This window comes from Kocuria salina, assembly GCF_013368965.1.
Classification (GTDB): Bacteria; Actinomycetota; Actinomycetes; order Actinomycetales; family Micrococcaceae; genus Kocuria; species Kocuria rosea.
This window is the reverse complement of sequence record NZ_SSSF01000004.1, coordinates 284595-339470: the sequence shown is the minus strand read 5'-3', so window position 1 is coordinate 339470 and position 54876 is coordinate 284595. Positions and strand designations below refer to the sequence as shown.

The 54876-nt window shown below is 74.7% G+C and carries 55 protein-coding genes and 1 pseudogene (2 of these 56 running past the window's edge); 28 read left to right on the top strand and 28 right to left on the bottom strand.

All coding sequences use genetic code 11. From position 1 onward, the window contains the following. The 6 genes and pseudogenes from E7Z53_RS20990 to E7Z53_RS10640 all read right to left on the bottom strand — a co-directional run. A pseudogene (locus E7Z53_RS20990) lies at positions 1–710 on the bottom strand (glycosyltransferase); its annotated part reaches 469 nt to the left of the window's first position; the annotation flags it as partial. Then, on the bottom strand, positions 707–1666 hold the full coding sequence (locus tag E7Z53_RS10660) for a glycosyltransferase (RefSeq protein WP_176337730.1): 960 nt from the start codon (positions 1664–1666) through the stop codon (positions 707–709). The pseudogene E7Z53_RS20990 and the gene E7Z53_RS10660, both read right to left, overlap by 4 nt. Further along, positions 1654–2757, bottom strand: coding sequence for a glycosyltransferase family 9 protein (locus E7Z53_RS10655; RefSeq protein WP_176337729.1), 1104 nt, complete (start codon positions 2755–2757; stop codon positions 1654–1656). The genes E7Z53_RS10660 and E7Z53_RS10655 overlap by 13 nt, the downstream gene beginning before the upstream one ends. A gap of 2 nt (positions 2758–2759) precedes the next feature. Further along, entirely contained in the window at positions 2760–4403 is a 1644-nt protein-coding gene (locus E7Z53_RS20785; protein WP_176337728.1) for an HAD-IIIA family hydrolase, read from the bottom strand. Further along, entirely contained in the window at positions 4400–6037 is a 1638-nt protein-coding gene (locus tag E7Z53_RS10645) for a carbamoyltransferase family protein (protein ID WP_035923942.1), read from the bottom strand. Before E7Z53_RS10645 ends, E7Z53_RS20785 begins: the two co-directional genes overlap by 4 nt. Positions 6038–6086: 49 nt before the next feature. After that, the gene (locus E7Z53_RS10640; protein ID WP_081994119.1) at positions 6087–7070 is read right to left on the bottom strand and encodes a polysaccharide pyruvyl transferase family protein; all 984 of its coding nucleotides are present in this window, start codon (positions 7068–7070) and stop codon (positions 6087–6089) included. Between the two features lie 177 nt (positions 7071–7247). On the opposite strand from E7Z53_RS10640, the gene E7Z53_RS10635 reads away from it, so the two are divergent. After that, on the top strand, positions 7248–7619 hold the full coding sequence (locus E7Z53_RS10635) for a hypothetical protein (RefSeq protein WP_176337727.1): 372 nt from the start codon (positions 7248–7250) through the stop codon (positions 7617–7619). Beyond that, positions 7616–7888, top strand: coding sequence for a hypothetical protein (locus E7Z53_RS10630; RefSeq protein WP_017834326.1), 273 nt, complete (start codon positions 7616–7618; stop codon positions 7886–7888). The genes E7Z53_RS10635 and E7Z53_RS10630 overlap by 4 nt, the downstream gene beginning before the upstream one ends. Positions 7889–7895: 7 nt before the next feature. On the opposite strand, the gene E7Z53_RS10625 is transcribed toward E7Z53_RS10630, so the two are convergent. After that, positions 7896–8681: a cytochrome c oxidase assembly protein gene (locus E7Z53_RS10625; RefSeq protein ID WP_176337726.1), complete on the bottom strand. Its 786-nt coding sequence runs from the start codon at positions 8679–8681 to the stop codon at positions 7896–7898. Further along, positions 8678–9136 carry a DUF2243 domain-containing protein gene (locus E7Z53_RS10620; RefSeq protein ID WP_176337725.1) on the bottom strand — a complete coding sequence of 153 codons (459 nt, stop codon included), beginning with the start codon at positions 9134–9136 and terminating at the stop codon, positions 8678–8680. The genes E7Z53_RS10625 and E7Z53_RS10620 overlap by 4 nt, the downstream gene beginning before the upstream one ends. A 139-nt stretch (positions 9137–9275) precedes the next feature. Between E7Z53_RS10620 and pepN the strand changes: the two genes are divergently transcribed. Next, positions 9276–11900: an aminopeptidase N gene (pepN, locus tag E7Z53_RS10615; RefSeq protein WP_035923946.1), complete on the top strand. Its 2625-nt coding sequence runs from the start codon at positions 9276–9278 to the stop codon at positions 11898–11900. 112 nt (positions 11901–12012) lie between these two features. Here the strand turns inward: pepN and E7Z53_RS10610 are convergent, their stop codons facing one another. Together E7Z53_RS10610 and E7Z53_RS10605 are read right to left on the bottom strand one after the other, a co-directional pair. Beyond that, positions 12013–12216 (bottom strand): hypothetical protein, encoded by a 204-nt coding sequence (locus tag E7Z53_RS10610; RefSeq protein WP_017834330.1) that lies wholly within the window; start codon positions 12214–12216, stop codon positions 12013–12015. A gap of 66 nt (positions 12217–12282) precedes the next feature. After that, entirely contained in the window at positions 12283–13707 is a 1425-nt protein-coding gene (locus tag E7Z53_RS10605; RefSeq protein WP_136341423.1) for a hypothetical protein, read from the bottom strand. 191 nt (positions 13708–13898) lie between these two features. On the opposite strand from E7Z53_RS10605, the gene E7Z53_RS10600 reads away from it, so the two are divergent. The 3 genes from E7Z53_RS10600 (at position 13899) to E7Z53_RS10590 (ending at position 17618) form a co-directional block, all read left to right on the top strand. Next, positions 13899–15056: a hypothetical protein gene (locus E7Z53_RS10600; protein WP_017834332.1), complete on the top strand. Its 1158-nt coding sequence runs from the start codon at positions 13899–13901 to the stop codon at positions 15054–15056. Next, positions 15053–16735, top strand: a complete 1683-nt coding sequence (locus E7Z53_RS10595; protein WP_017834333.1) for an ABC1 kinase family protein — start codon at positions 15053–15055, stop codon at positions 16733–16735. Before E7Z53_RS10600 ends, E7Z53_RS10595 begins: the two co-directional genes overlap by 4 nt. Before the next feature lie 175 nt (positions 16736–16910). Then, entirely contained in the window at positions 16911–17618 is a 708-nt protein-coding gene (locus tag E7Z53_RS10590) for an AfsR/SARP family transcriptional regulator (RefSeq protein WP_176337724.1), read from the top strand. A gap of 46 nt (positions 17619–17664) precedes the next feature. On the opposite strand, the gene E7Z53_RS10585 is transcribed toward E7Z53_RS10590, so the two are convergent. Beyond that, on the bottom strand, positions 17665–19059 hold the full coding sequence (locus tag E7Z53_RS10585) for an aldehyde dehydrogenase family protein (RefSeq protein WP_176337723.1): 1395 nt from the start codon (positions 19057–19059) through the stop codon (positions 17665–17667). A 221-nt stretch (positions 19060–19280) separates the two neighbouring features. Here E7Z53_RS10585 and E7Z53_RS10580 point away from each other — a divergent pair, with 221 nt between their 5' ends. The 3 genes from E7Z53_RS10580 to E7Z53_RS10570 all read left to right on the top strand — a co-directional run bounded on the left by E7Z53_RS10580 (position 19281) and on the right by E7Z53_RS10570 (position 21872). Beyond that, a complete protein-coding gene (locus tag E7Z53_RS10580) occupies positions 19281–19982 on the top strand; it encodes an SDR family oxidoreductase (protein ID WP_017834336.1) in 702 nt (233 codons plus the stop codon). 181 nt (positions 19983–20163) lie between these two features. Beyond that, complete coding sequence (locus tag E7Z53_RS10575) at positions 20164–20838, top strand: hypothetical protein (protein WP_017834337.1); 675 nt, start codon at positions 20164–20166, stop codon at positions 20836–20838. Positions 20839–20981: 143 nt separating this feature from the next. Beyond that, the gene (locus E7Z53_RS10570) at positions 20982–21872 is read left to right on the top strand and encodes an oxygenase MpaB family protein (RefSeq protein ID WP_176337754.1); all 891 of its coding nucleotides are present in this window, start codon (positions 20982–20984) and stop codon (positions 21870–21872) included. A 13-nt stretch (positions 21873–21885) separates the two neighbouring features. On the opposite strand, the gene E7Z53_RS10565 is transcribed toward E7Z53_RS10570, so the two are convergent. The 11 genes from E7Z53_RS10565 to E7Z53_RS10515 all read right to left on the bottom strand — a co-directional run bounded on the left by E7Z53_RS10565 (position 21886) and on the right by E7Z53_RS10515 (position 33617). Beyond that, positions 21886–23655, bottom strand: a complete 1770-nt coding sequence (locus tag E7Z53_RS10565; RefSeq protein WP_176337722.1) for a glycosyltransferase family 4 protein — start codon at positions 23653–23655, stop codon at positions 21886–21888. 101 nt (positions 23656–23756) lie between these two features. Next, positions 23757–24809: an LCP family protein gene (locus tag E7Z53_RS10560; protein WP_176337721.1), complete on the bottom strand. Its 1053-nt coding sequence runs from the start codon at positions 24807–24809 to the stop codon at positions 23757–23759. 142 nt (positions 24810–24951) lie between these two features. Then, positions 24952–26016: a lipoate--protein ligase family protein gene (locus E7Z53_RS10555; protein WP_095651509.1), complete on the bottom strand. Its 1065-nt coding sequence runs from the start codon at positions 26014–26016 to the stop codon at positions 24952–24954. 133 nt (positions 26017–26149) lie between these two features. Then, positions 26150–26410: a type B 50S ribosomal protein L31 gene (locus E7Z53_RS10550; RefSeq protein ID WP_017834341.1), complete on the bottom strand. Its 261-nt coding sequence runs from the start codon at positions 26408–26410 to the stop codon at positions 26150–26152. 228 nt (positions 26411–26638) lie between these two features. Continuing rightward, the gene (locus tag E7Z53_RS10545) at positions 26639–27193 is read right to left on the bottom strand and encodes an AMIN-like domain-containing (lipo)protein (RefSeq protein ID WP_167508885.1); all 555 of its coding nucleotides are present in this window, start codon (positions 27191–27193) and stop codon (positions 26639–26641) included. A gap of 127 nt (positions 27194–27320) precedes the next feature. Beyond that, a complete protein-coding gene (locus E7Z53_RS10540) occupies positions 27321–28124 on the bottom strand; it encodes a TrmH family RNA methyltransferase (protein WP_031283463.1) in 804 nt (267 codons plus the stop codon). Positions 28125–28243: 119 nt separating this feature from the next. After that, a complete protein-coding gene (locus E7Z53_RS10535) occupies positions 28244–29113 on the bottom strand; it encodes a sulfite exporter TauE/SafE family protein (protein ID WP_051063812.1) in 870 nt (289 codons plus the stop codon). Between the two features lie 9 nt (positions 29114–29122). Then, positions 29123–29908, bottom strand: a complete 786-nt coding sequence (locus E7Z53_RS10530) for an ABC transporter ATP-binding protein (RefSeq protein WP_031283465.1) — start codon at positions 29906–29908, stop codon at positions 29123–29125. 60 nt (positions 29909–29968) lie between these two features. Further along, positions 29969–30892 (bottom strand): enoyl-CoA hydratase/isomerase family protein, encoded by a 924-nt coding sequence (locus tag E7Z53_RS10525; protein ID WP_095651511.1) that lies wholly within the window; start codon positions 30890–30892, stop codon positions 29969–29971. Continuing rightward, entirely contained in the window at positions 30889–32181 is a 1293-nt protein-coding gene (locus tag E7Z53_RS10520; protein ID WP_017834348.1) for a CaiB/BaiF CoA transferase family protein, read from the bottom strand. Before E7Z53_RS10520 ends, E7Z53_RS10525 begins: the two co-directional genes overlap by 4 nt. Before the next feature lie 53 nt (positions 32182–32234). Continuing rightward, on the bottom strand, positions 32235–33617 hold the full coding sequence (locus E7Z53_RS10515; protein WP_031283467.1) for an SLC13 family permease: 1383 nt from the start codon (positions 33615–33617) through the stop codon (positions 32235–32237). Positions 33618–33823: 206 nt separating this feature from the next. Here E7Z53_RS10515 and E7Z53_RS10510 point away from each other — a divergent pair, with 206 nt between their 5' ends. From E7Z53_RS10510 to E7Z53_RS10490, 5 genes are all read left to right on the top strand, one after another. Continuing rightward, positions 33824–34522, top strand: a complete 699-nt coding sequence (locus E7Z53_RS10510) for a FadR/GntR family transcriptional regulator (RefSeq protein ID WP_017834350.1) — start codon at positions 33824–33826, stop codon at positions 34520–34522. Between the two features lie 46 nt (positions 34523–34568). Then, positions 34569–35498 carry a phosphoserine phosphatase SerB gene (gene serB, locus E7Z53_RS10505; protein WP_017834351.1) on the top strand — a complete coding sequence of 310 codons (930 nt, stop codon included), beginning with the start codon at positions 34569–34571 and terminating at the stop codon, positions 35496–35498. A 111-nt stretch (positions 35499–35609) separates the two neighbouring features. Continuing rightward, complete coding sequence (locus E7Z53_RS10500; RefSeq protein WP_176337720.1) at positions 35610–37409, top strand: sensor histidine kinase; 1800 nt, start codon at positions 35610–35612, stop codon at positions 37407–37409. Beyond that, positions 37406–38071: a response regulator gene (locus E7Z53_RS10495; RefSeq protein WP_017834353.1), complete on the top strand. Its 666-nt coding sequence runs from the start codon at positions 37406–37408 to the stop codon at positions 38069–38071. The genes E7Z53_RS10500 and E7Z53_RS10495 overlap by 4 nt, the downstream gene beginning before the upstream one ends. Positions 38072–38112: 41 nt before the next feature. After that, the gene (locus tag E7Z53_RS10490; protein ID WP_095651514.1) at positions 38113–38388 is read left to right on the top strand and encodes a helix-turn-helix domain-containing protein; all 276 of its coding nucleotides are present in this window, start codon (positions 38113–38115) and stop codon (positions 38386–38388) included. Between the two features lie 55 nt (positions 38389–38443). Here the strand turns inward: E7Z53_RS10490 and E7Z53_RS10485 are convergent, their stop codons facing one another. Continuing rightward, positions 38444–38854: a hypothetical protein gene (locus tag E7Z53_RS10485; protein ID WP_176337719.1), complete on the bottom strand. Its 411-nt coding sequence runs from the start codon at positions 38852–38854 to the stop codon at positions 38444–38446. A 111-nt stretch (positions 38855–38965) separates the two neighbouring features. On the opposite strand from E7Z53_RS10485, the gene E7Z53_RS10480 reads away from it, so the two are divergent. Further along, complete coding sequence (locus tag E7Z53_RS10480; protein ID WP_017834356.1) at positions 38966–39766, top strand: amidohydrolase family protein; 801 nt, start codon at positions 38966–38968, stop codon at positions 39764–39766. Here the strand turns inward: E7Z53_RS10480 and E7Z53_RS10475 are convergent. Then, complete coding sequence (locus E7Z53_RS10475) at positions 39724–40278, bottom strand: dihydrofolate reductase family protein (protein ID WP_176337718.1); 555 nt, start codon at positions 40276–40278, stop codon at positions 39724–39726. The genes E7Z53_RS10480 and E7Z53_RS10475 overlap by 43 nt on opposite strands. Positions 40279–40385: 107 nt before the next feature. On the opposite strand from E7Z53_RS10475, the gene E7Z53_RS10470 reads away from it, so the two are divergent. Both E7Z53_RS10470 and E7Z53_RS10465 read left to right on the top strand, forming a co-directional pair. After that, positions 40386–40802, top strand: coding sequence for a VOC family protein (locus E7Z53_RS10470; RefSeq protein WP_035923955.1), 417 nt, complete (start codon positions 40386–40388; stop codon positions 40800–40802). 37 nt (positions 40803–40839) lie between these two features. Then, positions 40840–41232 carry a VOC family protein gene (locus E7Z53_RS10465; RefSeq protein WP_176337717.1) on the top strand — a complete coding sequence of 131 codons (393 nt, stop codon included), beginning with the start codon at positions 40840–40842 and terminating at the stop codon, positions 41230–41232. Between the two features lie 17 nt (positions 41233–41249). Here E7Z53_RS10465 and E7Z53_RS10460 read toward each other — a convergent pair whose 3' ends face one another. From E7Z53_RS10460 to E7Z53_RS10450, 3 genes are all read right to left on the bottom strand, one after another. Further along, a complete protein-coding gene (locus E7Z53_RS10460) occupies positions 41250–41759 on the bottom strand; it encodes an SRPBCC family protein (protein WP_176337716.1) in 510 nt (169 codons plus the stop codon). Positions 41760–41975: 216 nt separating this feature from the next. Continuing rightward, entirely contained in the window at positions 41976–42734 is a 759-nt protein-coding gene (locus tag E7Z53_RS10455) for an SDR family oxidoreductase (RefSeq protein ID WP_035923957.1), read from the bottom strand. A gap of 45 nt (positions 42735–42779) precedes the next feature. Beyond that, positions 42780–43508 (bottom strand): beta-ketoacyl-ACP reductase, encoded by a 729-nt coding sequence (locus E7Z53_RS10450; protein WP_017834285.1) that lies wholly within the window; start codon positions 43506–43508, stop codon positions 42780–42782. Between the two features lie 176 nt (positions 43509–43684). Between E7Z53_RS10450 and E7Z53_RS10445 the strand changes: the two genes are divergently transcribed. The 3 genes from E7Z53_RS10445 to E7Z53_RS10435 are packed head-to-tail and all read left to right on the top strand — an operon-like array spanning position 43685 to position 45495. Then, the gene (locus E7Z53_RS10445) at positions 43685–44179 is read left to right on the top strand and encodes a DUF3099 domain-containing protein (RefSeq protein WP_052132716.1); all 495 of its coding nucleotides are present in this window, start codon (positions 43685–43687) and stop codon (positions 44177–44179) included. A gap of 54 nt (positions 44180–44233) precedes the next feature. Further along, entirely contained in the window at positions 44234–44512 is a 279-nt protein-coding gene (locus tag E7Z53_RS10440; RefSeq protein ID WP_095651523.1) for a hypothetical protein, read from the top strand. Further along, positions 44509–45495, top strand: coding sequence for an SURF1 family cytochrome oxidase biogenesis protein (locus E7Z53_RS10435; protein WP_176337715.1), 987 nt, complete (start codon positions 44509–44511; stop codon positions 45493–45495). Before E7Z53_RS10440 ends, E7Z53_RS10435 begins: the two co-directional genes overlap by 4 nt. 21 nt (positions 45496–45516) lie before the next feature. On the opposite strand, the gene abc-f is transcribed toward E7Z53_RS10435, so the two are convergent. Next, entirely contained in the window at positions 45517–47115 is a 1599-nt protein-coding gene (abc-f, locus tag E7Z53_RS10430) for a ribosomal protection-like ABC-F family protein (protein ID WP_109222751.1), read from the bottom strand. Between the two features lie 308 nt (positions 47116–47423). On the opposite strand from abc-f, the gene E7Z53_RS10425 reads away from it, so the two are divergent. The 8 genes from E7Z53_RS10425 to E7Z53_RS10390 form a co-directional block, all read left to right on the top strand. After that, positions 47424–48392, top strand: a complete 969-nt coding sequence (locus E7Z53_RS10425; protein WP_017834290.1) for a glucosyl-3-phosphoglycerate synthase — start codon at positions 47424–47426, stop codon at positions 48390–48392. Then, positions 48389–49528, top strand: coding sequence for a glycosyltransferase (locus E7Z53_RS10420; protein WP_031283427.1), 1140 nt, complete (start codon positions 48389–48391; stop codon positions 49526–49528). The genes E7Z53_RS10425 and E7Z53_RS10420 overlap by 4 nt, the downstream gene beginning before the upstream one ends. Then, positions 49525–50556, top strand: a complete 1032-nt coding sequence (locus E7Z53_RS10415) for a Gfo/Idh/MocA family protein (RefSeq protein WP_052132718.1) — start codon at positions 49525–49527, stop codon at positions 50554–50556. The genes E7Z53_RS10420 and E7Z53_RS10415 overlap by 4 nt, the downstream gene beginning before the upstream one ends. Beyond that, positions 50553–51647, top strand: coding sequence for a zinc-dependent alcohol dehydrogenase (locus tag E7Z53_RS20780; protein ID WP_035923959.1), 1095 nt, complete (start codon positions 50553–50555; stop codon positions 51645–51647). The genes E7Z53_RS10415 and E7Z53_RS20780 overlap by 4 nt, the downstream gene beginning before the upstream one ends. Before the next feature lie 128 nt (positions 51648–51775). Further along, entirely contained in the window at positions 51776–53224 is a 1449-nt protein-coding gene (locus E7Z53_RS10405) for an AI-2E family transporter (RefSeq protein WP_176337714.1), read from the top strand. Positions 53225–53234: 10 nt separating this feature from the next. After that, positions 53235–53858 (top strand): biotin transporter BioY, encoded by a 624-nt coding sequence (locus E7Z53_RS10400; protein WP_017834295.1) that lies wholly within the window; start codon positions 53235–53237, stop codon positions 53856–53858. Positions 53859–53861: 3 nt separating this feature from the next. Continuing rightward, on the top strand, positions 53862–54599 hold the full coding sequence (locus E7Z53_RS10395) for an energy-coupling factor ABC transporter ATP-binding protein (RefSeq protein ID WP_017834296.1): 738 nt from the start codon (positions 53862–53864) through the stop codon (positions 54597–54599). Further along, positions 54596–54876: the 5' portion of an energy-coupling factor transporter transmembrane component T family protein gene (locus tag E7Z53_RS10390; RefSeq protein WP_035924101.1), read on the top strand. 331 nt of this gene lie beyond the right edge of the window; only the first 281 of its 612 coding nucleotides appear in the window; its start codon is at positions 54596–54598; its stop codon lies off the right edge, out of view. The genes E7Z53_RS10395 and E7Z53_RS10390 overlap by 4 nt, the downstream gene beginning before the upstream one ends.

The window sequence follows — 54876 nt, the reverse complement described above, 5'->3', positions numbered from 1 at the left end:
TCCGGCAGCTCGGCGAGGGCGCGCACGACGACGTCCACGCCCTTGCGCTCCACGAGCCGGCCGAGCGCCACGATCCGGGGCCGCCGGTCGCCGGCGGGCGGCGGCACGGGGACGAAGGCGTCGAGGTCCACGCCGCACGGGACCACGTCGATCCGTGCGGGGTCCCCGCCGAGGGCCAGGAGCTCGGCCTGTTCGTCCCGGCAGGTGGCCAGGACGAGGTCCGCCGCGGCGACGAGCTCGTTCTCGGCCGCGAGCCGGCCGGTGGGGCTGGTGTCGGCCGCGCCCTGGTGGCGGCGCTTGACGGCCCCGAGCGCGTGGAAGGTCTGCACCACCGGGATCTGCATCGTCTCCGCGGCGCGGCGGGCCGCGATCCCGGACATCCAGAAGTGGGCGTGCACGAGGTCGGGGACCCCGCGGTGGGCCCAGTCGCGGGCGAGCCAGCGTCCGAACTCGTCCATGTACGGCGCGAGGTCGTCCTTGGGCAGGAGGCTCGGGGGCCCCGCCGGGACGTGGACCACGTGCGCCCCGGGGGCGAGCTCGACCACGTCGGGCAGCCGGGCGTCGTCGCGGCGGGTGTACACGACGACGTCGTGGCCCAGCCGGGCGAGACCCGCCGCGAGGGCGGCCACGTAGACGTTCTGCCCCCCGGCGTCGACCCCGCCGAGCGCGGCCAGCGGGCTGGCGTGCTCGGAGACCATTGCGATTCTCATGCTGTCACCTTCTCCAGGATGCGGTCCCACTCCGCGAGGAAGCGGTCCGCGCCGTAGTGTTCCAGGGCGTGCTCGCGGGCGGCGGCGCCCACGGCGGCCGCCGCACCGGGATCGTCCAGCCAGTGCCGGGCGCGGGCGGCAAGGGCCTCCGGGTCGTTGGAGAGCAGCCCCGCCCCGGGCGGGACCGCCCGGGGCGCCTCGGTGGTCGAGAGCCCGAGCACCGGCATCCCGATGGTCATCGCCTCCAGCAGCGCCAGGCCCAGGCTCGTCCACCGGTAGGGGTGGTAGTAGGCCCGGTGCTCGCCGAGCGCCGCGTGCAGCTTCTCCTGAGGATAGTTCTCGTGCAGCCGCCCGGCCATGTGGGGCGCGTGCTCGGCGAGCTGGTCCATCCCCATGCCGTACACGTCCACCGGCAGCTCGCGGGCCAGCGCGGTCAGCAGGTCGGTGCCCGCGATCCGCCCGCGCCGGACGGGCTCGTTGACCACGGCGGCCAGGCTGGCCGTGCGTCCCGTGTAGAGCGGTCCGGGGTCCAGGACGCCGTGCTCCACGACCTCGGTGGGCGCGTCCCCGTTGTCCCACATCATCCGGTTGAAGTGCGTCACGTGGACCACGGGGATGTCGGAGCGCCCGGCCAGGGGGTGGCGGGTGGCCACGGCGGGCCCGCGCGGGGTGTCGTGCTCCACGTAGACCGCCGGGACGTCGCTCCCCGCCCGGCGTCCGGTCCACCGCTCGAGCAGCTCCAGCTCGTGGGGCCGCTGCAGCAGGACGACGTCGAACGCGGTGCCGGCCAGCTCCTCGGGCGTGCACTCGACGGCGGCCGCCGGCCAGTCCCAGGTCTCGGCCCGGCCGCGGCCGTCGGGGCCGCGGTCGGCGACGACGGGCAGCAGATAGGTGTGGGGACCGTGCACGAACGATGTCGTCCACGATCCGTGGACGTGCCAGGTCAGGATGCGCACCCGGGTCCTCCTTCCGGTTCGGGAACAGTGGCGAGGGCCCCGGGAGCGCCGTGCACGAGCTCCTCGACGGCCGCGAGCACGGCCGCCGGGGACACGGAGGACAGGCACGGGTGGCCGGGCACGGGGCAGTCGCGGGCGCGGGAGCCGCGGCAGTCCGCGCCCTGGTCCCCGAGCAGCACGACGGGCACACCCCAGGGCGCCCAGCGCTCGGGCGGCACGACCGGGGAGAAGAGGGAGACCACCGGGGTGCCCACGGCCGCGGCCAGGTGCGCGGGTCCGGTGTTGCCGACGACGACGCACGCGGCGGCGTCCAGCACGGCGGCCAGGCCGGGCAGGTCGGTCCGGCCGGCGAGGTCCAGCACCGTGCCGTCCGGGGCGGCCTCCCGGGCCGCGGCGCGGGCAGCCGCGGTGAGCTCCCGCTCCCCCGGCCCGCCGGTGAGGACGACCGGGCGCCCGGCCGCGGAGAGTCCTGCCGCGAGGGCCCCGGCGTGCTCGGCGGTGAGCCCGCGGGACGGGACCGAGGCGCCGGGGTGCAGCGCCACGAACCCGTCCGGCAGCGCCGACACCTCGGCCGGGAGCTGCGGGAGCGGGCGGCGCACGGCCAGGCGCAGGTCGGCGGCGGCGGGCTCGGGGGCGCCCGCCGCGACGGCGAGCGCACACGCCGCCTCGACCTCGTGGCCCCCGCCGGGCGGGTCCGCGCGGCGGTGCCGGACGTCCAGCAGCGACCCGGGGTAGTCCTCGCTCGTGGCGACCACGCGGTCGATCCCGGCGAGCCGGGCCAGCAGCGCCATGGGCAGGGGGCTCTGGTGGAAGGACGTGAACACCACGGCGAGGTCGTAGCCGCGGGCGGCGAGGGCGTCCACCAGGTCCTCGGTCGTCTCCCGGTCCACGGGCGGGGGCCGGAAGCCCGACCACGGCGCCGAGTACTCGAGGACCGCGTCCACGTCCGGCAGCAGGCGGGCGGCCGCGGCACCGGACGGGGAGGCCAGCAGGTCCACCGGGTTCCCCAGCCGGGCCAGGGCCCGCACCGCGGGCCCGGTCAGCAGGACGTCCCCGTCCGAGTCGAGGCGGACGGCGAGGGTGCGGCCCACGATCAGCCCCGGGCCCCGGCCGAGACCGGGCGGGCGTCGGGCCGGGCGGCCGTCCCCCCGTCCGCCGCGGGGGCCAGGACGGCGGCGACGGCCTCGCGCAGGGTCCGGGCGACCACCGGGGCGGCCGCCACCTCCTCCTCGCGGGTCACCGGCGTGGGGACCAGGACGCTGCGCGCGCCGGCGGCCTGGGCGGCCTCCACGTCCGCGCCGATGTCGCCGACGAGCACGCACTCGGAGGGGTCCACCCCCAGCTCCGCGGCCGCGGCCAGCACCATGCCGGGCCGGGGCTTGCGGCACGTGCAGTCCTGCTCGGGGGCGTGCGGGCACAGCTGCCAGGTGTCGAAGGGGCCGAGCAGCTCGGCCACGCGGGCGTTGACGGCGTCGACCTGCTCGCGGGTCAGCAGGCCGCGGCCGATGCCGGACTGGTTGGACACCACGCCCACCCGCAGCCCGGCCGCGCGCACGGCGTCGACCGCCTCCCGGGCCCCGGGGACCAGCTCGACCGCGTCCGGGTCGCCGTTGTAGGGCACGTCGTGGACCAGGGTGCCGTCCCGGTCGAAGAGCACGGCGCGCACCGGGACGGGCCAGGGCCCGGTCCCCCGGTGCCGCCACCAGCCACGCGCCTTGTGCCGCACGGCGGCCACGGGGATCGTGACGCTGGTGCGGACCATGCGGCTGAGCTCGGGCAGGAACTCGGGGTCGCCGGGACGTGGCCCCGGGACCGTGCGCAGCAGCACGAACCGGCCGGTCAGCCAGCCCCACGCCGCGGCGCCGGCGCCGGCCGCGGCCAGGGCGGAGCGCCGGGCGGGCCGGTGTCCCAGGGCGGTGGCGGTGAGCGCCGCGCCGGCGCCCGCGCCCGTGGCGCCCAGGGCGGCGACCGTCGCGGCGTGCCAGCGGAAGCCCCCGGGGGGAGCCTCGGCCGCACGGCGCCAGTCGGGCCCGTGCAGCCGGCGCATCAGGGCGTCGTCGGCGTTGCCGGCCTGCACGCGCAGGCTCACGAGGTCGTCGGCGGGACGCACGGGGTGGGTGATCCGGCGCTGCCCGCGCACCAGCTGCCACCCGGCCCGGCGCACGCGCAGCGCGAGGTCGGCGTCCTCCCGGTAGGCCCGGGGGAAGCGCTCGTCGAAGCCGGAGACGGCCTCGAGCGCAATCGTGCGGTAGGCCATGTCCGCGGTCGCCCAGTCCGCGTCCTGCAGGGACGCGGTGTTGCGCTCCCAGTCGGTGGGCCGGCGGGAGCCCGGGAGGGGGACGTCGATCCGGCCCTGGGTCGCGCCGACCTCCGGGCCGCACGCGGCGAGGTCCTCGGCCAGACGCTGCGCCCAGCCGGCCGGCAGCTCCACGTCGTCGTCGAGGAAGGCGACCCACTGCGCCCCCGAGCGGCGGGCGACCCGCCAGCCGCGGTTGCGCGCGGCGGCCGGGCCCCGCCCGTAGCCGCGGACGGTGCGCACGGTCCAGGCCACGGTGCCGGGCACGCTGGGCCGCAGCGGCTCCACGTCGCCGGGCCGGTCGTCCACCACCACGACCTCGAGCGGTCCCGGGTGGTCCGCGTCGACGTCCTGGGCGGCGAGGGTGTCCAGCAGCCACTGCAGGCTCGGCCGTCCCATCGAGGGGACGACCACGGCGTAGGTCGTGGGCGCGGCCGTCACTCGGCCCCCTCGAAGAAGGCGGCGCGGCGGACCAGGTGCGGGCCGAGCACAAGCGCGGCCACCGGAGCGGAGCCGAAGAGCTCGAGGGCGTCGCGCGGGTCGTCGACCATGGGCCGGCCGGCGGTGTTGAGCGAGGTGTTGACGACGACGGGCACGCCCGTGCGCTCGTCGAAGGCCCGCAGCAGCGCGGCGATCCCGGCGTTGTCCTCGTCGGTGACCGTCTGGATCCGGGCGGTGCCGTCCACGTGGGTGACCGTGGGGATCCGCTCGCGCCACTCGGGGGCCACGTCGTGCACGAAGAGCATGAAGGGGCTGGGCAGCGGCCCGCCGCCGAAGATCTCCGCGGCGCGCTCCTCGAGGACCATGGGCGCCACCGGCCGGAACTGCTCGCGGCCCTTGACGTCGTTGAGCCGTTCGAGGTTGTCGGGGTGGATCGGGTTCGCCAGGAGGGACCGGCGGCCCAGCGCCCGGGGCCCGAACTCGCTGCGGCCCTCGAACCAGGCGATCACGCCGTTGCCGGCGAGGATGTCGGCGACCTCGCCGGCGAGGTCCTCCGGGGTGGTGAAGGGCACCTGCGCGGTGCTCAGCCACTGCGCCAGCTCCTCGCCGGACCAGCTGCGCCCGAGGGCCGCGGTGGGCTGGGGCGCGCCGAGGTCCCCGGCCTCCTGGGCCAGGTGCAGGGCGGCGCCGAGGGCGGTCCCGGAGTCCCCGGAGGCGGGCTGGACCCAGACCTCCTCGAAGGGCGTCTCGCGCCAGATCCGGGAATTGGCCACGCAGTTCAGGGCTGTGCCGCCGGCCATGGTGAGCACCGTGTCCCCGGTCTGCTCGTGCAGCCAGGTGGCCAGGTCCACCAGGACCTCCTCGACCACGGCCTGGACCGAGGCGGCGAGATCGGCGTGGTCGCCGCCCCAGGTGCCGTCGTCGATCCGGCGGGGCGCGAAGCGGGTCCAGTCGGGGGCCTGGGCACGGAAGCCGCCGTCGCCCGTGGCACGGACGATCTCGCGCAGCTCGGGCAGGAAGCGGGGCTCTCCGTAGGAGGCGAGCGCCATGACCTTGAACTCGTCGCTCGAGCGCAGGAAGCCCAGGTGGTCGGTGAGGGACTCGTAGAGCAGGCCGAGGGACTCGGGCAGGGCCTGGCGGTGCAGGATCTCCAGCTCCCCGTCCCGGTAGCGGCCGGCCAGGTGCGAGTGCGCCTCGCCGCGGCCGTCGACCACCAGGACGCTGCTCGTGCGCGTGGGGGCGGCGAGCCCGGCGGAGGCGGCGTGGGCCACGTGGTGCTCCACGAACCGGACCTTGTCGCGGTCCAGGCCCGGCAGCGCCTCGGCGAGGAACCCGGCGGCGCGCCGGGCGTAGTCCACGCGCACGGGGTCGTACGGGTCGTCCGGCATCTCGGCGGCGATGGCGGGGTCGAAGGAGTAGCCGACGGCGTCCAGGTCCGCGGGAGTCAGCCCGGCCTCGGCGAGGCACCAGCGCATGGCCTGCTCGGGCAGCTCCCACGCCGAGAACGGCACGGGCCGCTTGCCGTGCTTGCGGCGGGAGAAGCGCTCCTCCTCCGCCGCCGCCACCACTCTGCCGTCCACGACGAGAGCCGCCGCGGGGTCATGAAAAATCGCGTTGATGCCCAGGTAGTTCATGGTTCGGAGTATGGCACAGAATGATCAGGCGGCTGATCTAGGGGCCGTGTCAGCCCCGGTGGGGCCGGGTCTCCGCCGCCTCGAGCAGCTCCGGGCCGAGCTCCCGGTCGAACTCGCCGTCGGCGTCGCGGCCCGGCTCGCCGGACAGGTCCCCGAGGAGGTCCCCGACGAGCTCGTCGAGCTGCTCGAAGCCGCTCGGGACCATCGCCGCCCTCTCCTCGGCCGCCGCACGCCCGGCCGGGGACAGGCACCAGCGCAGCTGCTCGTCGAGCCGGCCGGGGTCGAGCTCGTCCGCGCCGACCACGGCCGGCCAGTCCCAGGCCCGCGCCTGGGCCGTGACCTTCCCGCCGCCCGCGACGGGGTCGACGGCGAGCACGGGAACCCCGGCCCGCAGCGCCAGGACCAGGCCGTGCATGCGCATGCTCACCACGGTGTCGAGGCGGGCGATGACCGACCCGGTCTGGGCCGCGGTGGCGGGCAGCCGCCAGTCCCGCGGGTCCAGGCGGGTGTCCAGTGGCAGCCGGGCGGCGTCGAGCCGGCCCAGCCACTGCTCCAGCCCGGACCGGACGGCGTCGTGCCGGCGGCGGGGACCGTACTCGTGCTGCCCGCCGGTGAGGTAGACGCCCAGGACGGGCACGAGCTGGGGCACGGCCCGCGCGGCGAGGTCCCGGCGGGCACCGGCACCGGGGCGGTCGCGCGCGATCACGCGGTGGAACCCGGCGGTCACCGGGTCCTCGGGGTCCAGCACGCTGACCCCGACCGCGATCCGGCGGCAGTGCGCGAACTGCTCGTGCAGCTCGGCGATCGACCGTCCCGTCGCGGGCCCGCACACGAACAGCAGGTGGGTGTAGCGCACGGGCTCGACGTCGTCCAGCCGCAGCCCGCCGGGCGGGCACATGACCGCGCTCCAGGCGACGTCGTGCGGGACGCCCGCCGTGCCGAGGGCGTCGGCGACGGCGTCCATGGCGAGGACGTCACCAGCCGTCGCCTCGCCGTGCAGGACGCTGGACCAACCGACCACGAGTGTGCGCATGGCGTCGACGCTACCGGCCGGACCGGGGCCGGGAGCCACCCCGCGGGCGGACTGTGGGCACTGTCACCTACGGTAACGAGTCGGCACAGCAACTGGTGACCCACGTCACGGGCGTCTAGGCTCGATGGCACGGGTCGAGCAGCCGGCCGTGACGTCCTGTCGTGGAAGGACCCCTCCATGGACCACTCCCTGTCCGTCGTCGTGCAGATCGAGCTCTACACCCGGTGCGTGCACCTGGTGGTCACCGGCGATCTCACCGAGCGCAACCACCGCATCCTCACCCCCCTCGTGGCCCGCGCCCGCACCCTGGTGCCCGGTGCGGCCGTCGTCGTGGACCTCACGGGCGCCCAGCACGTGGACCCGGGCGGTCTGGACCTGCTGCGGTGGTCCCTCGACCACGACCCCCACCCCGACTCCGGTGGCGCCGTCCGGGTGCTCACCCGGCCCGCGCCGTTCGGCCTCGCCGAGGCGGCCCGCCCCCCGGCCGGTGCGCCCGCGCCGGCACCCGCGCGCTGGAACGGCGCCGAGCCGGGCGGGGTGGCGGCGTGAGCGGCGTCGACGTCGCCACGTCGCCGGCCGGCACCGGCGCCGGGGGCACCCAGGACTGCGACACGTGCCTGAGCCCGGACTGCGACTTCCCCGCCGAGCTCTCCGCGCTCCCCCTCGTGGAGCTGCAGGTCCTGCACAGCCGGGTGGTCTGCCAGCTCGAGCACGAGTACCTGCTCAACACCGACGGCCCCCACCCCGTCACCCAGGACCGCCACGAGGAGCTCGTGGCGGAGCTCGAGGCCCGCCGGGACGCGGCCCCCGGGGCGTGAGCGGTTCTCAGGCGACGGACCGGGCCGCCCGGACGCGGGGCCGCCCGGCGGCGTACCGCTGGGCGAAGAGCACGACGATCAGGGCCACGTCCACCACGTCCCCGCCGTAGTACATGAGCTGCGCCCCCGTGCGGGCGTCCGACGCCCCGACCCCGTCCGGGGGGTGCCCGTACAGGTGCTTGGCGAGCGCCGAGTGGACCGCCACGAAGCCGACCAGGACCGCCGCCCGCACGCGGAAGGAGCCCCGGTGCGGGTCCGGGTCCACCCCGACCACGGCGGCGGTGAAGACGCAGCCCGCGAGGAGGACATGGAGGTGCACCGCCGCGTGCACGGCCACGGAGGCGTGCATCGTGCCGTACAGCCCGGTGGTGTAGAGCACCCACAGGCCGCCCGCGTTGAGCGTCCCGGCCACCACCGGACGGGTCACCGCCCGGACGGGCGGCGTGCGCAGGAGCCGGGACAGGGTGCGGGCCCCGGCCACGGGCAGCGCGCGCAGCGCCAGGGTCACGGGGGCGGCGAGCACCAGCAGCAGCGGGGCGGCCATCCCCAGCAGCAGGTGTCCGGCCATGTGCGCGGTGAAGCCGGCGCGGGCGGCCCCGGCCAGGGGCCCGACCAGCGCCGTGCCGGCGCACAGCAGTCCCGCGCACCACAGCACCGTCCGGTGCGCCGGCCACGGGCCGCGGTGCCGTGCCGCCCACAGCCCCGCGGCCCAGCCGGCGGCGCCCAGGACGAGCAGGGCGAGCACGGTCGCGTCGAAGAGCGCCCAGCCGGTGGTCCCGTGGTCGTGCGTCATCGGCGCGGGCGGGCGGTCCGGTGCGGTCGGGTCAGGCGCAGGAGCAGGAGTCCCGCGGCGAGCGCGAGCACGGCCGTGCCGATCCAGGTGGTGTCGTAGACCAGCAGGTCCACGTCGTAGCGGATCTGGTGGATCCTGAGCACCTTGTGCAGGACCACGCCGTCGACGAGCTGGAACGCGCCGAGGCCCGCGAGCAGCCCCCCGGTCCAGCGGCCCCAGGACATGGCGCCGCGGCGGCGGATGTCGGCCAGCAGGAAGAGGGAGCCCACGGTGACGAACCAGCCGAAGGCGTGGAAGAGCCCGTCCGAGGCGAGGGCGACACCGGTGGTGGAGAGGTCGTAGAAGTGGTGCCAGTGCAGGAACAGGTGGAAGACGGCGAGGTCCACCACGGAGGCGGCGATGCCCGCCCCCAGCAGCGCGCCGGCGATCACCGTCCGGCGGTCCTGGTCGGCCATGGTGTCCTCCTGGTGCGGGCGGGCGGGGTTGCGACCCAGCCTACGGCCGCCCGGGGCCCGGCCGTCCAGACCCGGATTGTCCGCGGCCCGGCACGGCAGGGCCCGGCGGGCGGACCGGCCCGGGTGGTTCAATGGCACGGTGCGCAACGACAACCTGACCCGCCGCGAGACCGCCGACCGTTCCGAGCTCGTCGCCGTGGAGAGCTACGACGTCCTGCTGGACCTGTCCACCGCGCCGGACCCGGAGGCGGACTCGTTCCGGTCCGTGACCACGGTGCGCTTCGCCGCGGAGGAGGGCGCCCAGACGTTCCTGGACTTCATCGGCCGCTCCGTGGAGTCGGTGACGGTCAACGGCCGGGAGCTGGACCCGGACGACGTCGTGGAGGGCGCCCGGATCCGGCTGCCGTCCCTCGAGGCGGCCAACGAGGTCACGGTGGCCGGGCGGGGGCTGTACTCCCGCTCCGGGGAGGGGATGCACCGGTTCGTGGACCCGGCCGACGGCCGGGTCTACCTGTACACCCAGTACGAGCCGGCGGACGCCCGCCGGGTCTTCGCGAACTTCGAGCAGCCGGACCTCAAGGCGTCCTTCCGGTTCACGGTCCTGGCCCCGGACGGCTGGCAGGTCTCCTCCAACGGGGTGCGCATGGCGGCGTCCCCCGCCCCGGAGGCCGAGCGGCCCGGGGCGGTGCGCCACGAGTTCGCCCCCACGGAGCGGATCTCCACGTACATCACCACGGTGCTGGCGGGCCCGTACCACCGGGTGGCGGGCGAGTGGCGGCACTCCTTCGAGGACGGCAGCCGCATGTCCGTGCCGCTGGCCCTGTACTGCCGTGCCTCGCTGGCCGAGCACCTCGACGCGGCCACCGGCGCCCGCGAGCTGTTCGACCTCACCCGGCAGGGACTGACGTTCTTCACCGAGCTGTTCGGCTACCCGTACCCGTTCGGGAAGTACGAGCAGGCGTTCGTGCCCGAGTACAACCTGGGTGCCATGGAGAACCCCGGGCTGGTGACCTTCACCGAGGAGTACCTGTTCCCGGACGGGGCCACCCGCGCCCAGTACCAGGGGCGGGCGAACACCCTCATGCACGAGATGTCCCACATGTGGTTCGGGGACCTCGTCACCATGACGTGGTGGGACGACCTGTGGCTCAAGGAGTCCTTCGCCGAGTTCATGGGGGCGCACGCGTCGGTGCAGGCCACGGATTTCGAGGAGGCGTGGATCGCGTTCGCGGACCGCCGGAAGGCCTGGGCCTACCGGCAGGACCAGCTGCCCACCACGCACCCGGTGGTCGCCGACATCCACGACCTCGAGGCCGCCCGGCAGAACTTCGACGGCATCACCTACGCCAAGGGCGCCGCGGTGCTCAAGCAGCTCGTGGCGTTCGTGGGCTACGGCGCGTTCGTCGACGCGTGCCGCGCCTACTTCCGCCGCCACGCCTACGGGTCCACCACCCTGGAGGACTTCCTGGCCGTGCTCGAGGAGGCCTCCGGGCGGGACGTGCGCGGCTGGGCGGAGTCCTGGCTGGGCACCTCCGGCGTCACCTCGCTGGCCCTGGACCTCGCCCGGGACGACGACGGCACCGTCACCTTCGCGGCGCTGCTCCAGGACCCCGGCGCCGGGGTGCTGCGCCCGCACCGGCTGCTGCTCGGCGGCTACGAGCGCGGTCCCGGGGACGTCCTGGTGCGCACCGGCACGGTCAGCGTGGACCTGCCCGCCGAGTCCTCCGTGGAGGTCCCCGAGCTCGTGGGCTCGACCGCGCCGCTGCTGGTGGTCAACGACGAGGACCTCACCTACGCCAAGACCCGCCTGGACCCGCTCTCGCTCACCACGGCCCTGAGCTCCCTGTCCTCCGTGGAGGACGACATGGCCCGCGCCCAGCTGTGGTCGGGGCTGTGGAACGCCACCCGGGACGCCGAGCTCGACCCCGGGGACTGGGTGGGCGCCGTCCTGGACCACGGCTTCGCCGAGCCGCAGACCGGAATGTTCTCCACCGCCGTGGACCACGCCGTGGAGGCCGTCGAGCGCTTCACCCCGACCGCCCGGCGGGCCCGGCTTCGGGGCCGGCTGCTAGACGCCGCCGTCCGGGAGCTGCGCCGGGCGGATCCGGGCAGCGACCGGCAGCTGGCCCTCGCCCGGCTCACCGCCCGCACGGCCCGGCGCGACGGCAGCCACGCCGGATGGTTGCGCGACCTCCTGGGCGGGCGGGACGCGCTGCCCGGGCTGCGGCTGGGCTCGGACCTGCGCTGGGCGCTGTGGACGGCGCTCGCGGCCACCGGCCACGGCGAGGACCCCGTCCTGGACGCCGCCCTGGAACGGGAGCGCGCCGCCGACCGGACCCGCACCGGGCAGGTCGGCTGGGCCCGGGCCCGCGCCGCCCGCCCGCTCCCCCGGGCCAAGGCGGAGGCCTGGGACGCGATCACCGGTGACGAGCTGTCCAACGACCTGCTGAGCGCCACGGTCGCCGGCTTCCAGCTGGGCCCGGCGGAGCTGGTGGAGCCGTACCGGGAGCGGTACTTCGCCATGCTGGAGGAGGTGTGGGCGCGCCGGTCCATCGGGATGGCCACCCGCATCGTGCAGGGGCTCTACCCCGCCGGCGCCGATCTCGAGCCGGGGCACGACCCCGAGCACCACCCGGTGCTCGCCCGCACGGAGCTGTGGCTGAGCAACCACGCCGGGGCGCCCGCCGCCCTGCGCCGGATCCTGGTCGAGGAGCGGGACCACCTGCTGCGGGCGCTGCGGGCGCAGGCGGCGGCGCGCCCCTGACCCCCGCACGCCGAGGCCGGCCCCGGGTCCTCCGGGCAACAGCAGTCCCCCCGGTGCGCACCGGGGGGACTGCGACGGTCCGGGGGACCCGGCGGTTCCGGGCGGCGCGGGCTCAGGTGGCGGGGCGCCCCGAGCGGCGCAGCACGCGGTCGACGGCGCGCTGGGCGTCCTCGTTGGACTTGAAGACCCGCCGGTCGAGGCTCTGGCCGAGCGACATCGACGAGTTGCCCAGCTGCAGCAGGTTCACCTTGGAGTCGTTGCGGTGCTCGCGGCGCGGCTGGGGCGCCTGCGGACCGGTCCGGGCGTCATAGGCCATGGTGGATCCTTTCCGTGACACCTCCAGTGTAGGAGGCCGCCGCCCCACTGAACAGAGCGCCGCCGGTCATCGGCCGTGCCGCCGCGCCCGGGACGTGAACCAGCCCCGGTCCACGGACCGCCGCACCCACCAGGTGCGCGCCACGAGCACGAGGGACAGCACGTGCAGCAGCACGAGCACCGACCAGTACGCCGCGGCCGCCACCGGGGTGAAGGGGACGGAGGCCGCGCCGGCGAGCATCAGCATGACCAGCGCCTCCAGGTTCAGCGCGTAGCGCAGGGGGCGCATCACGCGCACGGAGATGTCGTGCTCGGGCTGCCGGTTGATCCAGGACAGCAGCACCGCCACCACGGACATCACGATCGAGGCCGCCGCGGAGGGCACCTGCCAGCCCGGCCCCAGGACGTGCTCCCGCACGGTGGCGACGAGCCCCACGAGCAGGAGGACCGCGGTGATGAGGCTGACCGCCACGGAGGCGAACGCCGTGATCCCCTGCCGGGCCGGCAGGATCACCATCTCGCAGAAGGCGTCGTCGAACCGGGACGTGGGCCGCAGCGCCAGGTGGCCGCGCACCGCCCCGGGCCACCGCCGCACGGCGCGGTCCTCGGCGAGCACCCGGTCCACCGCCCGGTGCGAGCCGCCCGGCCCGCCGGGGCGCCCGCCCTCGTGCGAGAGGACCGTGAACTCGTGCAGCCGGACCTCCGGGGGCACCGTCAGCTCCAGGTGGAAGCTGCGGCAGGACGCGAGGTCGTGCAGGCCGACCCGACCCACCCAGGGCATCCAGCAGTGCCGCAGCCGGTCCCGGGCGCGCGGTCTCCGGCCGGCGGCGTACTGCTCGTCCATCGAGTACTTGAGCACGAGCCGGCGCCCCGCGAACTCGGCGGGCAGCGCGAAGGTCAGCAGGAAGCCGCGGGCCAGCTGGTCGGCCACGGTGGTGAACAGGGCGAGGTCGGCCTCCCAGTGCTCGGCGTCCTCCGCCGGCAGCCGCCCCCGGTCGACGAGCTCCTGGACGACGGCGCGCAGGTGCTCGCAGTAGGCCCAGAACCCGTCGAGGGCGTCCTCCACGAGCAGCTCGGGGGCGTGCACGATCGCCGGGACGTGGTCGTCCGCCAGGACGGCCGCCTCGGCCAGCGGCAGCTGCTCCGGGATCAGTCCGCGCAGCAGCAGCTCGGCGAGCGCCCCGTTGTCCTCGGTGCTGAGGACCGGGACGGGGTCGCCCTGGCAGACGGCGTCGAAGTTGCGCAGGGGCTGCTTGGCCTGGATGGTCACGGGCACCAGCAGCCGGCCGGCGCCGTCGGCCGGCCACGGGGCGCGCACGGCGAGGTCGACGTCGAGGGAGACCTTCCGGCGGGTGACCCCGTCGGGGCTCATCAGCACGGACTCCACGCGCCGGTGGATCCAGTCGCCGGGGCTGAGGAAGAGCGTGCGCAGCACGTCGACGTCCACCGCCGGGCGGTCCGGCTCGGGCGGGAGGTCCTGGCCCTGGGGCATCCGCGCGCCTCCTTCGGGGGTCCCGGTCCGGCTCTCGTCCCGGGCGGTCACCGGGGCCCGCCCGGTGTCCTGATCGGCCATCATTGCACCAGTCAGCGCGGACACCGTACGGGCCCGGCGGTGGACCGGGCGTCACGGGAATCGTGAGAAGCTATTGACGACTTGATGCCCCAGCTCCATCGAGGGAGACCATGACCGACTACGCGCTCAACGACCGCGGCTCTCTGGAGATCGTCACGGAGAACTTCTACGACACCGAGATCATGCGGGTGTTCGGCGGTCTGTCCTTCGGCAAGCTGCGCACCTGGACGGGCAACGCGGCGCTGGTCCCGGAGCCGGACAACCCCTTCGACCCCCACACCGTCTCGGTGCGGATCGGGCCCAACAAGATCGGCCACCTCGCCCAGCAGGACGCGCAGCGGTACTGGCCCTACCTCGCGCGGGTCATCGCGTCCGGCTACACGCCGGTGGCGCCGCTGAAGCTGGAGGCCACGGTCCTGCGCCAGGACGGGCAGGCGGAGGTCGACGCCGCGGCGCGGCTGTCGATCGCGGCCCCGGACCTGCTGTTCCCGCTCAACACGCCCCCGGCGCAGGCCGCGGTGCTGCCGCAGGGCCCGTCGATCAAGGTCCTGGACGAGCAGGAGTTCGCCGAGTACCTGCACAGCGTCATCCCCCCGTCCGGGGAGGGCCGCGTGATGCTGACCCTGGAGACGAACAAGGTCCGCAACCACCACGGGCAGACCCTGGACATCGTCGACGTGCTCTACGAGCGCCGCCAGGTGGGCCGGCTCTCCACCCAGATGTCCCAGCAGTTCATCCCGATCATCGACCACGCCTTCCAGCAGGAGAAGCTCACCGCGGTGTGGGGCACCATCCGCGGCTCGGCCTTCGAGGTCTCGATGACCCTCCAGGCCGCGCGTCCGGAGGACATCCCCGCGGAGTGGTTCGAGCAGCTGCCCAACGACGTCCCCGAGCTCCTGCCGCCCGGCGGCAGCTTCCCCGTCCCGGACGCCTACGTCCCGGCCGAGGCCGACCGCTCGCGCAACGCGAAGAAGTGGCGCAAGGGCCTGGCCGTCTCCGCGGCGGGGTCCGGGGGCGCGGAGCGCGCCGGGCACGACGACGACGTGTCCGCTCAGCGCTCGTCCGCCGGCCCGGGGACCGGCGTGCTCGGCCGGGTGCACGTGGCCGTGTGGACGCTGCTGGCCATGACCGTGCTGCTGGGCGGGGTGGGCGTGGTCTTCCTCGGCATCGAACCGCTGGTGAGCGCGCTGTGCTTCATCGTGGCCGTCGCGACCGGCTTCATGTCCTTCTACCTCGCCCGGATGAGCACCGGAGCGGCCCGCCGATGATCAGCCGCCGGGAACGCTTCCTCCAGATCCTCGAGGTCCTCTCGAAGCACGGCTTCGGCTTCGCCCTCGGCGGGATCAAGGAGGAGTGGCGCGCACCGCTGGCCCGGGTCCGGCTCATCGACCCCGACAAGCTCTACAGCCAGCCGGTCCACCTGCGGCAGGCCCTCGAGGAGCTCGGTCCCACGTTCGTGAAGCTCGGCCAGGTGGTCTCGACCCGGCCGGACCTGCTGCCGCCGCGGTACGTGCAGGAGCTGACCCGGCTGCAGGACAGCACGCCCCCGGTGCCGCCGGAGCGGATCCGGGCGATGATCGAGTCGGAGCCCGACTCCGCCGCCGAGGAGATCCTCGCCGAGATCGACCCCGTGCCGCTCGCCACGGGCTCGATCGGCCAGGCGCACGCGGCCGTCTACAAGGGGGTGGACGTCGTCGTGAAGGTGCGCCGCCCCGGCGTCGTCGAGGAGGTCAACCGCGACCTCGAGATCCTCGCGGAGCTGGCCAAGCTGCTGTCCACCTACTGGCCGGCGGTGCAGCACTTCGACCTCGTGGGTCTGGCGGACGAGTTCGCCCAGTCCCTGCGGGACGAGCTGGACTACCTCACGGAGGCCCGCAACGCCCAGCGGATGGCCGAGAACTTCAGGGGCGACCCCCGGGTGCACGTCCCGGAGATCTTCTGGGAGGCCTCGACCTCCCGGATCCTCACGATGGAGCGGATCCGCGGGATCAAGATCAACGACTACCCCGCCCTCGAGGCCGCCGGGCTCGACCGGCACCTGCTGGCCGTGGACTCGACCGAGGCCATCTGCCGGATGATCTTCGAGCACGGCTTCTTCCACGCGGACCCGCACCCCGGGAACCTCTTCGTGGAGACCGGCGGGCGGATCGGGATCATCGACTTCGGGATGATGGGCACCCTCACCGACGAGTTCCGGGACCACCTGGTGACCCTGATGCTCGGCGTGGTGCAGGAGAACCCGCGGCGGGTCGCCGCGGGGCTGCTGGGGCTGACCTCGCAGGAGCTGGACGTCAACAAGAAGGACCTCGAGCGGGACGTGGCGATCCTGCTGCGCCGCTACGCGAACAAGCCCCTGCACGAGGTGCGGGTGGGCCACCTGATGGGCGACCTCATCGGGATGCTGCGCCGCTACCGGATGCACCTGCCGCGCGAGTCCGCCCTGTTCCTGCGGATGCTCGTCACGGCGGAGTCCGTGGGCACCGGCCTGGACCCGGAGTTCGACCTCGTCTCGGTCCTCGCCCCGTACGCCCAGCGGTTCGTGCTGCACCGGCTCTCCCCCGAGATCCTGGCCAAGCGGGTGCGCGACATCCTGCAGGACGCGGTGCAGATGGGCGTGGAGGCCCCCGAGTACCTCCGGCGGCTCATCGTGGTGCTGGAGCGCGGCGGCTTCGACGTCCACCTGCGCGCCGACGAGTTCGAGCCGCTGCTCAAGCGCGGCGAGAAGATCGGCCACCAGGTGGTGGCCGGCGCGGTGATCGCCGCGTCCATCAACGGCATGGCCCACATCCTGGCGTCCGACCCGGAACGGTGGCGGAAGTTCCACACCCCCCTGATCGCCGGCGGCGCGACCACCGTGGGCACGCTCACCGGCTATCTCGTGCTCTCCACCAACGTGCCCAAGGTCCGGCGCCTGGCCAACACCATCCGGGTCCGCCGCCGCTTCTGAGCCCCGGCGGGGCGGCCCGCCGGGCCCCCGCCGCGCGGGGACCCGGCAGGGACCCGGCACGGACGCACTCGCGGCGGGGCACGACATCCCGTTGACTTCCCCCACCCCGCGGCAGAGCATGGCGGTGGAACCCGGGCGCGGACGTTGTGCCTGGTCAGCCGGGGGGAGCGGGATCATGGGCGAGCGGAGGCCGATCACGCTGCACCTGCTGGGGAGCTGGGACCTCGCCGTGCAGGGCGCCCCGGTGCACACCGGGGCGCGGCAGCAGCGGCTCCTGGCGGCGCTGGCGGTCCACGGCCCCCGGTCCCGGCACTACCTCGCCGGCCTGCTGTGGCCGGAGTGCCCGGAGGACCACGCGCTCGGCAGCCTGCGCGCGGCCGTCTTCACCCTGTCCCGGCGCGTGCCGGGGGCCCTCGCGGGCCACGGCGGCGACCTCGCGCTCTCCGGGGCGGTCGACGTGGACCTGCACCGTCTGCTCGAGCTGGTCGTGCGCCCGGTGGCGTCCTGGTCCGCCGAGCGGGACGACGCCTGGGTGCTGGACCGCCCCCGGGTGGCGCTGCTGCCGGGCTGGTACGACGACTGGGTGGTCGAGGAGCAGGCCCGGCTGCAGGAGCTCTACGTCAACGCCGTGGAGGAGCGGGCCGAGCTCTGCCTGGTCCGCGGGGAGGTCCACCACGCCCTCGCGCTGGCCCGGACGGTCCGAGACGCCGCTCCCCTGCGCGAGAGCGCCGTGCGCCTGCTGCTCCGCGCCCACCTCGCTCTCGGCAACGAGGCCGAGGCCCGGCGGGCTTTCCAGGAGTACCGCTCGGCCCTCGCGGCGGAGCTGGGCGAGCAGCCCTCGGACCGGGTCCGGGGGCTGCTCGAGCCCCGGCGCCGGCGGTGAGGACCCGAGTTCCGCGGCCCGGGCCCACGGGGGCCGCGGCCAGTGCTCAGCCGGCCTCGGGCGGCATCTCCAGGTGCACGACCTTCACCTGGGTCATCTCGTCGAGGAGCTCGGGGCCGTAGCCGAAGCCCGCGCCGGACGCCCGCCGCGGCTGCGCCGCACCGCCCGGGGCGCCGCCGAAGACGTTGTTGACCTTGAGCGTGCCCACGGGCAGCTCGGCCACGGCGCGCTGGGCGTGGGCGATCCGGCCGGTGAGCACGGTGGCGGCCAGCCCGTAGCGGTCGGCGGCGGCCAGCCGGAGCCCCTCGTCGAAGCTGTCGACGACCTGGACCGGCGCCACGGGCCCGAACGTCTCCTCGGTCATCACGGTCATCGCGGGGGTGCACCCGCGCAGCACGGTGGCCGGGTAGAACGCGCCGGGGCCCTCCGGGACCTGGGCGCCCTCGAGCACGACCGCCCCCTGGGCGACGCTCTCGGCGACCTGGCGGTGGACCTCCTCGCGCAGCCGCTCGTCGACCAGCGGCGCGAGCGTGCCGTCGGTGTTGCGCCGGCGGGCCTCCTCGGCGAGCGCCTCGAGGAACGGCTCGGCGACACCGCGGTGGACGTAGATCCGCTCGACCGCCACGCAGATCTGGCCCGAGTTCGCGAACGCGCCGAGGGCGGCCTGCCCGGCGGCCCAGACGGGGTCGACGTCGTCGTCGACCACCAGGGCGTCGTTGCCGCCGTTCTCCCGGACCACGTGGGCGCCGGTGCCGACCGCCGCGCGGGCGATGGCCTCCCCCGTGGCGGTGGAGCCGACGTGGGCGAGGACGTCGACGCCGGGCAGCGCCGTGAGCAGCTGCCCCACGGCGGCGCCGCCGGTGACGGTGCCGAGCACGCCGGCCGGCAGGACCCCGGCGAGGATCTCCCCGAGGCGGGCTCCGAGGTGGGGGCACCGTTCGCTCGGCTTGTGCACCACGGTGTTGCCGGTGACGATCGCCGCGCCCAGCAGGCCCGCGGCCACGGCCACGGGGTCGTTCCACGGGGTGAGGGCGACGACGACGCCGCGCGGCTCCGCGACCGTGTAGTCGGCCGCGAGCACGCTGCCGCGCAGGCTGTGGCCCCGGTGCACCGGGCCGAGCTCGGCGTACTGGTGGAGTGTGCCGACCCCTGCCATGACCCCGCCCAGGGACTCCTCGACGGGCTTGCCGGTCTCGCGGGCGTTGAGCGCGGCGAGCTCCTGGGCGTGGGCGGCCAGGCGGTCGGCGGCCGCGCGCAGGGCCTTCCCGCGCTCCTCGGGGGCGGTCCGGGCCCAGTCCCGGGCGGCGGCGCGGGCGGTCTCGACCGCGGCCCGCACCTCCTCCTCCGTGGCGGCGGCCAGGGTGCCGACCGTGGACCCGTCCCGCGGATCCTGCACGGTCAGCTCGGTCGTCGGGGCGGTGGCGGGTGCTGCGGTGGTCATGGAACTCCTTCTCCGTGCGGGCGGGCGTCCTCCGGCCGTGCGGGTGCGGACACCCCGGGGGCCGTCCTGATGAGCATACTGATGAACGGCTCGGGAGCGGCTACGGTAGCAGGGCCAGGCCGTCGCACCCGCGGCGCCTGCCCCCTGTTCCGACGAGGAGCAGCACGCCCGCCCGCGGCACCGGCCGTGGGCGCGGCCGTGTCCAGCAGAGAGGAAGTTGCATGAGTCTCCAGCCCACCAATCCCGGCCGGGTGCTGATCACCGGCGGTGCCTCCGGGCTCGGCGCCGCCGTGGCGGAGGCGGTCCGCGACAACGGCGGCACCCCCATCGTCCTGGACCGGGACATCAGCACGCTCACCGGCGTCACCGCCTACGAAGTCGACGTGGCGGACACCGCCGCGGTGACCGAGGCGGTGCGCCGGGCCGTGACGGACGCCGGCGGTCTGGACGCGGTCGTCACCGCGGCCGGCATCGACCGCTGCGGCCGGCTCGAGGACGTGGCGAGCACCGAGTGGGAGAAGGTCGTGCAGGTCAACCTGTTCGGCACCGTGTCCACGGTGCGTGCGGCGCTGCCCGCCCTGCGGGAGTCCCGGGGGCGGGTCGTCACCGTGGCCTCCACCCTGGCGCTGAAGGGCGTCTCGGACGCGACGGCGTACTGCGCCTCCAAGTTCGGGGTGCTGGGCTTCACCCAGGCCCTCGCCGCGGAGCTCAAGGGCGAGGTCGGCGTCACCCAGCTCATCCCGGGCGGCATGAAGACACGCTTCTTCGACGACCGGGACGAGCAGTACAAGCCGCAGGACGACTCCCAGCTCAACGATCCGGAGAACGTCGCGAACGCCGTCCTGTTCGCCCTCGGCCAGCCCCACGGGTGCGAGATCCGCGAGCTGTTCGTCGCCCACGCCGAGGAGGGCTCCTGGCCCTGATCGGCCCTGCGCACGGAGGGACGGCCGGGCCGGACCGCGGAAACGCCTCCGGCCCGGCCGTCGCCGCTGGTGAGGGCACGATTGTCCCCACAACGGGCGACGGGTCGGGCGCGGGCAGATCATGACTGCGCATCTAGACTGATGACCTCTCCCCGACCGCACAGGAAGGCCTGACGTCAGCGTGGACTCCCCCCTCGACACCACGGTGGCACGCGTCCCGATCACGGTGCGCTGCCTCGACGAGCACGGCCGGCCGGTGCGCCTCTCGGCGCGCACGCTCGGCCGCGGCTCCACCGACCTGCAGGACCTGCTGCGCCGGGCCTACGCCGCCGTCCGGGAGGACTGCCCCGCCGAGACCGTCACCGTCTCCTTCCTGGAGGACTGCCGGGGCAGGCTGCAGCTGGAGTACCTGGTGGTCGACCGCACCCGTCCGAGCCGCTGGCGGCGGAACCGCGAGCGGGGCCGCGCGGAGGACGTCCGGACGGCGCTGACGGAGGCGACCATCGTCGTGACCCTCGCGGTCGAGGCCGTCGGGGCGGTCGCCGCCGCGTCCACGGCCCGGTGGTCGGAGGGCGACACCCCCGACTTCGCCGACCTGGTCCTCGACGGCGCGCGCACCGTCCGGCTGCCCGGCGCCGTGCGCGACCTGCTCGGCGACGACGCGGTGCTGGAGCTGCTGCGGGGCACCATGGCGATGTTCCTGGACGACGACGTCGAGCAGCTGGTCATCGGCAAGGACCCCGAGCTGCCCGGCCGCTACCAGGAGACGGTGGTCACCCGCTCCCCCGCCCTCGTGCGCTTCCTCCGGGGCGGGCCCCTGGCCGGACTGGTCCCCGGGGGCTCCGAACGGCCCTGAGCTCCCGGCCCTGCCCGCTGCGGCCCCGCCCCGGTGGCGGATCCGGGCGCGGTCCTGCGCGGCGCGCCGCCGCGGATGTCGGAGGCGGCGGCCATGATGGGCCCGACCGGTCACCGGGACGGAAGGGGCTCGACGTGGGACTGATGGCGCCGCTGCAGGACAGGCTGCGCACGACCTTCGCCGGACAGGCGGACCGCGTGCCGGAGTGGGAGCTGGCGCTGGCCGACGGCCAGGACGCCGGGCACTTCCGGCCCGGTTCGGCGGTGTGGGCCGTGCACGGGTCGATGGCGACCATCCCCGCGGGCGTGCGCGCCCTGCTCACCCAGGCCCTGCACCCGGGGGCGCTGGCCGGCGTCGTCGAGCACTCGGACTACCGGAGCGACCCCCTGGGGCGCCTCGCCGGGACCATCCGGTGGATCTTCACCGTCACCTACGGGGACACCACCGCCGCGCACCGGGCCTCGGCGCACGTCCGCCGGATCCACGACGGCGTGCGCGGCACCTACACCGGGGCCGACGGCGTGCGGCGCCCGTACTGCGCGAACGGCCCCGAGCTCGCCGAGTGGGTCCACCTGGCGTTCACGGACGCGTTCCTGCGCTCCCACCAGCGGTGGGGCGGGACGATCCCGGGCGGGCCGGACGCCTACGTGCGGGAGTGGGCCGTGGCGGGCCGGCTGATGGGCGTGGAGCGGCCGCCGCGCTCCGAGGCCGAGCTGGACGAGCGCCTCCGGTCCTTCGGCCCCCGCCTCGCCGGAGGCCCGCGCGTGGACGACGTCGTGGCGTTCCTGCGCCGCCCGCCCCTGGACCCCGTGCTGCTGCCGGGCTACCGGGCCCTGTTCGCCGCCGTCGTGGACTCGCTGCCCGGGGACCGGCTGGACCTGCTCGGTCTCGAGCGTCCGCGGCTGGGCCCCGTGCCGCTGCCCACGCGCAGCGCCGCCGGGCTCACCCTGGCGGTGGTCGGCCGCGCCCTCGGGGAGACGGGGCCGAGCGAGGCGGCCGCGCGCCGCCGCCTCGCTCGCCTCGGCCTGCTCTGAGAGCGCACCGCGCTCAGGCCGAGGCCTCCTCGGTCCCGGCGCGCCCGGTGACGTGGTCGTAGGCCTCCGCGGCCGCCGCGGCCACGCCGTGCCACGTCCCTCCCGGCACGACCCGGCGCCGGCCCTCGCCGCCGAGGCAGCGGCGCACGGCGGGGCACTCGAGCATCATCCGCAGGACCGTGGCGAGGGTCTCGGGCTCCTCCGGCGGGGTGAGCATCCCGGTGATGCCGTCGGCCACGGTCTCGGCGAGCACCGGCAGCCGCGAGGCGACCACGGGGGTCCCGGTGGCCAGGGCCTCGACGGACTCGGTCGGGGCCGCGGCCCGGGTGACCGGGCGGTCCTTGCGGGCGACCACGAACACGTCGAACGCCTGGTGGTACTGCACGACCTGCTCGTCCGGGACCCGCCCCGTGAAGCGGACCCGGTCGCCCAGGCCGAGCTCCGCGGCCAGGCGCTCGAGCTCCCGCCGCGCCGGGCCCGCGCCCACGACCACCACGAGCAGCTCCGGCACGTCGGCGCGCACGAGGGCCGCGGCGCGCAGGAGGTCGTCGAGGCCCTCGTGCTCCACCAGGTCCGCGACCGCGCCCACCACCCGGGCCGTCTCCGGCAGCCCGAGCACCCGGCGCGCCTCCCGCAGGGGACGGGGATCCGCCAGGTAGGGGCCGTCCACGGCGGGGGGCGCCACGCGGACCGGGACCGGGCCGGCCGGCAGGGCCCGCGTCAGCGCCCGCACCCGCTCGCCCATCGCACGGCTCGTGGTCACCACGTCGGCCGCGGCGGCCAGGACCTCGGCCTCCCGGGCGCAGTCGAGCCGGTGGCGCTCGCTCGTGACGGCCTCGGCGGGACGGGAGGCCGCCCACCGGTCGGCCGGCAGCTCGCGCACCTCGTACACCCACGGGATACCCAGGGCCTCGGCCACCGCGCGGGTCACGAGGCCGTTGCCGGGACGGCTCGTCGTGTGCAGCACGGCGGGCCGGGCGCGCAGGGCCAGTTCGAGCAGGGCCTGCGCCTCCTGCTGCAGTCGTGCCGTGGGCAGCAGCGCGCTGCGGGCGGGCAGGATCCAGTGGTAGGAGACGCCGTCGAGCACCTCGGGCGCCGGCCCGTGCGACCGGCCGTCGGCGGGCACGGGACCGGGGCGGGTCACCGCGGTCACGGTCCAGCCCTGGGCCACGGTCGCGGACAGCAGGGAGTGGTGGCGCGGCGCGCGGCGGCCCAGGGCGCGCGGCGGGGCCTCGGCCAGCACGTGCAGCACGGAGGCGGCCTCCGGCCGGTAGCCGACCACCGGGGTGAGCGCGGGACGCCAGCCGGAGAGCAGCCGCAGGTCGTCCTCGTAGTGGAGCAGCCGGCGGCGCTCCCCCGGCGTGGCTCGCCCGGCGGCCACGGCGCGCCGGAGCTCGACCACGGCCTCCGAGATCCGGCCGACGTAACGGTGGCGGCGGGCCCGCGTGCCGGCGAGGTCGCTGGTGCCGGGCGGCACCAGCGCGAGGAACCGGTCCGCCTCGGCCACGCGGCCCGCGGACAGGGCGGCCTCGGCGAGGCGCCGGGCCGCGCCCGGCGCGGGACGCCTGCGGCGGGCCCGGCCGAGCCGGTGCTCGAGCTGCCGCTCCGCGCGCGGGTCCGGGCCCAGGGCGCGGACCACGGCGGCCCCGGCCTCGGGCCAGGGACTGCGCAGCAGGGCGCGGGCGGCGGGTCGCGCCGCGGCGGCGGGGAGAAGCCGGGCCGCGGGCAGCCAGAAGGCCTCGGGCTCGTCGTCCGGACTGAAGGGGCGGGGAGTGTGCGGCATGGCCTTCTCGCGGGGGGTCAAGAGGGGCCGTCCCGGTCGATCACGGGGCGTGCTGCGGGCGGGGGAAGACGTTTCTCGCCGGGTCGGGGGCCGGTGGGGAACTACTGATCGTCAGGGTTCAGCGTAGCAAGATATGGGCCCAGATCGTCCGCCGCGACGGCCGTGCCGATGCCCGCCATCGCCTCGAGGTCGGGCAGGACCACGGACTGCCCGTCCGGGGACACGCCGAGGCCCTGATCGGGGGCCGTGGTCATCCGCAGGTCCCCGGCGGAGAGACCGGCCAGGTCGGGGGCGAGCCCGGCGATCCACGCCGCGTCGAGCCCCTCGCTCACCGTCAGGTAGGGCGAGAAGTCGCTGACCACAGTGTGCAGCCGGACCGGGTTGAGCAGCGTCTGCGGGCCGAGCAGCCGCTCGAGAGCGGACTGGACGTAGTTGCGCTGGTTCTCCACCCGCTGGAAGTCCCCGTCCTCGAAGGCCTTGCGCTCCCGGACGAACTCGAGCGCCCGTTCCCCGTCCATGTGCTCGGGGCCCTGCTCGAAGGTCATGCCCTCGTTGGACACGAAGTCCTGGGGCACGTCGACGGTCACGCCGCCGAGGGCGTCGGTGAGGGCCTGGAAGCCGGCGAAGTCCACCTCGGCGACCTGGTCGACCCGGGTGCCGAAGAGGTCCTCGACCGTCCCGACCATCAGCGGGACGCCGCCGAGATCGAGGGCGGCGTTGATCTTCGCCTCCCCCACCCCGGGGATCGGCACCCATGTGTCCCGCAGCACGGAGATGACGTAGGCCTCGCCGCCGTCCTCGGGGAGGTGCACCAGCATGATGGTGTCCGCCCGCACCCCCTCGACGCCCACGTCCGCCCGCCCGCCGGGCTGGCTGTCGGCGCCGAGCAGCAGCACGGTGGTGCCCCGGTCCTGGGCGGAGCCCGCGGCGGGGCGCCCGCTCTCGGCGGGGAACGCGTCGTCCACGACCTGCTTGCGGGCGTCGAAGGTCCGTCCCAGGTTCCAGACGAACGCGGCGGCCACCAGGGCGACGACCAGCACGAGACCCAGGAGCACCAGCAGCACGCGCCGGACCGGGCGGCGGCGCGGGGCGGCCGCCGCGCGCTCGGCACCACGGTCGGCGTCGCGGGCGGATTCGCGGTCGTGGACGGTCATCAGAGGCTCCCCGTTCGGTGGGTCGGGCGGACGCCGGTCGCGGCACCTGCCCCGGTCGGTGCGCCCATGCTAGGCCGCCGCTGCTCGGAGGTCGCCCGGAGGTCGCTGGGAGAGCCGGGGGCGGAGAAGGGCCACGGGCGGGTCAGGGCACCCGGGCGATCCACTCCGAGGTGGCGAACTTGGTGCGCACGAGCTCGCGGGCGGCGGCGATCTCGGCGTCCCGGACGGTGCCCTCCGCGGCGCCGTAGCGGCCCGCGAAGACCTCCACGAGCTTGCCCACGACGTCGGCGCGGGCCATGCCGGTCTGCCGGCGCAGCGGGTCCACGCGCTTCTTCGCCGAGCGGTGCCCCTTGTCGGAGAGCTTCTCCTTGCCGATCCGCAGGACCTCGGTCATCTTCTGCGCGTCGATGTCGTAGCTCATGGTCACGTGGTGGACCATCCCGCCGCCCGCGAAGCGCTTCTGCGCCGCTCCGCCGATCTTGCCGTGCTCGGTGGCGATGTCGTTGAGCGGGACGTAGAACGCCTCCAGGCCCATCTCCTGGAACGCCTGCATGACCCACTGGTCGAGGAACGGGTAGGACTCCGAGAAGCTGAGCCCGTCCACGAGCGTCTGCGGCAGGTACAGCGAGTAGGTGATGCAGTTGCCCGCCTCCATGAACATGGCCCCGCCCCCGGAGACGCGGCGCACCACGGAGACGCCGTGCCGCCGGGCGCCCTCGGCGTCCACCTCGTTGCGCAGGGACTGGAAGGACCCGATCACCACGGACGGCTCCTCCCAGTCCCACAGGCGCAGGGCGGGCGGGCGCCGGCCCGCGCCCACCTCGCGGGCGAGGACCTCGTCGAGCGCGAGGTTCTCCAGGGTGGGGCGGACGGTGGGCGGGATGACCTCCCACGCGTGGTCGTCCCACGTCGTGGCGTGGGCCAGGGCCCGGCGGACCGCGGTGGCGATCGCCTGCGGGGAGAAGCCGAACAGCACGACGTCGGGCGCGAGGGCCGCCTCGACCGCCGCGACGATCTCCTGCGGGGAGGCCTGCTCGCTGAGCCCGGTGAGCGCCGCGTTGATGTCCTCGAGGGCCTCGTCGGGCTCGAGGAAGAAGTCCCCGTTCACGGAGACGTCGGCCAGCCGCCCGTCGACCACGTCCAGGTCCGCGACCACGAGCTTGCCGCCCAGCACCTTGTACTCCCCGTGCCGTCGCTCCTGCGCCATCCGTGTCCTTCCCTCGTCCGTGCCGGTGGTCCCGGGTCAGCCTACGCCGGGGACCGCGGGCACGGCGCAGGCCCGGACCGGTGCGGTCCGGGCCTGCGGGCGATCGTGCGGGGCCCCGCGAGCGGGACGGAGATCAGCTGCTGGACTTGCCGAAGTTCTTGAAGCGGGCGTTGAAGCGCTCCACGCGGCCGGCGGAGTCCATGATGCGCTGCTTGCCGGTGTAGAACGGGTGGGACTCCGAGGAGATCTCGACCTCGATGATCGGGTACTCGTTGCCGTCCTCCCACGTCTCGGTCTTCTTCGAGGTGGCGGTGGAACGGGTCAGGATCGTCTTGCCGGAGGCCAGGTCGCGGAAGAGGACCGGGTGGTAGTCCGGGTGGATGTCAGTCTTCATGGGGTTCAAACCTTTGTCGTCGGTGCCTGGATTTTGCCAGCCACGGTTTCGCTCGGTGGGCGGTGCGCCGTCGTCGTCCGTCCGCGCGGTCCGGGAAGGGCGGGGGCATCGGGCACCAGCGGTCCAGCGTACCGGATCGCCGGTGGAAATTCACCCGCCGTCCCGCGGCGCGGGGGGGCCCGGTGCTTGCCGTTCCCCCCCCCGCGCCGCTGCCCCGGCCGCGGCGCCTCACCACCGGTGGGCGACGTCCACGACGAGCCGCGACCCCCGGCCCGGCCCGTCGAGGACGAACACCCGGAACGGCAGCCGCGCGCGCACGCCGAGGCCGACCGATGTCCGGGCCTCGTAGCTGCCGCCCCACGCGACCTGGCGGAACGTGCGGTAGCCGGCGACGTCCACGAGCTCCCGCCGGTCGTCGAACTCGTAGGTGGGCCTGCCCCTGCCGTCGTAGGCGGGGGCGTTGGCCGTGATCACCAGGTCGGTCCCCCGCAGGGGGATGGGGTCGCCGGAGCCGATGCCCGTGAACCGGGCGTAGCGCACGTCGTAGCCCCGCAGCCTGCCGTCGAGGTCGATCACCATCCGGTCGAAGCAGCGGTGCTGCCCCGCCCGGACGTCCGTGACGTGGGGGTAGCGGGGCGTGGTCGCCTCACCGCTGCGGGCCTTGGCCCCCGATCCCCACGTGATGCCGCAGTACGGGGCCGCGGCGTTCGCGCTGCCGGGGACGATGAGCCCCAGCCCCATGGCCAGCACGAGTGCCGCCAGCCATGAGATGACTTTCTTCATGATGCACCTTCTCCAAGACCCCTCGGGCCCCGGTGGGCTCGAGCGGGTGCTCCCATGATCCGCCTTTCCGAATGCTAAGTCTCCAGGTGAGGGTGAACTGGGTCAGCAATCGTTATGGGGCGGGGCGTCAGCGGCCGGGCCGGGTCTCCCAGAAGGCCACGGCCGAGGCGGCGGCGACGTTGAGGGAGTCCACGCCGTGGGACATCGGGATCCGCACGGTGAGGTCCGCGTGGTGGACGGCGGCGGCGCTCAGCCCGTCCCCCTCGGTGCCGAGGACCAGGGCCAGGCGCTCGTCGCGGCGCGCCGACAGCTCCTGGAGGGTGATCGAGTCGTCGCTCAGGGCGAGCGCCGCAGTGGTGAAGCCCGCGTCCTTGATCCGCTGCAGGTCGGCCGTCCAGTGCTGCAGCCGGGTCCACGGGACCTGGAACACGGTGCCCATGGAGACCCGGATGGAGCGCCGGTACAGGGGATCGGCGCAGCGCGGGGTGACGAGCACGGCGTCGACGTCCAGCGCGGCGGCCGAACGGAAGATCGCCCCCACGTTGGTGTGGTCGACGATGTCCTCGAGGACCGCCACCCGGTGCGACGACGCCAGGAGCCGCTCCAGCTCCACCGGCTCCGGGCGCTGCATGGCCGCGATCGCCCCGCGGTGCAGGTGGAAGCCGGTGATCTGCTCGAGCACCTCGTCCGGGCCGACGTACAGGGGCACGTCCGGGTGCTCGGCGAGGACGTCCGCGAGGTCCTCCAGCCACTTCTCCGCCATGAAGAAGGACCGAGGGGTGTGCCCGGCCGCGAGCGCCCGGCGGAGCACCTTGGAGGACTCGGCGATGTACATGCCGCGCTCGGGCTCGAGCTTGCGCCGCAGCCGGACGTCGGTCAGGCGGGCGTAGTCGGCCACCCGGGGGTCGTCGGCGCTGTCGAGGCGGATCATCTGGGGGAGGTCGGTCACGGGGGTCTCTTCGGGGTCGGGGTTCGAGGCGGGCGGGGTCGGGGCCGCGGAGGGGGTCCGCCCCGAATGGTAGCCGGAGCCCGTCCGGGGCCCGGCCGGTCTCAGAGCAGCTGGGACACGAGGCTCACGAGGGCCACGACGCCGAGCACCACGATCACGGTGCGCAGCAGGACCGGGGAGAGCCGGCGGCCGATCTTGGCCCCCGCCCAGGCGCCCACCGTGGAGCTGAGGGCGATGAGCAGCACCACCCACCAGTTGATCCGGTCGAACGCGAACAGGATGTAGGACACGGCGGCGACGATGTTCACCGCCGCCACCAGCACCACCTTGACGGCGTTGGCGGCCTGCAGCGAGGCGAGCAGGAAGACGCCCAGGATGCCGAGCAGCAGCACGCCCTGGGCGGCCACGAAGTACCCGCCGTAGATCCCGGCCAGGAACACCAGGACGTACAGGGACGCGGGCTGCGGGGCCCGGTCCGGGTCGAGGGTGCGGGGGGTCTCCCCCCGGGCCCGGGCCGCCGCGGCGGCGGCCTCGGCCTGCTCGTCCTTGCGCCGGCGCACCAGAGCCTGGAGCCGCGGCTGGAAGACCACGAACAGGAGGGCGACGACGATCAGCCCCGGCGCGGCGTAGCCGAAGACCTCCTCGGGCAGGTGCAGCAGCAGCCACGCGCCGATCACCCCGCCGAGCGCGGAGCAGGGGATGAGCTTGAGCAGGGTCCGTTCCACGCCCGCGAGCTCGTGGCGGTAGTTCCAGGCGCCGGTGAGGTTGCCGGCGATCAGGCCCATCGCGTTGGACATGGACGCGGTCACGGGCGGGACGCCCATGGTCACGAGCACGGGGAAGGTGACGAGGGTGCCCGAGCCGACGATGGTGTTGATCAGTCCGGCGGCGACGCCGGCGAGCAGGATGAGGGCGGCCTGCCACCACTCGAACGGGAAGTCGGCGGCGAGGGCTGCGAGCGTGTCGGGCACCACGTCGGGTCAGGACCGGCCGAACGCGGCGAAGCGGTTGCCGACCTTCACCAGCTTCAGCGGGAGGCCGAAGGTCTCGGAGAGGTTCTTCTGCGTCATGACGGTGCGGACGGGGCCCGCGGCCACCACCCGGCCCTCGCGCAGCAGCAGTGCGTGGGTGAAGGCGTCGGGCACCTCTTCGAGGTGGTGGGTGACCATGACGATCGCCGGGGACGCCCCGTCGCGGGCCAGCTCGTCCAGCCGGGCCACCAGGTCCTCCCGCCCGCCCACGTCCAGGCCGGCGGCGGGCTCGTCGAGCAGCAGCAGCTCGGGGTCGGTCATCAGGGCGCGGGCGATCAGGACGCGCTTTCGCTCCCCCTCCGAGAGCGAGCCGAAGCGGCGCTCCGCCAGGTGCTCGATCCCCCACGCGGCCATGAGCTCCTGCGCCTGGGCCTCGTCGGCGTCGTCGTAGCTCTCGATCCACCGCCCCGTCACCCCGTACGCGGCGGTGACCACGCAGTTGCGCACGGACTCGGCGTCGGGGATCTGGGTGGCGAGCACGGCGGAGGTCAGCCCGATGCGGGGGCGCAGCTCGAACACGTCCACCGCGCCGAGGATCTCGTCCAGGATGTCGACCATGCCCCGGGAGGGGTGCAGGCGGGCGGCCGCGATGGACAGCAGGGTGGTCTTGCCGGCGCCGTTGGGGCCGAGGATGACCCAGCGCTCGCCCTCGTTGACGACCCAGTCCACGGAATCCAGCAGGGTCTTCTGTCCGCGGACCACGCTGACGTCCACCATCTCCACCACAGCACTCATACCCGCCACTCTAGGACACGCGGAGCGCCGCACCGGCGTGCCGGTGCGGCACGCGCCCCGTCAGGGACGGGCGGAGCGGCGCGGCCACCGCCCACGGATGATCGACGCGCGGTGCTCCCTGCCCCTCCCGGCGGCGCCGGAGCGGGCGGCCCAGAAGTCCTCCCCGGCCCAGCGGAAGCGGGGCGTCTCCTTGGCCAGGAACGCGCGCTGCCCGATGCGGGCGTCGGGTCCGTCGAGGACTTCCCGGAACAGGGCCTCGGAGATCTCGTCGGCGCCGAGCCCGGCCGCCTCGCCCTCGTCCGGGGAGGCGAGCGCGATCAGGTGCTTGTGGGCCTGCACGGAGAGCTGGGACCGCCCCGCCAGGTCCGTGACCACCTGCTCCAGGGCCGTCTCGAAGCCGGCGTCCTCCACCACGCGGGTGAGCATGCCCCACCGCTCGGCGTCGGCGGCGGTGACGGTGTCGCCGGTGAGCAGCAGGTAGGAGGCCGTGCCGGGGCCCACCAGGCGGACCAGGCGCTGGATCCCGGAGGCCGGGAACACGATGCCGATCCGGGCCGGGGTCAGTCCGATGCGCAGGGAGGCCGTGGCGATGCGCAGGTCGCAGGCGCCGGCCAGCATCCAGGCCCCGCCCATGCAGTACCCCTCCAGGGCCGCCACGGTGGGCTTGTGCACCGCGGCCAGGGCCGCCTCGGCCTCGGTGAGCAGCCCGCCGCGGGGCAGCCCGGTGCCGGGTTCGCCCAGGCACTCGAACACCTCGGCGATGTCGGCCCCGGCGGAGAACACCCCGCCCGCCCCGCGCAGCCCGATCACCCGCACGCCGGGGTCGGCGTCCAGCTTCTCCAGCACACCGGGCAGGGCCGCCCACATCGCCGGGGACAGCGCGTTGCGCCGGTCGGGGCGGTCGAGGACCACCCAGGCCACGGGTCCTTCCCGCCGGACCTCCAGGGCGCCGGTGGACATCTCGGGGAGGGGCTGAGCGGTCATCGGAGGGCCTCCGCCTTCGGGTCGGTGGTGTTCCCGGTGGGGCCGGCCCCGGTCGCGGTGCCCGCGAGCCAGTCGCGGACGGAGGCACCGTGCTGGTCGAGCACGGGCGGGGCGGCGTGGTCCCGCCGTGTCGTCTCGTCCGTGTCGCCGGGGGCGAAGAACCGCACCGCGGGTCCGGGCAGCTCGACGGGACCGAGGACCTCGTGGTCGACGCCCACGACCAGCCCCTGCGAGCGCACCTGTTCCCAGGCGTAGACCTCGTCCAGGGTCCGGACCTTCCCGGCCGGGATGCCGATCCCGGCCAGCAGCTCCAGCAGCTCCTCGGGACCGTGCGCGGCGAAGGCCTCCTCGACGGCGGCGATCACGGCCGGGCGGTTGCGGACGCGGTCGGCGTTGGTCGCGAACTCCGGCCGGTCGGGGTCGATCCCGAAGGCCCCGGCGAAGGTGCGCCACAGCTTCTCGCTGCCCACGCTGATCTGCACCTTCCCGCCGCGGCAGGCGAACAGGCCGTAGGGCGCGATGGAGGGGTGGTGGTTGCCCTGGGCCCGCGGCACCTCGTGGGCCACGGTGGCGCGGGTGCCCTGGAAGGCGTGCACCCCGACCACCGAGGACAGCAGGGAGGTGCGCACGACCTTCCCGGCCCCGGTGCGCTCGCGCTCGTAGAGGGCGGCCAGCACGCCGTAGGCGCCGTTCATCCCGGCCAGCAGGTCGGCGATGGGCACGCCCACCCGCTGGGGGTCGTCCGGGCCGGAACCGGTGAGCGACATGAGCCCGGCCTCGCCCTGGACGATCTGGTCGTAGCCGGAGCGCCGGGACTCCGGTCCGTCGTGGCCGAAGCCGGTGATGGAGAGCACCACCAGGCGGGGGTTCAGGCGGTGCAGCTCCTCGACGGAGAAGCCGAGCCGGTCCAGCACCCCGGGCCGGAAGTTCTCCACCAGGACGTCGGCGCGCTCCACGAGCGCCCGGAGCACCTGCCCGCCGTCCTCGGACTTGAGGTCCAGGGCCACGGACTCCTTGTTGCGGTTGCAGGACAGGAAGTACGTGGCCTGCGGGTCGTCCTCGGGTCCCACGAAGGGCGGGCCCCACCCGCGGGTGTCGTCACCCGTGCCGGGGCTCTCGATCTTGACGACCCGCGCGCCCAGGTCGGCGAGCATCATGGCCGCGTGCGGGCCGGCGAGGGCACGGGACAGGTCCACGACGAGGGTGCCGGCCAGGGGGCCGCCGGACGGCGAGGGCTCCTGGGGGTCGGTGCGGGGCGGGGTGCCGGTGGCGGGCTGGATGTCGGTCATGGCGGGTTCCTCCGTGATCGGGTCGGTGGGCATCGGCGGGGCGGGGCTGCGGGCTACAGCCAGCCGGGGGCGACCATCACGGCCCAGACCAGCAGCGGGCCGATGACGACCACGCCGGTGGCGTAGACGAGGATCTTCTTGTAGAAGACGTCGCGGTCCACGTCGGCGGGGGCGTTGGCCAGCACGAGCGCGCCGTTGGTGGAGAACGGGGAGACGTCGACGATGGTCGAGGCCACGGCCAGGGCGCAGATCAGCCCGGTGGCCCCGACCTCGCCCGCGAGCAGGAAGGGCACGGCCAGGGGGATGAGCGCGGCGAGGATGGCGGTCGAAGAGGCGAAGGCGGAGACGACGGCGCCGATGTAGCAGATCAGCAGCGCCGCCAGCAGCGGCATCCCCAGGCCGGCCACGCCGTTGGAGACGTACTCGATGGTGCCCGCCTCCTGCAGCACGCCGACGAAGGTGAGCATGCCGCCGAGCAGGAGCACGGTGGACCAGTCGATCTTGTTGACCGCGCCCTTCTGAGCCTTCGGGGAGACCAGGGCCAGGACGACGGCGACGGTGATGGCCACGAAGCCCACGTCCACGCCGAAGCCCAGGGCGACGACGGCCAGTACGACCAGGCCCAGGATGGTGGCGGCCTGCGGGAGCAGTCCGTCCCTGCCCTCGCGCCGGACCGGGGGCTCGGAGGATCCGGCCGGGTCACGGGGACCGTACATGCCCGAGCCGAAGCCCTTGAAGTCCACGTCCCGGTCCCCGGCGTGCCCGGCGGCGACCCGGCTGCGGGACAGGCGGGCCTCGGAGGCCCGCTCCACGAAGTCCTCCGCGCGGGCCGAGACGAGGCCGCGCCCACCGAGGGTCACGAACAGGCCCACGGCGATCAGCAGGTTGAAGACCAGGCTGGAGAGGAACACCGCGGTGGGGCTGACGTCCAGGCCGGCCCCGGCGACGATGCCGTTGACGGTCACTCCGTAGACGGAGATCGGCGAGAAGCCGCCGCCCTGGGCGCCGTGGATGACCATCATGCCCATCATCAGGGGATTGATCTTGTACTTGGCGGCGAAGCTCAGCGCGATCGGGGCGATGATCGCCACGGCGGCCGGGGACAGGGCGCCCACGGCGGTGATCACGGCAGTGATGAAGAACATGATCCACGGGATCAGCGCGACCCGGCTGCCCACCAGTTTCACCGCCGCCTGCACGAGCAGGTCCACGGTGCCGTTCTTCTGGGCGATGGCGAACAGATAGGTCACCCCCACGATGGTGAGGAACAGCCCGCCGGGGAACGCCTCGAGGATCTGGTCGGTGTCCATCCCGAGGACGAACACCCCCAGCACGAACGCGCCCACGAAGGCCAGCGCCCCCATGTTGACGGGCAGGACGGTGGCCACGACGAACATCGCGGCCAGGATGATGATGGAGAGCACTTCTGGGCCCATGGGTCTTCCTTCGGACGAGGACGGTCCCGCCGGTGAGGGTGGAGCTCCTGCGGGAACAGTGGTGTGGATCACACCGCCAGTTTTGGACTAGCCAATAGGACACTAGGGGTCCTTGTCAATCGTTGGGCTAGCATAGGGGCCGGACGCCACTGGGTGGTGCCGCGCCGCCGGGACGCTCCGGCGCCGTGCGACCGGGGAGGACGGACATGGCAGGGCCCAACAGGATCGACCGGGTGGAACGCCCTCGGCTCTACGAGCAGGTGGTGGAGCGGCTGCTGGACCACGTCATCCAGGACCGGCTCGAGACCGGCGACCGGCTCCCCCCGGAGCGGGACCTCGCCGACAGCCTGGGCGTCTCCCGCGCCACCGTCGCCCAGGCCCTGGTGGCCCTGGAGGTGCTCGGGGTGATCGACGTGCAGCACGGCAGCGGGGCGGTGCTGCGCTACCGGCCCTCCAGCGCCGTGGTGCTGCGGGGACTGCGCGAGCACGCCGATCGGCTGCCGGACATCGTCGACGCCCGCAGCGCCGTGGAGACCAAGATCGCCGCCCTGGCCGCGGCCCGGCGCACCCCCGAGGACCTGTCCGCCATCGAGCACGCCCTGGCGCTCATGGCGCAGGACATCGCCGGCGGCGGCCGCGGACTGGAGGGCGACGAGCTGTTCCACGCCGCGGTCACCGCCGCCGCCCACTCCTCGGTCCTGGCCCGGATGATGACCGAGATCTCCGGACTCGTGCGGGAGACCCGCATCGAGTCCCTGAGCCAGCAGGGCCGCCCCGAACGGTCCCTGGAGTCCCACCGGACGATCGTGGACGCCATCCGCGACCGGGAGCCCGAGCGGGCGGCCCGCGCGATGGCCGAGCACATCGAACTCGTCTCCGACGTCGCGGTGCTCCGCCCCGAGTGAGGGCCCCGGTCGGCCGTTGCCCGCGCCTGCCGATAAGCTGGCGCACATGACCACCGACCTCGCCGTCATCGCGTTTGCCCAGAATCCGGACCCTGAGGCCCGTGAGCGCATCCTCACCCTCGTGCAGGACGCCGGCGCCGAGGTCGAGCGCTTCTCCACGGTGCGGGTCACCGGCCCCGGTTCGGCCGGGCCGGACTCGGAGGTCCCCGGCTACAACGCCTTCACCGCGCTCGTGCACGGCTCCGACGCGACCGCCCTGCTCGCCGCCCTGCGCCCCGACCCGCTGACCCAGATGCTGCCGGGCGTGGACGTCAACGTGGTGCCGACCACCCTCTTCGACCCCGGGCGCAAGAAGCTGCTCATCATGGACGTCGACTCCACGCTCATCCAGCAGGAGGTGGTGGACATGCTCGCCGCCCACGCGGGGCGCGAGGCCGAGGTCGCCGCCGTGACCCGGGCGGCCATGCTCGGGGAGCTGGACTTCGCCGAGTCCCTGCTCGCGCGCGTCGAGACCCTCGCCGGGCTGCCCGCGTCCGTGCTCGACGAGGTCCTGGCCGCGGTCCGGCTCTCCCCCGGCGCGGACGTGCTCGTCAAGGCCTTCCTGCGGGAGGGGCACGCCGTGGCGGCGGTCTCCGGCGGCTTCCTGGGCGTCCTCACCCCGCTCGCCGAGCAGCTGCGGCTCACCCGGCACGCGGCCAACACCCTCGAGGTCGTCGACGGCACGCTCACCGGCAGGGTGCTCGGCGAGGTCGTGGACCGCACCGTCAAGGAGCGGTGCCTGCGGACCTGGGCCGAGGAGCTCGACGTCGCCCCCGAGGACGTCATCGCCGTGGGCGACGGCGCCAACGACCTCGACATGCTCACGGCCGCCGGGCTCGGCGTGGCCTACAACGCCAAGCCCGCCCTGCGCGCGGCCGCCGACGCCCAGGTCAACCTGCCGAACCTCGACGCGGTCCGGTTCTTCGCCGACCTCTGATCCCCCGCCCCCGCCGGGACCCCGCTCCCGGCGGCCGACCCGGGTCGTAGAGTGGGATGCAGCACGCGCGGCCCTCGAGCACGAGACCGCGCCCGGCCCCGAGGAGAGACAGTGACGGCACCCGGTGCGCCCCGGCAGCGCCCCGGCTTCCTGGCCCGGATGATGCTGCTGCACCTCGCCGTGGTGACCCTCGTCGTCGCCCTGTGCGGGGGCGTCTACGCCTGGCTGACCTACGAGCGGCTGGGCCGCGACGCCGAGGGCCAGGCGCTGTCCATCGCCCGGTCGGTCGCCGCCGACGACGACGTCCGCGCGGGCGTGGCGGACCTGCTCGACGCCGGTCCCGCCGACCTCGACCCGGAGGTGCTGTCCGGGGGCGCCCTGCAGACCGCCGCGGAGGAGGTCCGCGACCGCACGGACTCCCTCTTCGTGGTGATCACCGACGACACCGGGCTGCGGCTCTCCCACCCCAATCCCGAGCAGCTGGGCCGGCCCGTCAGCACAGACCCCACCGAGGCCCTGGCCGGGCGGGAGGTCACGAGCCAGGAGCGCGGCACCCTGGGGCGCTCCGCCCGGGCCAAGGTCCCGGTGTACGCCCCGGGAACGGACGACGCCGTGGTGGGCGCCGTCAGCGTGGGGATCTCCCGCACGGACATGCTCGCCACCCTGCGGGAGGACATCACCCCCGTGGCCGCCACCGCCGTGGGCGCCCTCGGCCTCGGCGCGGCCGCCTCCGCGGCGATCGCGCGCCGGCTCAAGCGCCTCACCCTCGGCCTGGAGCCCGAGGAGATCGCCACGCTCGCCCAGGACCAGGAGGCGGTGCTGCGCGGGGTCGACGAAGGCGTCATCGGCATCTCCCCCGAGCACCGCATCACCGTGGTCAACGCCGAGGCGGGACGGCTGCTGGGCGTGACGGAGCCCGCCCGGCTCGTGGGGACCCCGCTGGCCGAGGCGGGCCTGCCGACGTCCTTCGCGGCGCTGCTCGCCGCGGCGACCCCCGCGTCCCCGGCCGTGGAGCAGGTCGTCGGCCGGCACGTGCTGATCCTCTCCGCCCGCGCCGTCCGGCCCGACCGCCCGGGCCTGCCCCCGCTGGGCTGGGTGGTCCTGATCCGGGACCGCACCGAGCTGCAGTCCCTGACCCGCCAGCTCGACGCCGTCGGCGCCCTCAGCACCGCCCTGCGCGCCCAGCGCCACGAGTTCGCCAACCGCCTGCACACCATCGCGGGGCTGCTCGCGATCGGCGACGCCGAGGAGGCCCGCCGGTACGTGGCCGAGGTGACCGAGACCGGCCCCCTCAGCTACCCCGCCGAGGGGGCCCAGCTGCTGCGCGACCCCTACCTGCAGGCCTTCCTGGGGGCCAAGAGCGTCGAGGCCGCCGAGCGCGGCGTGAGCCTGCGCATCGGCGCCGACACCCTCGTCCGCGGCCGCATCACGGACCCGCAGGACGTCACCACCGTGATCGGCAGCCTCGTGGACAACGCCGTCCGCGCCGCCGTCCAGGGCGCGGCGGGAGACCGATGGGTCGAGGTCGAGCTGCTCGACGACTGGACCGGCGGGGAGGGCACCCTGCACCTCGTCGTGGCCGACTCCGGCGACGGGCTCCCCGTGGCGGACCCCGAGCCGATCTTCGCCCAGGGCTGGTCCACCGCCGTTCCCGCCGGCGGATCCGGGGACGAGGGCGCAGCGCCGTTCGCCGTGCTGCCCGACGTCCACGGCCAGGGCTTCGGCCTGTCCCTGAGCCGGGAGCTGGCCCGCCGGCGCGGCGGAGAGGTGTGGGTGGCCGATCCCGGACGCCCCGGCGGGCCGGGAGCCGTCTTCTGCGCCCGCCTGCCCGGTACCGCGGTCCGCGACCCCGGGCCCGGGGCCGACGTCGGCGGCGAACGGTCCGCCGGCAGATCAGGAGGTGCAGGATGAGCGACGACCTGGTGGTCCTCGTGGTCGACGACGACTTCCACGTGGGACGGCTGCACGCCGGCTTCGTCAACGCCGTGCCGGGCTTCACGGCCCTGACCCCCGTGGGCACCGCCGAGCAGGCGATGCGCACCGTCCACGCCCACCAGCCCGACCTCGTGCTGCTGGACGTCTACCTGCCCGACGCACTCGGCCTGGACCTGCTGCGGGCCCTCGACGTGGACGTCATCATGCTCACCGCGGCGGCCGACCCGGCCTCCGTGCGGACCGCCGTCCGCCGCGGCGCGCTCGCCTACCTCATCAAGCCGTTCCCGAACGAGCGGCTGGCGCGCACCCTGCGGGCCTACGCCCGGTACCGCCGGCTGCTCACCGACCGGGACGCGCTGACGCAGGAGACCGTGGACCGCGCCCTGCACGCCCTGCACCCGGGCGAGACCGCCTCCCCCGGCGAGCGCACCCGGTCCGCGACGGAGGGCTCGGTCCTGGCGGCCCTGGAGGCCGGGGTGCCCCTCTCGGCCGCGGAGATCGCCCGGAAGGTCGGCATCTCCCGGGCCACCGCCCAGCGCTACCTCTCCGCACTGGCCGAGGACGGGTCGGTCGAGATCCAGCTCCGCTACGGGAGCACGGGCCGCCCGGAGCACCGCTACGGGCCCGCGGCCTCCTGATCCCAGGTTCATGCTCAGGGCCGGTCCCTAGACTGCCCGCCATGGCGAGCAGGGTGCGACCGGAACCACAGGACCAGTGTCTCTCCTGGCCGGACGAGATCTGCGGCGACCCGGTGGCGGAGCGGGCGAGGCTGTTCGCGCTGAACCTGCGGGCGGCCGCGGGGTCCCGGACGCTGCGGGAGCTCGGGGCGCTCACCGGTGTCGACCACACGGCGCTGTCCCGGATCCTGGACGGGCACGTCTGGCCGGACGGGTACACCATCGCCCGCCTCGAGGTGCGGCTGGGGGTCAGCCTGTGGCCCCCCTACGAGGAGTGATCCGCACCGCCCGGGCACGGCCGCCGCGCCCAGGCCGGGACGGTCCCGGGGCCGGTCAGGGCGCGGTCAGGTCCAGCCAGTAGGTGTAGCTCTGCTCGTCGTGGTGCAGCAGCCGCTCCAGCGGTCCGGCGTAGGCGTCCAGGGCGCGGCCCACGAGCTCGCGCACGTCCCGCGCGGCGACCGTGACGGTGCCGCCGAGCTCGTCGTCGGCCGTCTCGCGCACCACCACGACCCGGCCCGGGTCGCCCCAGACGTATTCGCCCGCGGCGTCGCGCAGGGCGTCGACGAAGAACTCCTGGTCACCGTCGTGACCGAGCACGTCCAGGCGCACCGCGTCGGGGTGGCGGCGCGCCAGCTCGGCGGCCACCAGGCGCAGCAGCTTCCGGGCGTAGCTGCGCCGGGCCCGGTCGAGGGCCTCCTCGGCGGCCTGGAGCACGTGGTCGGGGGTCAGGACAGTGGTGGTCACAGGCATGCAGTGTATGTGTGCGGAAGCAACGAGGGTGGGCGCCACCCCGGTCGCGCCGCCGGACCGGCCCGCCCCCGCGCACCGCCCCACGGTCTCGGGCAGAATGACCGCATGATCGACGCCCACCTGCACGTGGTCGACCCGCGGTTCCCGCTGGTACCCAACCAGGGGTACCTGCCGCCGACCTTCACGGTCGGGGACTACCGGCGCAGGGTCCGGGAACTGGGCGTGGCGGGCGGGGCCGTGGTCAGCGGCTCCTTCCAGGGCCACGCCCAGGAGTGGCTGCGCTCGGCGCTGGCGGAGCTCGGCCCCGGATTCGTCGGCGTGACCCAGCTGCCGCCCGCCGTCCCGGACGAGCAGGTGCGCGAGCTCCACGGGGCCGGGGTGCGGGCGGTGCGCTTCACCCTCCGCCGCGGCGCCGACGCGGACCCTGCCGGCATCGAGCGGCTCGCCCGGCGGGTGCACGACCTCGCCGGGTGGCACGCCGAGTTCTACGCGGACGCCGCCGCGCTGGAGCACCTCGCCCCCGTGCTGCGGCGCCTGCCGCGGGCCGGCGTCGACCACCTCGGCATGAGCGCGGCGGGGCTGCCGCGGCTGCTCGAGCTCGTCGAGCGGGGCGTGAAGGTCAAGGCCACGGGGTTCGGGCGCGTCGACCTCGACGTGCCGGACGCGCTGCGCCGGATCCACGCCGTGGACCCGACCGCCCTGCTCTTCGGCACCGATCTGCCGAGCACCCGGGCGGAGCGCCCGTTCCGGGACGCGGACGTCGCGCTGGTCGCCGAGACCCTGGGCGCCGGCGCCGCGGCGGCCGTGCTGCACGACAACGCCGCGGCCTGGTACGGGCTGCCGCGCGCGGCGGCGGAGAGCGGCTACTCCGGCCACACCTGCCGGTCCGGGCCCTCCAGGACGTAGCGCAGCTCCACGGCGCCGCCCTCGAAGTGGGTGGTGCGCTGGAGCCGCAGGTCGCGCGCCGCTGCGGTCGGCAGGACGGGATGTCCTCCGCCCAGCACGATCGGCATGTAGGTCAGCCACAGCTCGTCGAGCAGACCGGCGTCCGCGAACTGGGCCGCGAGCTTCCCGCCGCCCACCACCCACAGGTTCCGCTCGCCCGCGGCGGCGACCAGGGCCTCGGCGTGCATCGTGACCGGTCCGCTGACGAAGGTCGGCTCCGCCCCCGCCGGCCGCGGCAGCTCGCGGTGGGTGAAGACCCAGACCGGCAGGTCCCCGTAGGCCCAGTCCCCCTGGTCGAGGACGAACTCGTACGTGCTCGCGCCCATCGCGAGCGCGCCGACGTCGCCCAGGAACGCGTCGTAGTGCTCCTGGTAGGCCTCGAAGCCGTACTGCAGCAGCCAGTCGAGGTGGTTCTCCCGGTCGGCGATGTACCCGTCGGCGCTGGCCGCCACGTAGTACTGCGTTCTGCTCATGCGCACCAGGTTACGCACCCCTCCGGCGGCTTCCCAGGGTTGCTTCCCCCGCGCCGCGGACGGCGTCATGATGGGAGCATCGACCGATCGACGCGGAAGGCCCGGCCATGCCCATGCTGCTCAATCCCTACTTCTCGTTCCGGGACACGGCAGAGGAGGCGATGACCTTCTACCGCTCGGTGTTCGGCGGGGAGCTGTCGGTCAGCCGGTTCAGCGAGTACGGGGCCAGCGACGACCCCGCGGAGCAGGACAAGGTGATGCACTCGATGCTCACCACCGGGACCGGCATGGTCCTGATGGCCGCCGACACCCCGAACAGCATGGACCTGGCCGTCGGCGAGAACGTCTCGGTCTCCGTGAGCGGGGACGACGAGTCCGTGATGCGCGGCTGGTGGGAGGCACTGGGCGCGGGCGGGACCGTCACGATGCCGCTCGAGGAGGCCCCCTGGGGCGGTCTGTTCGGGATGTGCACCGACCGGTTCGGCATCCACTGGATGTTCAGCGTCGGCGACGCCGGCTCCTGACGCGCCCCGCGCCGCCCGACCCGAGAAGGAGCGTCCCATGCGCATCACCCACACCAGCGTCTTCGTCGACGACCAGCAGCAGGCGCTGCTGTTCTACACCGGCAAGCTCGGCTTCATGGTCAAGCACGACGTCCCCGCCGGCGGCGCCCGCTGGCTCACCCTGGTCTCGCCCCAGGCGCCCGAGGGCGTCGAGCTGGTGCTCGAGCCCTCCGAGCACCCCGCCGTGGGGCCGTTCAAGGCCGCGCTCGTGGCCGACGGCATCCCTTTCACGAGCTTCGGGGTCAAGGACGTGCGGGCGGAGTACGAGCGGGTGCGCGAGCGCGGCGTGCACTTCGTCCAGGAGCCCACGGTCTCGGGCCCGTACACCACCGCGGTGCTCGACGACACCTGCGGCAACCTCATCCGGATCGCGAGCCCCAACCCCGGGTGAGGCCCGTCCGGCGGGGATCAGTCCCGGGCCCGGAGCTGCTCGGCGAGCGGCCGGTAGTGCCCGGACATCGCAGGGTGGTAGTCCCGGGCGAAGTCGACGGCGTCCGGGTCCCCGCCGGTCTCGGCGGCCACGAGCCGGTCCAGGTAGTACTCCCAGCCGGGCCCCACCGACTCCACCTCGTCGGGGTCCGGGTACCGGTGGGTGAGCCGCAGGACGGTGGTGCCGTCGTCGTCCTGGAGGTCGAGGTCCACGCGCCAGGCGTCGGCCGCCGTGCCCAGGGTGAGCGCCAGGTGCCGGGGCGGGTCGCAGCGGCGGATCAGCAGGGGCTCGGGCTCGTCCAGGTCCTCGACCGTCAGCAGCACCTCGACGCGCCCGGTGGCCGGGTCACCGCTCCACGTCCCGTACCACCGGGCCAGCCGGGCGGGGTCCGTCACCGCGGCCCAGACCTCCTCGACGGGGGCGCGGAACGTGCGGGTGAGGACGAGGTGACCGCCGGGGTCGAGGCGTCCGGTGGGCTGTGGGGTCATGGTGGCTCCTCGCTCGGCTCCGCACCGCGCGGAGGTGCTCCTGGCCGAGGCGCGATCGGCCTCGTGCCGTGGAGTCCATGATTAGCACCCCCGGAGGCCGGACGGCGTCACATTGCGGACGGTTTCGCGCCGCCGCGGGCTCCGGTGGCGGCAGGGACGGCGGCGGGGCGGTCACCCGGGAGGGCGCCCGCCCCGCCGTCGTCGGGGGCCGTGGGCCTAGCGGCGACCGGCCTTCGCCAGGAAGTCGTCGGCGCCGCCGACGAGCTCGACGTGCCCGGTGGGGACGTCCGCGGTGACCATGCGGGCGATCTCCTCGGCGAACTCCTGCACGGAGTAGAGCTTGCCGGCGGCCTCGCGGCGCTCCTCGAGCGCCCCCGGACGGGCCCGGTTGAGCAGGGTCGCGGTCACGGTGCCCTCGATCATGTCGCCGGAGACCACCACGAACGTGATGCCCTTCCCGGTCAGCTCCGGGATGCGGGCGGTGAGGGCGTCCTCACCCGCGCGCTTGGACTTGGCGACCTCCACGTACTCCGGCATGGTCTCGACGTCGTTGATGAAGTGCGCCTGGTGGCTGGTCACGAAGACCACGCGCCCGCCCTCGGGCAGGTGCTCCAGCGCGGCGCTGAGGGTGTCGTTCTGCGCGTCCCGGTTGAGCTTGAGCGCGTAGTCCTCACCGAGGTCCGTCTCCATGCCGCCGGAGGCGTTGAGCACGAGCACGTCCACCCCGCCGAAGGCCTCCACGGCGCGGGCGAACAGGTTGCGGACGTCCTCGGGCTCGGTCATGTCCGCCTGGACGGCGATGGCCTTCCCGCCGGCCGCCTCGATCTCCTTGACGACCTTGTTGGCGCGGGGCGCCTTCTGCCGGTAGTTGACGACCACGTTGGCGCCCTCCCCGGCCAGCAGCTTCGCGGTGTCGGCGCCGACGCCGCGCGAGGACCCGGTGACGACGGCGGTCTTGCCTGCAAGTGAACTCATGGTGCTCCTTCGGTGGAACGTGCGGGGATCAGGGGGCGGCGGGGCTCAGTGGCCCATGCCGAGGCCGCCGTCCACGGGGATGACGGCGCCGGAGATGTACTTCGCCTCGTCGGAGGCGATCCAGCGCACGACGGCGGCGACCTCCTCCGGCTCGGCGAACCGGCCGGCCGGGATCGAGGCGAGGTAGTTCTTCTGGGTGTCCTCCGGCAGCGCCGCGGTCATCTCCGTGTTGATGAACCCGGGGGCGACGACGTTGGCGGTCACGTTGCGCCCGCCCAGCTCCCGGGTGATCGACCGGGCGATGCCGACCAGACCGGCCTTGGACGCGGCGTAGTTGACCTGCCCGGGCGAGCCGTAGAGCCCGACCACGGAGGAGATGAGGACCACGCGCCCGCGCTTGAGGCGCATGAATCCCTTGGCGGCGCGCTGCACCACGCGGAACGCGCCGGTGAGGTTGGTGTCCACGACGTCCTGGAAGTCCTGCTCCTTCATCCGCAGCAGCAGGGTGTCCCGGGTGATCCCGGCGTTGGCCACGACGACCTCGACCGGGCCGAACTCGGCCTCGACGGCCTTGTACGCGGCGTCGATCGACGCGGAGTCGGTGACGTCGGCCTGCACCGCGAAGAAGCCCTCGGGCGCCTCGCCGGAGCGGTAGGTGACGGCCACGTTGTCCCCGGCGTCCTGGAACGCCTGGGCGATGGCCCGTCCGATCCCGCGGTTGCCGCCGGTCACGAGGACGGTGCGGGGGGCCGGGCTGCGCTGCTCGTCTGCCATGGGGAGGGGGCCTTTCGGTCGTGGGTCGCGGGTGCGCGGCACGCCGGTCGGCGCCGGCCCGCGGGGAAATCCCCCCAATCGTACCGGTCGCCGCGGGCGACCGGACGGCAGCCCCGGAGGACCGCCTTCTCTATGTCGGACCCCGGTGAGATACTCGATCGTCTGTTGGGAGGACCATGAGCAAGCGCTATCTCACGACCGGCGAGGCCGCCGGCCAGGACGACGTCCACTCGATCACCGCCACCGCGGAGCCGCACACGCAGGACATGGGCCACCGGATGAAGGTCTACAGCATCCAGATGGGCCTGCGCATCGTGTGCCTCATCGTGTTCGTCGCGGTCGACAACATCTGGGTGCGCGGCGTCGCGATCCTGGGCGTGGCCGTGCTGCCGTGGATGGCGGTGCTGCTGGCCAACAGCAACGACCGCTCCGCCCGGACGAGCCAGTACTACGAGCCGCCCGCCGCGCCGGCGCTGGCCGCCGCCCCCGAGCCGCGGCCGCCGGCCGCGCCCCTGGCGATCGACTTCGTGCTCGAGGGCGAGTTCGTCGCCGGGCACCGCGAGGACGACCCCGTCCCGGACGGCCGCGGGAGCACGACCGCTCCCAGCGGGGACCCGGCTTCCTCCGCTACTGTCGAGGACGACACCACCCGGCGCCGCGGAGCGGCCTGAGCCCGCCGCGGGCCGTACCGGGATCCGCCGAAGACCCTGAGGAGCACGACCGCCGTGGAGTTCGACCTGCTCGGATCGCTGTCCCCGCGAGGCGCCGACGCTCCCCCGGCCGGGCCCGACACCCCGCAGTGCTCCCGCAAGGGCTGCCGTGCGGACGCCGCGTGGCAGATCCGCTGGAACAACCCGCGCATCCACGCCCCGGAGCGCCGCAAGACGTGGCTGGCGTGCCCCGAGCACCGCGGCGACCTCGAGCAGTTCCTCGGCGCGCGCGGCTTCTGGAAGGACACCGTCCCCCTCGCCGACGCCGGCCCCGCGCAGGAGCGCCGGGGATGAACGACTACCGTTTCCTGCTCAGCGGCAAGTGGCTAGGCTTCTTCCTTCTCGCCTGCGCCGCCGCCGTGGTCTCGGTGTACCTGGGCGGCTGGCAGATGGACCGCAACGACCACCTGGTCGGCGAGAACGCCAAGATCACGCAGAACTACCGCGCCGAGCCTCTGACCGGTGCGGCCGCCGCCGAGCAGTTCGCCGTCCACGACGAGCGCCTCACCTGGCACCCCGTCGAGCTCACGGGCGAGTACCTGCCCGAGGACCAGGTGCTGGTCCGCAACAGGCCGCAGGACGGACGCGTCGGCTACGAGGTGCTCGTCCCGTTCCGCACGCAGGACGGGGACGTCGTGGTCCTCGACCGCGGCTGGATCCCCACGGGTGAGGCGGCCAACGGGATGCCGGACGAGGTGCCGGCCCCGCCCGCCGGCCGGGTGACGGTCACCGCCCGGCTCCAGCCCGGGGAGCCGTCCGTCAGCCGCGGCGCCCCCGCGGGCCAGATCGCCTCGATCGACCTCGAGGAGCTGCGCGAGCGCTGGGACCGGCCGATCGGGACGGCGGCCTACGGCGAGGTCTTCGCCGAGGACCCGGCCCCCGCGGCGGCCCCCGCGCCGGCTCCGGAGCCGGAGATCGACTCCGGGCCGCACCTGTCCTACTCGTTGCAGTGGTACGCGTTCGCGGCGCTGTTCTTCGTGGCCTGGGGCTACGCCGCCCGGCAGCAGGCCCGCAACGACGCCTGGGACCGCCAGTTCGCCCAGGAGATGGAGCGTCGGCTCGCACGGTTCTACGACGAGGACGGCAACTACATCGGCGAGGGCGACGAGGAGCTCGTCGTCCGCCAGCTCGAGATGGCCGACGACATGCCGGCCCACCTCAGGTCGCTCATGCGCCCCCGGCCGCAGCGCCGGCGCTCCGGCCCCACGTGGGAGGACGAGGAGGACGCGATGCTGGACGCTCTGGAGCGCGAGCGCACCTCCGCCGCCCGCGACTGACGTCGCGAGGGGCGCCCGCCGTCAGGCGAGGGAGATGAGGTCCTGGTACTCCTGGCTCCACAGGTCCTCGGTGCCGTCGGGCAGGATCACCACGCGCTCGGGGTCCAGCGCCTCGACCGCGCCCTCGTCGTGGGAGACGAGCACGACCGCGCCCTCGTAGGTGCGCAGCGCGTTGAGGATCTCCCGGCGGGAGGCCGGGTCCAGGTTGTTGGTCGGCTCGTCGAGCAGCAGCACGTTGGCGGAGGAGGCCACGAGGGTCGCCAGCGCCAGGCGGGTCTTCTCGCCGCCGGAGAGCACCCCGGCCGGCTTGGACACGTCGTCGCCCTGGAACAGGAACGAGCCCAGGACGTTGCGGACCTCCGTGTCGGCGAGGTCCGGGGCGGCGGAGCGCATGTTCTCCAGCACCGTCCGGTCCGGGTCCAGGGTGTCGTGCTCCTGGGCGAAGTAGCCGAGCTTGAGGCCGTGCCCCGGGACCACCTCACCGGTGTCCGGCTGGGCCTCGCCCGCCAGCATCCGCAGCAGCGTGGTCTTGCCGGCGCCGTTGAACCCGAGGATGACCACCCGGGAGCCCCGGTCGATGGCCAGGTCCACGTCGTTGAAGATCTCGAGCGAGCCGTAGGACTTGGACAGGTCCCGGGCGGTCAGCGGGGTCTTGCCGCAGTCGGCGGGCTTCGGGAAGCGGATGTTCGCGACCTTGTCCGCCTGGCGCTCGCCCTCGAGGCCGTTCATGAGCCGCTCGGCGCGCTTGATCATCTGCTGGGCGGCCACGGCCTTGCTGGCCTTGGCGCGCATCTTGTTGGCCTGGTCCATCAGCGCGGTGGCCTTCTTCTCCGCGTTGGCGTACTCGCGCTTGCGGCGGTGGGCGTCCTGCTCGCGCTGCAGCAGGTAGTTCTTCCAGCCCATGTTGTACAGGTCGATGACGCAGCGGTTGGCGTCCAGGTACAGGACCTTGTTGACCACCATCTCCATCAGCTCCACGTCGTGGCTGATCACCAGCAGCCCGCCCTGGAAGTTCTTCAGGAAGTCCCGCAGCCACACCACGGAGTCGGCGTCCAGGTGGTTGGTGGGCTCGTCGAGGAGCATGATGTCGGCGTCCGAGAACAGGATGCGGGCCAGCTCCACGCGACGGCGCTGCCCGCCGGAGAGGGTGCGCAGCGGCTGGTCGAGGATCCGCTCGGGCAGGTCCAGGTTGGACGTGATCGTCGCGGCCTCGGACTCCGCGGCGTAGCCGCCGCCGGCGAGGAACTCCGACTCGAGCCGGTCGTAGCCGCGCATGGCCTTGTTGCGCACGGCGTCGTCCTCGGAGGCCATGTCCTGCTCGGCCTGGCGCAGGCGGGCGACGACGCCCGCGAGGTTGCGGGCGGAGAGGATGCGGTCCCGGGCCAGCTGCTCCATGTCCTCGACCTTGGGGTCCTGCGGGAGGTAGCCGATGGCCCCGGTGCGCGTGACCGTCCCGCCCGCGGGCAGGGTCTCCCCGGCGAGGACCTTGGTCATCGTGGTCTTGCCGGCGCCGTTGCGCCCGACCAGGCCGATCTTGTCCCCCTTGTCCACCCGGAAGTTGACCTCGTCCATGAGCAGCCGCGCACCGGCACGCAGTTCGAGGTTCTGGACAGTGATCACGGAGGAGACCTTTCGGGAGGCAGTGGTGGGGAGTGGGTGCCCTGACCGGGCAACCTGTCCATTCTACCGGTCCCCGTTCCGCGGCGGCACCCCGCGCAGCGGGCCGGGTCCGCGTTCTTGCTCACGTGCCGGACGGGCGCCTTCTCCGGGGCATCTTCTGCGCGGCCCGGGCCCGGAGGCTGACACATTCGCCCGACACAATCGCCCGACTCCGGGCGGACTCTTCTCGGCGGGGCCGTCGCTGGGTAGTGTCCGACGTCAACTGGTCAGTCTCCTTCCAGTATTTCTCATCGTCGGAAGCGGGCAGCATGCGACAGGACGTCCAGCAGTGGTTCACCACCCGCAGCTACCACGGCAGCCAGTGGTCCGCCGAGCAGCTCTGCCGCCGGAAGCGCGGCAGCACGGTCAGCGTGGTGCTCCCGGCCCGCAACGAGGCCGAGACCGTGGGCGCGATCGTCACCGCGCTGCGGCGCACGCTCATGGAGGACGTGGCGCTGATCGACGAGCTCGTCGTCATCGACTCCGACTCGACGGACGGCACGGGGGCGGTCGCCGCGGCGGCCGGGGCCCGGGTCCACCGGCAGGCCGACATCCTGCCCGCCCACGGCAACGTCCCCGGCAAGGGCGAGGCGCTGTGGAAGTCCCTGGCCGTGACCACCGGGGACGTGCTCGCGTTCGTGGACTCGGACCTGCGGGAGTTCGACCCGCAGTTCGCCGTGGGGCTGCTGGGGCCGCTGCTGACCGAGCCGGGGGTGCAGTTCGTCAAGAGCTGCTACGACCGCCCGCTGCACGACGGCGCCACGGTGATGCCGGCGGGCGGTGGGCGCGTCACCGAGCTCGTGGCCCGCCCGCTGCTGAACCTGTTCTGGCCGCAGCTGGCGGGGCTGGTCCAGCCGCTGGCCGGGGAGTACGCGGGACGCCGGAGCCTGCTCGAACGGGTGCCCTTCGTCTCCGGGTACGGGGTGGAGATCGCGATGCTCATCGACGTGCTGGAGGCCGTGGGCCTGGACGCGATGGCCCAGGTGGACCTGGGTGTCCGGTCCCACCGGAACTCCTCCGACGCCGCCCTGGCCCGCATGGCCGCCCAGATCCAGCTGACGGTCCAGGCGCGGCTGCGCTGCGACTCCCCCGTCGCCGACGAGAGCGGGCGCCTCACGCAGTTCCTGCGCCAGGGGGAGCGCTTCCTCGCCGAGGTCCACGACGTCAGCGTCCGCGAGCGCCCGCCCATGGTGCAGGTGCCCGAGTACCGGGCGCAGCCGGCCGGCCGCGTCGCATGAGCGCGCTGCGGGTGCTCGTCAACGCGGGCCCCTGGCTGCCCGTGCCCCCGTCCGGCTACGGCGGGATCGAGACGGTGGTCGCCACCCTGGTGCCGGAGCTCCGGCGCGCCGGCGTGCACGTCACGCTCGCCACAGTGGGCCCCAGCACGCTCGAGGCCGACGACCACCTGCGCCCCCTGCCCGAGCCCGCGTTCCGCTCCATCGCGATGCCCTACAACCGGGTCTCGGGCATCGCCCACGCGCACATGCAGGGCCTCGTGGACGCGCTGCGGGGACCGCGGCGGTGGGACCTCGTGCACGACCACCTGGAGGTCGTGGGACCGTCCGTGCTGGGCGCGATGGGCACGGCGGCCCCACCGGTGCTGCAGACCCTGCACTGGGACCTGCGCAAGCACCCCGAGTTCTACTCGGCGTTCGACGGACGGGGCCGGGTCCGGTTCGCGGCGGTCTCCGCGTCCCAGCTCGAGCGGGCGCCGGCCAACCTGCGGCGGCAGACGCTGGGGGTGGTGCCGCTGGCCGCGCCCCCGGGGCTGCCCGTGGACGCGCCCCGGGGCGAGCACGCGCTGGTGCTGGCCCGGATCACCGCCGACAAGGGCCAGGACACCGCAGCCCGCGTCTGCCGGCGGGCGGGGATCCCGCTGGTGCTGGCCGGGCCCGTGGCCGGCATCGACGACCCCGAGGAGCTGGAGCGGCGCCTCGCCGACGGCGACGAGGCGCTGCGCTCCCACCCCGACGTCCGGTACTGGCTCGAGGCGGTCCGGCCCCTGGTCGACGGGACGTCGGTGGCCTGGGTGGGCGGGGTGGCGGGCGAGCGCAAGGAGCGCCTGCTGCGCTCGGCCCGCGCCCTGCTGACGCCCAACCGCTGGGCCGAACCCGGGGCCACCGGTGTCGTCGAGGCGCTGTCCCGGGGGGTGCCCGTCGTGGGGACCCCCCTGGGGGTGCTGCCCTCCCTGGTGGAGCACGGCCGCACCGGGTTCCTGGCCGCGGCGGAGGACGACCTGGTCGAGCACCTGCGGGACCTGGACAGCATCGACCCGCAGACCTGCCGGGACGCCGCCGAGCAGTGGACGCCGGCGGGCATGGCCCGGCGCTACCTGGACCTGTACCACCGGCTCCTGGAGGAGAACCCGACATGACGCTGCGCATCACCCTGGTCGGGGCGGGATCCGTGGCCCGTCGCCACGTCGACGTGCTGCACGGGCTCGGCGGGGCGCGCGTGGTCGGGGTGACGGACGCGCACCTGCCCGCCGCCACCGCCCTGGCCGCTGAACTCGACGTCCCCGCGTTCACCGACCCCGCGCAGGCCCTCGACGCCGTGGCGGCCGACGCCGTCTACGTCTGCGTGCCGCCGTTCGCCCACGGGCCCGCCGAGCTCGCCGCGCTGGAGCGCGGCAAGGCGCTGTTCGTGGAGAAGCCCGTGGGACTGGGCCTGGACGTCGCCGAGCAGATCGGCGCCCGGGTCGAGGAGAGCGGGGTGGTCACGGGCACCGGCTACCACTGGCGCTGCCTCGACACCGCCGTGCTGGCCCGGGAGCTCCTCGCCGAGGCGCCCCCGCTGCTGGCCAACGGCTACTGGCTGGACAAGCGACCGCCCGTGCCGTGGTGGGGGCGGACGGACCGCTCGGGCGGCCAGGTCGTGGAGCAGCTCACCCACGTGCTGGACACCGCCCGCTTCCTGCTGGGCGAGGCCGTCGAGGTGTACGCCGCAGGGATCCGCAGGGCCCCGGACGGGGCCCCGCAGGACTACGGCGACGTCGACGACGCCACCGCCGCGACCGTGCGCTTCCGCTCCGGGGCCGTCGCCACGCTCGCCGCGACGTCGGCGCTCGCGGTCAAGCACCGCGCCGCCCTGCACACCGTGAGCCGCGGGCTCTACCTGGAGCTCTCGGAGCAGGGCCTCACCGCCTACGCCGCGCGGGACCGCTCCGAGCACACCCCCGCCGAGGACCCGAGGGTGACCGTCGACCGGGAGTTCCTCGAGGCGGTGCGCGGCGAGCGCGAGTCCACCCGCGCACCCTACGGCGAGGCGCTGCGCACCCACCGGCTCGCGTGCGCGATCGCCGACTCGGCGCGCACCGGGCGGCCCGTCGCCCTGGCGGACCCGGACCGCGTGGGACCGGACCGCGTGGGACCGGACCGCGCAGGACCGGCGGGTGAGCCGTGAGAGCGCGCCGCAACCTCGTCGTCCCCGCCCGGCACCGGATCGAGATCGTGGAGGAGGAGCTGCCCGCGGTCCCGGACGGCGGCGTGCTGCTGGAGACCCTCGCCACAGGGCTGTCCGCGGGCACGGAGCTGGCCTTCGTCAAGGGAGACCACCCGGGGCTGCACTCCCGGCACGACACCGAGCTCGGGCTGTTCCGGCCCGGTGCCGCGGAGCAGGGCTACCCGGTGCGCCGCCTGGGCTACATGGAGGTCGCCCGGGTGGCGAGCTCCCGCACGCCGGCGTTCCGGGCCGGCGACGTGCTCGCCACGGCCTACGGCCACGCCACCGCCCACGTCGCCGACCCGCTCACCGAGCACCTGGTGCCGCTGCCGGAGGCGCTGGACCCCCTGCTCGGCGTGTTCGTCGCCCACTTCGGCCCCATCTGCGCCAACGGGCTGCTGCACGCCGCGGCGGACGCGGGACCGGTCCGCGGGCTCGGCGACGGGGTCGCCGGGCGGCTCGTGCTGGTCACGGGCGCGGGCCCGGTGGGTCTCATGACGGCCCTGTTCGCCCGCGCCCTCGGCGCGCGCGAGGTCGCCGTCGCCGACGCCGACCCCCGACGGCGAGCGCTCGCCGAGCGGCTGGGCTTCTTCCCCCTGGACATCGCCGACGACCCCGGCCGGGTGCTCAAGACCCGCTGGCGGCACGGGCCGGGCGACCACGGCGCGGACCTCGTGTTCCAGTGCCGCGGCAAGCCCGAGGCCCTGCACGCGGCGCTGCGCGCGGTCCGGCCGCAGGGCAGCGTCATCGACCTGGCGTTCTACACCGCGGGCGCGGACGCGGTGCGGCTGGGCGAGGAGTTCCACCACAACGGGCTGAGCCTGCGCTGCGCACAGATCGGCCGGGTCCCCCGCGGTCTCGCCCACACCTGGGACCGGCAGCGGCTGTCCGCGGAGACCATCCGCCTGCTGGCCGCCCACGGCGGCGAGATCCGCGAGCACCTGATCAGCGACGTCGTGCCCTTCGACGAGGCTCCCGCGCTGATGCAGGACGTGGTCGTGCGGCGCCGGCACGTGCTCACCGCGGTCTTCGTCGTCGACGACCCCCGCTGAGCCCTCCGGCCCGCGCGCGGGCACCGTTGGACAGCCCTCCACAGTCGCCTTAGTGTTGGCTCGATCGCCGTCGTCCCGTCCGCGGTGCCCGTCTTCCCTTCGCCACCCACGCCCCGAGGAGCGCCCGCATGGGAAATCCCCCACGCCCCGAGCAGCACAGCACGTCGTCCGGAGGCTCGAGTGCGGCGCCGCTGCACGCCGAGCGCGTCCTCGGCGGTCAGGCCGACCCCGGCACCAGCGCGGCCCCCGCCACGGGCCCCGGGGTCGAGCCCGCCGGCTTCGAGGAGGCCACCCAGGCCCTCGCCCCCGCCGTCAGCCCCTGGGCGGACTCCCTCGGCCGGGCCGGTTCCCGCGCCGCCCAGACCCTGCTCGTCGCCGCCGTGGTGGTCGGGCTGATCTGGATCCTGCTGCAGGTCAAGGTCGTGCTCATCGCCGTGCTCGTCGCGCTCATCCTGGCCTCCGCCGTGGGACCGGTCGTGAAGTGGCTCGAGCGCAGGGGCTGGTCCAACCTGCTGGCCACCCTCGCCGCCTTCCTCGGGATCCTGGCACTCGTCGGCGGGGTGCTCACCGGCATCGTGCTCGCCGTGCGCAGCGAGTGGGACACGCTCACCGCCTCGGCGGTGGAGGGCTGGGAGGAGCTGCAGCGCCTCGTGCAGTCCGGACCGATCCCCGTCGACACGGCCGCCATCGACTCCGCCGTCCAGCAGGCCGGGGACTTCGTCACCAGCGGCTCCTTCGCGGGCGGCGCCCTCAGCGGCCTGGGCGCCGCCACCGAGTTCGTGACCGGCCTGGTGCTGATGATCGTGGTGCTCTTCTTCTGCCTCAAGGACGGCGAGAAGATGTGGAACTTCACGCTGCGCTGGTTCCGCGGCGAGCGCCGGGCCAAGCTCGCGGAGTCCGTGGACCGCAGCGCGCAGGTGCTCGGCGGCTACGTCCGCGGAACGGCGTTCGTGGCGGCGGTGGACGCCGTGCTCATCGGGGGCGCGCTGCTCGTCCTGGGCGTCCCCCTGGCGATCCCCCTCGCGGTCCTCGTGTTCGTCACCGCGTTCATCCCGGTGGTCGGCGCCACCATCGCGGGCATCATCGCCGCCCTGGTCGCCCTGGTCACCAACGGGCCGGTCATCGCCCTCGCGGTGGTCGTGGTGATCGTCGCGGTGAACCAGATCGAGGGCAACATCCTGCAGCCCATCATCATGGGCCGCACCCTCAGCCTGCACGCCCTCATGGTGCTGCTCGCCCTGACCGTCGGCACGCTGGTCGGCGGCATCTTCGGCGCCATCCTGGCCGTGCCGTACACCGCCGTGGCGTGGGCCGTCATCCAGGTCTGGTCCAACCGCTACCAGGTCGGCGACGACCCGGTGCTCGGCCCGGACCCGGTGAACCCGAAGGACCGCGTCGAGGCCAAGGCCACCATGGCCGAGCGCTGGAAGTACCAGCGGATGCGCTACCAGCAGGCCCTGGGCGGACGCTTCGGGGCCACGGAGCGCGACGCCGTCCGGCAGCGCGACGACGCCGAAGGCGCGGGGCCCGCGCAGGACGAGGACACCGGTTCCGCTCCGGGGGCCCGCAAGCCCTAGTCTGGGTGCCATGACCAACGTCGAGCGCCGCCGCACCATCACCGCCGAGGACCTCGCGAACATCGCCGTGTTCGCCGCCCTCACGGCCGCCCTGTCCGTGCTCCCCGGGATCCCCCTGGGCGCGGCGGGGGTGCCGCTGACCCTGCAGACCCTCGCCGTGTTCCTGACCGGCCTGGTCCTGGGCGGCACCCGCGGGCTCCTGGCCGTGGCGCTGTACGTCCTGGTGGGCCTGATCGGCGTGCCGGTGTTCGCGGGCTTCCGCGGCGGCTTCGGCGTGCTCGCCGGGCCCTCGGCGGGCTACATCCTGGCCTTCCCGTTCGCCGCGGCCGCGGCCGGCTACGTGGCCCAGTGGCTGATCCCGGCCCGCCGGGCCAACGACGGCGGCGCCACCAACGCCCGCTACGAGCGCACCGGCACCTACACCCTGCGGCTGGTGGCCGCGGCCCTGGCCGGTTTCGTGGTGATCCGGATCGGCGGCATCCTCGGCCTGGTGGTCAACGCGCGCCTGCCCTTCCAGGACGCGTTCCTCGCCGACCTCGTGTTCTGGCCCGGCGACCTGCTCAAGGTGGTGCTCGCGGCGGTCATCGCCGTGGGCGTGCACAAGGCGTTCCCCCGGATCGCGGGCACGCGCTGAGCCGTGCCCGGATCCCCCGGGGCCGCGGCCCTCGTGTGCTCCCGCGTGACCGTCACGGTGCCCACCGCCTCGGGTGAGCTGACCCTGCTGCGCGACCTCGACGTGAGCCTGGGCGAGCGGCGGGTGGCCGTGCTCGGGCTCAACGGATCCGGGAAGTCCACGCTCCTGCGGCTGTTCAACGGCCTCGTCCGCCCGTCCTCGGGCACGGTCACGGTGCACGGCACCGACGTGACCCGGGACGTGCGCGCGGCCCGGCGTCGGGTGGGCTTCGTGTTCACCGACCCCCTCTCCCAGCTGGTGATGCCGACCCCGGTCGAGGACGTCGAGCTGTCCCTGCGCGGGGCCGGCGTGCCCCGGGCCCGACGACGGACCGCCGCCCTCGAGCTGCTCGAGCGCGCGGGCATCGGCCACCGGGCCGAGCACAGCATCTACGACCTCTCCGGCGGGGAGCGCCAGCTGGCGGCGTTCGCCGCGGTGCTCGCCGTGGAGCCCGAGGTGCTCGTCCTCGACGAGCCCACCACCCTGCTCGACCTGCGCAACCGGGGGCGGCTCATGGGGCTGCTCGACGGGCTCCCGCACCAGCTGCTGATCTCCACGCACGACCTCGGCCTGGCCGCGACCGCCCCGCGCGTCCTGGTCCTGCACGAGGGCGCCCTGGTCGCGGACGGTCCGCCCGAGGAGGTCGTCCCCGCCTACGAACGGTGGTGCGCGCACGGCTTCCCCGGGGAGGCGCGCCCGTGAGCCGGGGCCCGGACCTCTTCGGCAGCTACTCCCCCGGCACCGGCCCCCTGCACCGCGCCCCGCTCCGGGTCAAGGGGCTCGGCATCGTCGCCGTGACCCTGGCCGTGGTGCTCTCGCCCTCGTGGCCGGTCCCCGCCGCGCTCACTCTGCTCCTGCTCGTCGCGGGCTCCGCCGCGGGCATCGGCGCCCGCGAGTGGTGGCGGGGACTCGCCCCCGCCCTGCCCGTGCTGGTCCTGCTGGCCGTCTACCACGTCCTGACCTCGGGACCGGCCATGGC

Coding starts and splice junctions, on each gene's coding strand:
- E7Z53_RS10635 (WP_176337727.1), top strand. CDS start 7,248: ATGGACCACTCCCTGTCCGTCGTCGTGCAGATCGAGCTCTACACCCGG.
- E7Z53_RS10405 (WP_176337714.1), top strand. CDS start 51,776: ATGGGAAATCCCCCACGCCCCGAGCAGCACAGCACGTCGTCCGGAGGC.
- E7Z53_RS10540 (WP_031283463.1), bottom strand. CDS start 28,124: ATGATCCGCCTCGACAGCGCCGACGACCCCCGGGTGGCCGACTACGCC.
- E7Z53_RS10420 (WP_031283427.1), top strand. CDS start 48,389: ATGAGCGCGCTGCGGGTGCTCGTCAACGCGGGCCCCTGGCTGCCCGTG.
- E7Z53_RS10545 (WP_167508885.1), bottom strand. CDS start 27,193: ATGAAGAAAGTCATCTCATGGCTGGCGGCACTCGTGCTGGCCATGGGG.
- E7Z53_RS10620 (WP_176337725.1), bottom strand. CDS start 9,136: ATGGCCGACCAGGACCGCCGGACGGTGATCGCCGGCGCGCTGCTGGGG.
- E7Z53_RS10455 (WP_035923957.1), bottom strand. CDS start 42,734: ATGAGTTCACTTGCAGGCAAGACCGCCGTCGTCACCGGGTCCTCGCGC.
- E7Z53_RS10625 (WP_176337726.1), bottom strand. CDS start 8,681: ATGACGCACGACCACGGGACCACCGGCTGGGCGCTCTTCGACGCGACC.
- E7Z53_RS10460 (WP_176337716.1), bottom strand. CDS start 41,759: ATGACCCCACAGCCCACCGGACGCCTCGACCCCGGCGGTCACCTCGTC.
- E7Z53_RS10605 (WP_136341423.1), bottom strand. CDS start 13,707: ATGCCCCAGGGCCAGGACCTCCCGCCCGAGCCGGACCGCCCGGCGGTG.
- E7Z53_RS10600 (WP_017834332.1), top strand. CDS start 13,899: ATGACCGACTACGCGCTCAACGACCGCGGCTCTCTGGAGATCGTCACG.
- E7Z53_RS10560 (WP_176337721.1), bottom strand. CDS start 24,809: ATGACCGTCCACGACCGCGAATCCGCCCGCGACGCCGACCGTGGTGCC.
- E7Z53_RS10580 (WP_017834336.1), top strand. CDS start 19,281: ATGAGTCTCCAGCCCACCAATCCCGGCCGGGTGCTGATCACCGGCGGT.
- E7Z53_RS10515 (WP_031283467.1), bottom strand. CDS start 33,617: ATGGGCCCAGAAGTGCTCTCCATCATCATCCTGGCCGCGATGTTCGTC.
- E7Z53_RS10570 (WP_176337754.1), top strand. CDS start 20,982: ATGGCGCCGCTGCAGGACAGGCTGCGCACGACCTTCGCCGGACAGGCG.
- E7Z53_RS10425 (WP_017834290.1), top strand. CDS start 47,424: ATGCGACAGGACGTCCAGCAGTGGTTCACCACCCGCAGCTACCACGGC.
- E7Z53_RS10645 (WP_035923942.1), bottom strand. CDS start 6,037: ATGAACTACCTGGGCATCAACGCGATTTTTCATGACCCCGCGGCGGCT.
- E7Z53_RS10400 (WP_017834295.1), top strand. CDS start 53,235: ATGACCAACGTCGAGCGCCGCCGCACCATCACCGCCGAGGACCTCGCG.
- E7Z53_RS10495 (WP_017834353.1), top strand. CDS start 37,406: ATGAGCGACGACCTGGTGGTCCTCGTGGTCGACGACGACTTCCACGTG.
- E7Z53_RS10525 (WP_095651511.1), bottom strand. CDS start 30,892: ATGACCGCTCAGCCCCTCCCCGAGATGTCCACCGGCGCCCTGGAGGTC.
- E7Z53_RS10475 (WP_176337718.1), bottom strand. CDS start 40,278: ATGAGCAGAACGCAGTACTACGTGGCGGCCAGCGCCGACGGGTACATC.
- E7Z53_RS10490 (WP_095651514.1), top strand. CDS start 38,113: ATGGCGAGCAGGGTGCGACCGGAACCACAGGACCAGTGTCTCTCCTGG.
- serB (WP_017834351.1), top strand. CDS start 34,569: ATGACCACCGACCTCGCCGTCATCGCGTTTGCCCAGAATCCGGACCCT.
- E7Z53_RS10610 (WP_017834330.1), bottom strand. CDS start 12,216: ATGGCCTATGACGCCCGGACCGGTCCGCAGGCGCCCCAGCCGCGCCGC.
- E7Z53_RS10555 (WP_095651509.1), bottom strand. CDS start 26,016: ATGGCGCAGGAGCGACGGCACGGGGAGTACAAGGTGCTGGGCGGCAAG.
- E7Z53_RS10585 (WP_176337723.1), bottom strand. CDS start 19,059: ATGACCACCGCAGCACCCGCCACCGCCCCGACGACCGAGCTGACCGTG.
- E7Z53_RS10640 (WP_081994119.1), bottom strand. CDS start 7,070: ATGCGCACACTCGTGGTCGGTTGGTCCAGCGTCCTGCACGGCGAGGCG.
- E7Z53_RS10435 (WP_176337715.1), top strand. CDS start 44,509: ATGAACGACTACCGTTTCCTGCTCAGCGGCAAGTGGCTAGGCTTCTTC.
- E7Z53_RS10510 (WP_017834350.1), top strand. CDS start 33,824: ATGGCAGGGCCCAACAGGATCGACCGGGTGGAACGCCCTCGGCTCTAC.
- E7Z53_RS10565 (WP_176337722.1), bottom strand. CDS start 23,655: ATGCCGCACACTCCCCGCCCCTTCAGTCCGGACGACGAGCCCGAGGCC.
- E7Z53_RS10445 (WP_052132716.1), top strand. CDS start 43,685: ATGAGCAAGCGCTATCTCACGACCGGCGAGGCCGCCGGCCAGGACGAC.
- E7Z53_RS10590 (WP_176337724.1), top strand. CDS start 16,911: ATGGGCGAGCGGAGGCCGATCACGCTGCACCTGCTGGGGAGCTGGGAC.
- E7Z53_RS10480 (WP_017834356.1), top strand. CDS start 38,966: ATGATCGACGCCCACCTGCACGTGGTCGACCCGCGGTTCCCGCTGGTA.
- E7Z53_RS10450 (WP_017834285.1), bottom strand. CDS start 43,508: ATGGCAGACGAGCAGCGCAGCCCGGCCCCCCGCACCGTCCTCGTGACC.
- E7Z53_RS10520 (WP_017834348.1), bottom strand. CDS start 32,181: ATGACCGACATCCAGCCCGCCACCGGCACCCCGCCCCGCACCGACCCC.
- E7Z53_RS10415 (WP_052132718.1), top strand. CDS start 49,525: ATGACGCTGCGCATCACCCTGGTCGGGGCGGGATCCGTGGCCCGTCGC.
- E7Z53_RS10470 (WP_035923955.1), top strand. CDS start 40,386: ATGCCCATGCTGCTCAATCCCTACTTCTCGTTCCGGGACACGGCAGAG.
- E7Z53_RS10595 (WP_017834333.1), top strand. CDS start 15,053: ATGATCAGCCGCCGGGAACGCTTCCTCCAGATCCTCGAGGTCCTCTCG.
- E7Z53_RS10465 (WP_176337717.1), top strand. CDS start 40,840: ATGCGCATCACCCACACCAGCGTCTTCGTCGACGACCAGCAGCAGGCG.
- E7Z53_RS10550 (WP_017834341.1), bottom strand. CDS start 26,410: ATGAAGACTGACATCCACCCGGACTACCACCCGGTCCTCTTCCGCGAC.
- E7Z53_RS10530 (WP_031283465.1), bottom strand. CDS start 29,908: ATGAGTGCTGTGGTGGAGATGGTGGACGTCAGCGTGGTCCGCGGACAG.